Annotated in this window: 53 protein-coding genes, 1 other RNA gene and 1 pseudogene (2 of these 55 cut by a window edge); 31 read left to right on the top strand and 24 right to left on the bottom strand. The window is 65.0% G+C overall.

Features of this window, described 5'->3' with window-relative positions:
- From AAFG50_RS32410 to AAFG50_RS32400, 3 genes are all read left to right on the top strand, one after another.
- A protein-coding gene (locus AAFG50_RS32410) for an FAD-linked oxidase C-terminal domain-containing protein (protein ID WP_028176210.1) crosses the window boundary here: on the top strand, positions 1–291 show its final stretch. It extends 1,134 nt beyond the left edge of the window; 291 of the gene's 1,425 nt are visible here — the last part of the coding sequence; its start codon lies beyond the left edge, outside the window; it ends in the stop codon at positions 289–291.
- Positions 292–396: 105 nt separating this feature from the next.
- A complete protein-coding gene (locus AAFG50_RS32405) occupies positions 397–1,725 on the top strand; it encodes a Spy/CpxP family protein refolding chaperone (RefSeq protein WP_028176209.1) in 1,329 nt (442 codons plus the stop codon).
- A 123-nt stretch (positions 1,726–1,848) separates the two neighbouring features.
- A complete protein-coding gene (locus AAFG50_RS32400; RefSeq protein ID WP_028176208.1) occupies positions 1,849–2,211 on the top strand; it encodes a hypothetical protein in 363 nt (120 codons plus the stop codon).
- Between the two features lie 92 nt (positions 2,212–2,303).
- Here AAFG50_RS32400 and AAFG50_RS32395 read toward each other — a convergent pair whose 3' ends face one another.
- The 3 genes from AAFG50_RS32395 to AAFG50_RS32385 all read right to left on the bottom strand — a co-directional run bounded on the left by AAFG50_RS32395 (position 2,304) and on the right by AAFG50_RS32385 (position 6,738).
- Entirely contained in the window at positions 2,304–3,977 is a 1,674-nt protein-coding gene (locus AAFG50_RS32395; protein ID WP_028176207.1) for a SulP family inorganic anion transporter, read from the bottom strand.
- Positions 3,978–4,180: 203 nt separating this feature from the next.
- On the bottom strand, positions 4,181–5,671 hold the full coding sequence (locus AAFG50_RS32390; protein ID WP_028176206.1) for a caspase family protein: 1,491 nt from the start codon (positions 5,669–5,671) through the stop codon (positions 4,181–4,183).
- 146 nt (positions 5,672–5,817) lie between these two features.
- A complete protein-coding gene (locus AAFG50_RS32385; protein WP_028176205.1) occupies positions 5,818–6,738 on the bottom strand; it encodes a LysR family transcriptional regulator in 921 nt (306 codons plus the stop codon).
- A 95-nt stretch (positions 6,739–6,833) separates the two neighbouring features.
- On the opposite strand from AAFG50_RS32385, the gene AAFG50_RS32380 reads away from it, so the two are divergent.
- From AAFG50_RS32380 to AAFG50_RS32365, 4 genes are all read left to right on the top strand, one after another.
- The gene (locus AAFG50_RS32380; RefSeq protein ID WP_028176204.1) at positions 6,834–7,277 is read left to right on the top strand and encodes a DoxX family protein; all 444 of its coding nucleotides are present in this window, start codon (positions 6,834–6,836) and stop codon (positions 7,275–7,277) included.
- 353 nt (positions 7,278–7,630) lie between these two features.
- A complete protein-coding gene (locus AAFG50_RS32375; RefSeq protein ID WP_028176203.1) occupies positions 7,631–8,662 on the top strand; it encodes a TRAP transporter substrate-binding protein in 1,032 nt (343 codons plus the stop codon).
- A gap of 7 nt (positions 8,663–8,669) precedes the next feature.
- A complete protein-coding gene (locus AAFG50_RS32370; protein WP_028176202.1) occupies positions 8,670–10,523 on the top strand; it encodes a TRAP transporter large permease subunit in 1,854 nt (617 codons plus the stop codon).
- A gap of 12 nt (positions 10,524–10,535) precedes the next feature.
- Positions 10,536–11,513: a hydroxyacid dehydrogenase gene (locus tag AAFG50_RS32365; RefSeq protein ID WP_028176201.1), complete on the top strand. Its 978-nt coding sequence runs from the start codon at positions 10,536–10,538 to the stop codon at positions 11,511–11,513.
- 212 nt (positions 11,514–11,725) lie between these two features.
- Here AAFG50_RS32365 and AAFG50_RS32360 read toward each other — a convergent pair whose 3' ends face one another.
- On the bottom strand, positions 11,726–12,892 hold the full coding sequence (locus tag AAFG50_RS32360; RefSeq protein ID WP_011089288.1) for an ABC transporter substrate-binding protein: 1,167 nt from the start codon (positions 12,890–12,892) through the stop codon (positions 11,726–11,728).
- A gap of 326 nt (positions 12,893–13,218) precedes the next feature.
- Here AAFG50_RS32360 and AAFG50_RS32355 point away from each other — a divergent pair, with 326 nt between their 5' ends.
- The 3 genes from AAFG50_RS32355 (at position 13,219) to AAFG50_RS32345 (ending at position 19,773) form a co-directional block, all read left to right on the top strand.
- The gene (locus AAFG50_RS32355; RefSeq protein WP_039186084.1) at positions 13,219–15,609 is read left to right on the top strand and encodes an EAL domain-containing protein; all 2,391 of its coding nucleotides are present in this window, start codon (positions 13,219–13,221) and stop codon (positions 15,607–15,609) included.
- Positions 15,610–15,748: 139 nt separating this feature from the next.
- Positions 15,749–17,047 carry an MFS transporter gene (locus AAFG50_RS32350; protein WP_028176199.1) on the top strand — a complete coding sequence of 433 codons (1,299 nt, stop codon included), beginning with the start codon at positions 15,749–15,751 and terminating at the stop codon, positions 17,045–17,047.
- A 140-nt stretch (positions 17,048–17,187) separates the two neighbouring features.
- Positions 17,188–19,773: an EAL domain-containing protein gene (locus AAFG50_RS32345; RefSeq protein WP_028176198.1), complete on the top strand. Its 2,586-nt coding sequence runs from the start codon at positions 17,188–17,190 to the stop codon at positions 19,771–19,773.
- A gap of 155 nt (positions 19,774–19,928) precedes the next feature.
- On the opposite strand, the gene AAFG50_RS32340 is transcribed toward AAFG50_RS32345, so the two are convergent.
- From AAFG50_RS32340 to AAFG50_RS32330, 3 genes are all read right to left on the bottom strand, one after another.
- Entirely contained in the window at positions 19,929–20,108 is a 180-nt protein-coding gene (locus AAFG50_RS32340; protein WP_131234274.1) for a hypothetical protein, read from the bottom strand.
- A gap of 26 nt (positions 20,109–20,134) precedes the next feature.
- Positions 20,135–20,494 carry a hypothetical protein gene (locus tag AAFG50_RS32335; protein ID WP_080668335.1) on the bottom strand — a complete coding sequence of 120 codons (360 nt, stop codon included), beginning with the start codon at positions 20,492–20,494 and terminating at the stop codon, positions 20,135–20,137.
- 127 nt (positions 20,495–20,621) lie between these two features.
- Positions 20,622–21,065: a hypothetical protein gene (locus AAFG50_RS32330; protein ID WP_028176197.1), complete on the bottom strand. Its 444-nt coding sequence runs from the start codon at positions 21,063–21,065 to the stop codon at positions 20,622–20,624.
- A gap of 341 nt (positions 21,066–21,406) precedes the next feature.
- On the opposite strand from AAFG50_RS32330, the gene AAFG50_RS32325 reads away from it, so the two are divergent.
- Positions 21,407–23,410, top strand: coding sequence for a BTAD domain-containing putative transcriptional regulator (locus AAFG50_RS32325; protein ID WP_028176196.1), 2,004 nt, complete (start codon positions 21,407–21,409; stop codon positions 23,408–23,410).
- A gap of 3 nt (positions 23,411–23,413) precedes the next feature.
- On the opposite strand, the gene AAFG50_RS32320 is transcribed toward AAFG50_RS32325, so the two are convergent.
- Both AAFG50_RS32320 and AAFG50_RS32315 read right to left on the bottom strand, forming a co-directional pair.
- Entirely contained in the window at positions 23,414–23,950 is a 537-nt protein-coding gene (locus AAFG50_RS32320; protein WP_011089282.1) for an MAPEG family protein, read from the bottom strand.
- A gap of 127 nt (positions 23,951–24,077) precedes the next feature.
- The gene (locus AAFG50_RS32315; protein WP_231166563.1) at positions 24,078–24,389 is read right to left on the bottom strand and encodes a hypothetical protein; all 312 of its coding nucleotides are present in this window, start codon (positions 24,387–24,389) and stop codon (positions 24,078–24,080) included.
- A gap of 167 nt (positions 24,390–24,556) precedes the next feature.
- On the opposite strand from AAFG50_RS32315, the gene AAFG50_RS32310 reads away from it, so the two are divergent.
- Entirely contained in the window at positions 24,557–25,600 is a 1,044-nt protein-coding gene (locus AAFG50_RS32310; protein WP_028176193.1) for a medium chain dehydrogenase/reductase family protein, read from the top strand.
- Positions 25,601–25,794: 194 nt separating this feature from the next.
- Here the strand turns inward: AAFG50_RS32310 and AAFG50_RS32305 are convergent, their stop codons facing one another.
- The 3 genes from AAFG50_RS32305 to AAFG50_RS32295 all read right to left on the bottom strand — a co-directional run bounded on the left by AAFG50_RS32305 (position 25,795) and on the right by AAFG50_RS32295 (position 28,573).
- A complete protein-coding gene (locus AAFG50_RS32305) occupies positions 25,795–26,061 on the bottom strand; it encodes a hypothetical protein (RefSeq protein ID WP_129557363.1) in 267 nt (88 codons plus the stop codon).
- 255 nt (positions 26,062–26,316) lie between these two features.
- A complete protein-coding gene (locus tag AAFG50_RS32300) occupies positions 26,317–27,828 on the bottom strand; it encodes a tetratricopeptide repeat protein (RefSeq protein ID WP_028176192.1) in 1,512 nt (503 codons plus the stop codon).
- A 133-nt stretch (positions 27,829–27,961) separates the two neighbouring features.
- Entirely contained in the window at positions 27,962–28,573 is a 612-nt protein-coding gene (locus tag AAFG50_RS32295) for a TetR/AcrR family transcriptional regulator (RefSeq protein WP_028176191.1), read from the bottom strand.
- 132 nt (positions 28,574–28,705) lie between these two features.
- Here AAFG50_RS32295 and AAFG50_RS32290 point away from each other — a divergent pair, with 132 nt between their 5' ends.
- From AAFG50_RS32290 to AAFG50_RS32275, 4 genes are all read left to right on the top strand, one after another.
- Positions 28,706–29,938 (top strand): cytochrome P450, encoded by a 1,233-nt coding sequence (locus tag AAFG50_RS32290; RefSeq protein ID WP_028176190.1) that lies wholly within the window; start codon positions 28,706–28,708, stop codon positions 29,936–29,938.
- A gap of 145 nt (positions 29,939–30,083) precedes the next feature.
- Complete coding sequence (locus AAFG50_RS32285) at positions 30,084–33,704, top strand: AsmA-like C-terminal region-containing protein (RefSeq protein ID WP_028176189.1); 3,621 nt, start codon at positions 30,084–30,086, stop codon at positions 33,702–33,704.
- A gap of 353 nt (positions 33,705–34,057) precedes the next feature.
- Entirely contained in the window at positions 34,058–35,176 is a 1,119-nt protein-coding gene (locus AAFG50_RS32280; protein WP_028176188.1) for a DUF2336 domain-containing protein, read from the top strand.
- Between the two features lie 62 nt (positions 35,177–35,238).
- Positions 35,239–35,481: a hypothetical protein gene (locus AAFG50_RS32275; protein WP_028176187.1), complete on the top strand. Its 243-nt coding sequence runs from the start codon at positions 35,239–35,241 to the stop codon at positions 35,479–35,481.
- A gap of 203 nt (positions 35,482–35,684) precedes the next feature.
- On the opposite strand, the pseudogene AAFG50_RS32270 reads toward AAFG50_RS32275, so the two are convergent.
- The 3 genes and pseudogenes from AAFG50_RS32270 to AAFG50_RS32260 all read right to left on the bottom strand — a co-directional run bounded on the left by AAFG50_RS32270 (position 35,685) and on the right by AAFG50_RS32260 (position 37,713).
- Positions 35,685–36,078 (bottom strand): annotated as a pseudogene (locus AAFG50_RS32270) (cupin domain-containing protein).
- A 121-nt stretch (positions 36,079–36,199) separates the two neighbouring features.
- Positions 36,200–37,216 carry a zinc-dependent alcohol dehydrogenase family protein gene (locus AAFG50_RS32265; protein WP_011089272.1) on the bottom strand — a complete coding sequence of 339 codons (1,017 nt, stop codon included), beginning with the start codon at positions 37,214–37,216 and terminating at the stop codon, positions 36,200–36,202.
- Positions 37,217–37,239: 23 nt separating this feature from the next.
- Positions 37,240–37,713 carry a cyclophilin-like fold protein gene (locus AAFG50_RS32260; protein WP_165448171.1) on the bottom strand — a complete coding sequence of 158 codons (474 nt, stop codon included), beginning with the start codon at positions 37,711–37,713 and terminating at the stop codon, positions 37,240–37,242.
- A gap of 157 nt (positions 37,714–37,870) precedes the next feature.
- On the opposite strand from AAFG50_RS32260, the gene AAFG50_RS32255 reads away from it, so the two are divergent.
- Entirely contained in the window at positions 37,871–38,767 is an 897-nt protein-coding gene (locus AAFG50_RS32255) for a LysR family transcriptional regulator (protein WP_011089270.1), read from the top strand.
- Positions 38,768–38,842: 75 nt separating this feature from the next.
- Here the strand turns inward: AAFG50_RS32255 and AAFG50_RS32250 are convergent, their stop codons facing one another.
- Positions 38,843–39,076: a hypothetical protein gene (locus AAFG50_RS32250; protein ID WP_028176185.1), complete on the bottom strand. Its 234-nt coding sequence runs from the start codon at positions 39,074–39,076 to the stop codon at positions 38,843–38,845.
- A gap of 319 nt (positions 39,077–39,395) precedes the next feature.
- Here AAFG50_RS32250 and AAFG50_RS32245 point away from each other — a divergent pair, with 319 nt between their 5' ends.
- The 3 genes from AAFG50_RS32245 to AAFG50_RS32235 all read left to right on the top strand — a co-directional run bounded on the left by AAFG50_RS32245 (position 39,396) and on the right by AAFG50_RS32235 (position 40,977).
- On the top strand, positions 39,396–39,767 hold the full coding sequence (locus AAFG50_RS32245; RefSeq protein ID WP_028176184.1) for a cupin domain-containing protein: 372 nt from the start codon (positions 39,396–39,398) through the stop codon (positions 39,765–39,767).
- A gap of 126 nt (positions 39,768–39,893) precedes the next feature.
- Positions 39,894–40,271: a RidA family protein gene (locus AAFG50_RS32240; protein ID WP_028176183.1), complete on the top strand. Its 378-nt coding sequence runs from the start codon at positions 39,894–39,896 to the stop codon at positions 40,269–40,271.
- Between the two features lie 220 nt (positions 40,272–40,491).
- Positions 40,492–40,977 carry a DUF417 family protein gene (locus tag AAFG50_RS32235; RefSeq protein WP_028176182.1) on the top strand — a complete coding sequence of 162 codons (486 nt, stop codon included), beginning with the start codon at positions 40,492–40,494 and terminating at the stop codon, positions 40,975–40,977.
- Positions 40,978–40,992: 15 nt separating this feature from the next.
- On the opposite strand, the gene AAFG50_RS32230 is transcribed toward AAFG50_RS32235, so the two are convergent.
- Positions 40,993–41,490: a GNAT family N-acetyltransferase gene (locus tag AAFG50_RS32230; RefSeq protein WP_028176181.1), complete on the bottom strand. Its 498-nt coding sequence runs from the start codon at positions 41,488–41,490 to the stop codon at positions 40,993–40,995.
- Positions 41,491–41,665: 175 nt separating this feature from the next.
- Here AAFG50_RS32230 and AAFG50_RS32225 point away from each other — a divergent pair, with 175 nt between their 5' ends.
- Entirely contained in the window at positions 41,666–41,929 is a 264-nt protein-coding gene (locus AAFG50_RS32225) for a hypothetical protein (RefSeq protein WP_038966475.1), read from the top strand.
- A gap of 177 nt (positions 41,930–42,106) precedes the next feature.
- Positions 42,107–42,862, top strand: a complete 756-nt coding sequence (locus AAFG50_RS32220) for an outer membrane beta-barrel protein (RefSeq protein WP_028176180.1) — start codon at positions 42,107–42,109, stop codon at positions 42,860–42,862.
- 311 nt (positions 42,863–43,173) lie between these two features.
- On the opposite strand, the gene AAFG50_RS32215 is transcribed toward AAFG50_RS32220, so the two are convergent.
- The 7 genes from AAFG50_RS32215 to ssrA all read right to left on the bottom strand — a co-directional run bounded on the left by AAFG50_RS32215 (position 43,174) and on the right by ssrA (position 48,724).
- Positions 43,174–45,045, bottom strand: coding sequence for a ferrous iron transporter B (locus AAFG50_RS32215; protein WP_028176179.1), 1,872 nt, complete (start codon positions 45,043–45,045; stop codon positions 43,174–43,176).
- A 49-nt stretch (positions 45,046–45,094) separates the two neighbouring features.
- Positions 45,095–45,370: a FeoA family protein gene (locus tag AAFG50_RS32210; protein ID WP_011089262.1), complete on the bottom strand. Its 276-nt coding sequence runs from the start codon at positions 45,368–45,370 to the stop codon at positions 45,095–45,097.
- Positions 45,371–45,486: 116 nt separating this feature from the next.
- Positions 45,487–45,738: a ribbon-helix-helix domain-containing protein gene (locus AAFG50_RS32205; RefSeq protein ID WP_011089261.1), complete on the bottom strand. Its 252-nt coding sequence runs from the start codon at positions 45,736–45,738 to the stop codon at positions 45,487–45,489.
- Positions 45,735–45,923 carry a DUF4169 family protein gene (locus AAFG50_RS32200; protein WP_011089260.1) on the bottom strand — a complete coding sequence of 63 codons (189 nt, stop codon included), beginning with the start codon at positions 45,921–45,923 and terminating at the stop codon, positions 45,735–45,737. Before AAFG50_RS32200 ends, AAFG50_RS32205 begins: the two co-directional genes overlap by 4 nt.
- Before the next feature lie 276 nt (positions 45,924–46,199).
- Positions 46,200–47,633: a class II fumarate hydratase gene (gene fumC / locus AAFG50_RS32195; RefSeq protein ID WP_028176178.1), complete on the bottom strand. Its 1,434-nt coding sequence runs from the start codon at positions 47,631–47,633 to the stop codon at positions 46,200–46,202.
- Positions 47,634–47,723: 90 nt separating this feature from the next.
- Positions 47,724–48,242, bottom strand: coding sequence for a ClpXP protease specificity-enhancing factor SspB (locus AAFG50_RS32190; RefSeq protein WP_011089258.1), 519 nt, complete (start codon positions 48,240–48,242; stop codon positions 47,724–47,726).
- 114 nt (positions 48,243–48,356) lie between these two features.
- Positions 48,357–48,724: a transfer-messenger RNA gene (gene ssrA, locus AAFG50_RS32185) on the bottom strand.
- Positions 48,725–48,807: 83 nt separating this feature from the next.
- Between ssrA and AAFG50_RS32180 the strand changes: the two genes are divergently transcribed.
- The 9 genes from AAFG50_RS32180 to hflK form a co-directional block, all read left to right on the top strand.
- Entirely contained in the window at positions 48,808–49,413 is a 606-nt protein-coding gene (locus tag AAFG50_RS32180) for a chromate transporter (RefSeq protein ID WP_028176177.1), read from the top strand.
- The gene (locus tag AAFG50_RS32175) at positions 49,410–49,940 is read left to right on the top strand and encodes a chromate transporter (RefSeq protein WP_011089256.1); all 531 of its coding nucleotides are present in this window, start codon (positions 49,410–49,412) and stop codon (positions 49,938–49,940) included. Before AAFG50_RS32180 ends, AAFG50_RS32175 begins: the two co-directional genes overlap by 4 nt.
- A 94-nt stretch (positions 49,941–50,034) precedes the next feature.
- Entirely contained in the window at positions 50,035–50,796 is a 762-nt protein-coding gene (locus AAFG50_RS32170) for a tripartite tricarboxylate transporter TctB family protein (protein ID WP_028176176.1), read from the top strand.
- A gap of 7 nt (positions 50,797–50,803) precedes the next feature.
- The gene (locus tag AAFG50_RS32165) at positions 50,804–52,318 is read left to right on the top strand and encodes a tripartite tricarboxylate transporter permease (RefSeq protein ID WP_027544749.1); all 1,515 of its coding nucleotides are present in this window, start codon (positions 50,804–50,806) and stop codon (positions 52,316–52,318) included.
- A gap of 141 nt (positions 52,319–52,459) precedes the next feature.
- Positions 52,460–53,440: a tripartite tricarboxylate transporter substrate binding protein BugD gene (locus AAFG50_RS32160; RefSeq protein WP_028176175.1), complete on the top strand. Its 981-nt coding sequence runs from the start codon at positions 52,460–52,462 to the stop codon at positions 53,438–53,440.
- 170 nt (positions 53,441–53,610) lie between these two features.
- On the top strand, positions 53,611–54,405 hold the full coding sequence (locus AAFG50_RS32155) for a thymidylate synthase (RefSeq protein WP_011089252.1): 795 nt from the start codon (positions 53,611–53,613) through the stop codon (positions 54,403–54,405).
- Positions 54,406–54,410: 5 nt separating this feature from the next.
- Positions 54,411–54,896 (top strand): GNAT family N-acetyltransferase, encoded by a 486-nt coding sequence (locus AAFG50_RS32150; protein ID WP_011089251.1) that lies wholly within the window; start codon positions 54,411–54,413, stop codon positions 54,894–54,896.
- Entirely contained in the window at positions 54,896–55,405 is a 510-nt protein-coding gene (locus AAFG50_RS32145) for a dihydrofolate reductase (protein WP_011089250.1), read from the top strand. The genes AAFG50_RS32150 and AAFG50_RS32145 overlap by 1 nt, the downstream gene beginning before the upstream one ends.
- Before the next feature lie 153 nt (positions 55,406–55,558).
- Positions 55,559–55,771 carry the 5' end (the start) of an FtsH protease activity modulator HflK gene (gene hflK / locus AAFG50_RS32140; protein ID WP_028176174.1) on the top strand. It continues 930 nt past the right edge of the window, so 213 of the gene's 1,143 nt are visible here — the first part of the coding sequence; its start codon is at positions 55,559–55,561; its stop codon lies beyond the right edge, outside the window.

Below are 55,771 nucleotides of genomic sequence, written 5' to 3'. Positions count from 1 at the left end.
CTATCGCCGATCGTCGGCCATGTCGGCGACGGCAATTTCCACTGCTCGCTGGTCTGCGACACCAACGATGCGGACGAGATGGCGCGCGGCGAGGAGTTCATGCATCGCCTGGTCGAGCGCGCGCAGGCGATGGACGGCACCTGCACCGGCGAGCACGGCATCGGCCAGGGCAAGCAGAAATATCTCAAGGCCGAGCTTGGCCCCGAGGCGCTCGACGCGATGCGGGCGCTGAAACAGGCGCTCGACCCGCTGAATATCTTCAATCCCGGCAAGATCGTGCCGGAGGCGTAGCGCGCCCCTGCTGCGTCGCGGTCGCGGAACTTTCGGCCGCCAGGCTGGTTCCAATTCCCGTCAACTTCCGATGCCTCAATGGCGCGGCTCTGCGGGGAGGATGCGATGTTGCGACCGGTCATTGGAATTGCCGTGATGGCGCTTGCCTGCATGCTTGCGGGCACGGCTCTGGGCAAGGGCGGTGGCGGCCATGGCGGTGGCGGTCATGGCGGTGGGCACGGAGGCGGTCATGGCGGCGGGCATGGCGGTGGCCACCATGGTGGCGGCGGCCATTTTGGCGGTCATGGCTTCGGGCATGCGCATGGCGGCGGACATCATGGCGGCCCGCGCTTCGCAACGGGAGCTCGGCATGGTGGTCCGAACTTCGGTCAGATCCGCAATGCGGCCGTCCGCCCGGCGAATTTCCGCAACGCCCTCAACGCGCATTCCAGCGCCTTCCGCAACGGCCGTCTGATCGGTAATCCGGCGGCGCGAGCCCAGATCGCAGCGGCGGCCGCGCTCGCCGGCTGGCATGGCGCCAGCAGCGGATGGTGGCAACATCCGGGCGGCGGTTATGGCTGGGTCGGACCGCTGTTCTGGCCGTTCGCCTATAACGATCTCTACGACTACACGATCTGGGGCGACGGTCTCGGCTTCTGGGGCTACGGCTACCCGGACATCTATGCCGGCATCTTCGGGCCCTATGGCTATGACGGTCTTTCGGCCTATCTGCCGCAGCGGCCGCCGGGACGGCGGCAAGCGCGCGGCGTTGCGCTGGATCAGCTTTGCGGCAGCGACCGCCGCGAGATCGTCGGTCTGCCGATCGACCAGATCGCCGCCGCAGTGCAGCCGAGCGAGGCGCAAGGCGCAAGCCTCGACGAACTCGGCAACGCCTCGATCCTGGCGGCGGGCATGATCCGCGCGTCCTGCCCGGCGCAGGTCGCGGCGACGGCGCCCGGTCGGCTGGCGGCGATGCAGCAGCGCATCGAGGCGATGGCGAAAGCCGTCGATCTCGTTCAGCCCGCCCTGGATAAGTTCTACGGCTCGCTCACGGACGAGCAGAAGGCGCGCTTCAATGCGCTGGCCGACGACCAGCGTCGTGCGACGGCTTCCAGCAACACCGAGGGATCGCTGGTCCAGAATTGCGGTGCGGCGGCTGCGCTCGATTGGCCCGGCGCCGACATCGAGGCGAGGCTGCACCCCAACGACACGCAGCGCGCGGCGCTGCAGGTGCTCCAGGATACCAGCGCCAAGGTCAGCGCATCGCTCAAGGCGGCCTGCCAGCCCAACGAGGTGATGACGCCGCCGGCGCGAATGGCCGCAGTACGCAAGCGGCTCGACCTGATGCTCGACGGCGTCAAGTCGGTTCGCGCAGCGCTGGAGGATTTCTACGGCACGCTGAATGACGAACAGAAGGCGCAGTTCGAGGCCATCGGGCCACGTCGGACGTCGTGAATGCGTATCGAGCCAGGGAGCGTAGCGGAAAAATTGCCTCGCCGATTTCGATAGGCCTCTCTATGCTCAAGCGAGCCTGAAGAACGGTGATACAGCGGCTGGAAGACCGTGGGTGGTGGGGCGATGAAGTGGTTCGCGAAGCAGAAGGCGGCGGACATCTGGGACGAGACGATCGAAGGGCCGCTCGGCGACATCGAGGCCGCCGCGCGTATCCGCGCCATCTGTGAGGCCGCGGCGTTGAGCGCGGCAGGTTCCGCGCGCAACGACAAGCGCGAGAGCGGGCGTTACGAGCGCGCGGCCAAGGTTGCGATGGAAATGGCGATGAAGATCTCGGACGGATTGATGCGCGATGATGCGGTCCATCGCATCGTCGATCTCTGCATGATGGCGAACGATCTCAAGACGGCGCAGATCCTGTTTCGTGCGATCCATGCCAGCTGGATTCGCGAAACGATCCAGCGGGATCACCCCACGCTGCTGCAGTGATGGCTGACTGTTGACGCATTGAAGGTGCGCTCCCTCCCCCGCTTGCGGGCGAGGGTTGGGGAGAGGGTGTTTCCACGGTGGGACTCCCCAGCCTATTGCACTTTCGCCAGCTTGCGCACCGCCTCGTCCACGCTGTGGAAGACGTGATCGCGGGGCAGGGCGTCGAACAATCTGAAGCGTTCGAACGCGTTCTGGGCGCGGACCGATTCCAGCCGCGCCAGTGCGACCGTGACGCCCTGTTCGTTGCACGCCTTGAAGACATCGAGCAAAATCTGCGCGGCGGTGAAGTCGATCTCGACCATGCCGCTCGCTTCCAGCACCAGCAGTTGCGGCGTCGCCGCGCCGAGCACCTTGGTCACGTCGCTGCGGAAACCCGGGGCGTTGAGGAAGGACAGCGGCGCCTGCAGCCCGATCACGGCAACGCCTTCGATGCGCTCGCCGGCGATGTGCGGATGCGCGGGCCACCAGATCGTGGTGCCCGGCACGCGCTCGAACTCGACCAGCCTGGCGCGCGTGGTGCTCCAGATGCCGTGCAGCAGCGACAGCATGATGCCGAGGAACGCGCCCTGCTGGATCGGCAGCACGATGATCAGCGCGGCGGTGGCGGCGATCAGCAGGAACTCACTGAAGGACTGGCGGTAGATCGTGACGATCTGCTTCACGCGGATGATGCGCAGCGCGACGAACAGCAGGATGCCGCCGAGCGCGGCGTCAGGAACGTGCTGCAACAGTCCCGTGCCGAACGCGAGCAGCGCCAGCACGATTGCCGCGGCCGCTAGTCCGGCGAGCTGCGATTGCCCGCCGGTCTCGGCGACGATGCCCGTCCGCGGCGGGCTGGCATTGACGGGAAATGCGCCGAACAGGCCGGACAGCACGCTGCCGGCGCCGGCGCCGAGGAAATCGCGGTCGACATCGGCGGGCTTGTCGGGATCGGACGGGAACGAGCGCGTGGTCGCGGCGGTCTGCACCATCACCACGACCGTGATCACGAAGGCGAGCGATACCAGATGCACCCAATGCTCCGGCGCAAGTTCGGGCAGGGTGAGCCGCGGCAGCGTCCCCGGCACGCTGCCGACGACGCTGACACCCTTGCTTTCGAGGCCGAGACCGATCGTGGCCAGCGTCGCGGCGACGAGCCCGATCAGCGCCCCCGGAATCTTTGCGCTGATCTTCTCCGAGACGAAGACCGTTGCGAGCACACCGAGGCCGATGCACAGCGTGAAGGGATTGCTGCGACTGAGCTCGCCGGCGAGCACGCCGATGCGATCGAGCGTCGGCCCGCTCGGTGACTTCAGTCCCAGCACGCCGGGCAATTGCGACACGATGATATGGACGGAGATGCCGGCGAGGAAGCCGACCATGACCGGCACGGACAGGAGGTTGGCGATGCCGCCAAGTCGGAAGGCGCCGCCGGCGAGCATCATCACGCCGACCATCAGCGCCAGCGCGACAGCAAACCCCTGATATTGCGGCGAGCCGACTGCGGCCAGCGCCGCAAGCCCGCCGGCGAAGATCGGCGTGATCGTGGAGTCCGCGCCGCAAGACAGGAAGCGGTTGCCGCCGAGCAGCGCAAAGCCGAGCGAGCCCGCCATGAAGGCGAAGAAGCCGATCTGCGGCGCAAAGCCGCCGAGCCGCGCGGTAGCCATCTGCTCGGGGATCGCGATCGCCGCCAAGGTCAGCCCCGCCATGAGGTCGCCGGGCAGAGAGTAAGAGGCGAGCGAGCGGAAGAGCGGCCATGCGTGCTTGGCGTGAGAATCGTGCGGCATCGAGGTCCCCGGAAAGCCTGTGTCGATCGATTAGACTACAGCATTTCCGGATTGGAAGGCGGCAGACGCAATTTCTCTACATCCGTTGTCATTGCGAGCGAAGCGAAGCAATCCGGAATCCCACCACGGCGGTGGTCTGGATTGCTTCGCTTCGCTCGCAATGACGGAGGACATATATGTCCTCCGTATCGCGCGAGTCTCCTTCAGTACCGGCCGCGGTCGTTGTGATAATCGCCGCCGCGGCCGCCGCCACCCATGCCCATGCCGATGCCAATCCCGATGCCGATACCTTGCATGACGGCGCCGGGCGGCGGGCCACGATCCGGCGGCGGCGCGCGCTCGTAGACCACTTCGTCAGGCGGCGGCCGGCGTGGCTTCGGCGGCGTCTCGACCACCTTGCGCTTCGGCGGGGTGTCGTCGACGCGCTTCTTGATAATGGGCGCCACTGCCGGGTTGACCGGCGTTGCCGGTGTCGATGGCGCCGTGCACGGGCAGGTCGGCGCCATTGCAACGGCGACCGGAGCGGGCGTGGCTGCGACCGTCGCGGGCAGGACGTAGTTGCGGTTCTGCACCCGGAGCAGCAGCCTGCGCGCGGTTGCGGCGAGGTCGCTGTTGTCCCAGTTCGCGAGGTAGGCCTCGAACGAGGCGCGGGTGTTGATCGCCACCGCGCGCTCCCAGGCCAGCATCTGGCGCCGGCGCTCCAGCACCGTGCGCAGGCGCGGCGTGCGGGCGTCCTGCGTGTACAGCTCGATATAGGCCTGGTACGCCTCGGCGGTGTCGTCGGCGATCACGAGCTCATAGGCGACCTTCGGCTCCTTGCCCTGCAGATCCTTGCGCCAGTCCGCGACGCTGCGCGTGCCGCCGGCGAGCGCCATCGCGGAAGCGCCCGGAATGGCAGGCTGCTGGCTGCTGCTCTCGCCGCCGAAGAACTTGAAGTCGGTCGTCAGCGAGGAGCTTTCCCACGGGATCTGCCGCCCGTCGGTCGATTGCGCCACGGCGATGCGGATGCGTTTGAACACTTCCTCGATCGGCAGGTTCGGTTGCTTTGCGACCGAGAGCGCCGCGGTGGTGTAGGGGCTGTCGATGCCGGAGCCGTCCTCGGCTTCCGCGCCGGGCGAGGTCGAATAGGAAATGAACGAGCCGGGTGCGCCCGCCTTGGTGTCGACGATCGCAAGCCCGTGGCCCGCGCCGCTCAGCGCCGGGAACGGGTTGTTGCGGCAGGCGTCGAGCATGAAGATGCGCGCCCGCGTCGGCAGCGCGCCGAGCGTGTTGAGCAGGTCGTTCAGCCGCACGCCCTGGAGCGGAATGTCGGCTTCGCGCTTGGGATCGAGATCGACCGGCACCAGATAGTTCTCGCCGTCGATCTGAAGCCCGTGGCCGGCGTAGAACACCAGCGCGACGGTGTCGGCGCCGCTGGCGCTGACCTTGCCGGCGAAATCCGAGATCGCCGTGCGCATCTCGTTCTGCGCGAGGTTGGCCGCCGTGGTGACGGTGAAGCCGGCATTGCCGAGCAGCTCGGTCATGCCCTTGGCGTCGTTGGCGGCGTTGGGCAGCTCCGGTACCGTGCGATAGGCGGATTGGCCGATCACGAGGGCGAGCCGCGCTTCGGCCGCGGCCTCCGTCGGCGTCATCAGTTGCGTGAGCGCAAGCAGGCTGCTGGCAAGGAACAAATTACAAAGCACTGGACGGCGCATGGTGTCACCTCCATCGGCAATGGGCGCGACGATGTCACCTTTTCTAGTCGTCCGCCATGACCCTGTCTGTGCACTGGATCACGCTGCGCGCTGCGGCAAAATGGGCAGCGGAGCTGTCGGAGCTGGCGCGCCAGACCGTGCGTACGTCAGAACAGGCCGCGGTCCCAGGGCGGGTCAGGCGCAAAACGCGCGGCGAGAAAGTCGATGAAGGCGCGCACCTTGGCCGGCGGACGGCGGTCGGGCAGGTAGACCGCGTGCACGGCCGAGGTCTGGATCTCCGGCTGGTCGAGCGGAAGCGCCAGAAGCGTGCCGGCGCGAAGGTCGTCGGCGATGATGAAGGTCGGCTGTCGGGCGAGGCCAAGGCCCGCCAATGTGGCCGCGCGCAGCGCATCGCCATTGTTGGCGCGCAAGGTACCGCTGACCTGGACACGGATCTCGCCGTCGACGCCGAACAGCCATTCCGCCGCGCTCGCCTGCTGCGAAAGCGTGTAGCCGAGGCAGTTATGCGCGGCGAGGTCGGCGACGCGGCGCGGCGTGCCGTGTTTCGCCAGATAGGACGGCGCGGCGCAGACCACGAGGCGGTTCGGCGCGAGCTTTCGCGCCACCATGCTGGAGTCGCGCAGCTTGCCGATGCGGATCGCAAGGTCCCAACCTTCCTCGGCGAGATCGACGAGGCGGTCGTTGAGGCCGAGCTCGACGGTGACCTCGGGATGGCGTTCCGAAAACTCGGCGATCGCCGGCGCGATCTGCCGCGTGCCGAACACGACGGGCACGTTGACCCGCAGCAGCCCGCGCGGTTCGACGCGCTCGCGCGCGACCGCGGCGTCGGCGGCCTCCATGTCGGCGAGGATGCGCTCGGAGGATTCCAGATAGCTTCGTCCGGCCTCGGTGATGGACAGCCGCCTCGTGGTCCGGTGGAACAGTTTTGTGCCGAGCCGGGCCTCGAGCGCGGCAACATGCTTGGTCACCATGGTCTGCGACAGGCCCATCGTCCGGGCCGCGCCCGACAGGCTGCCGATCGCCGCCACCTTGGCGAAGACTTCCAGGCTGGTCAGCCGGTCGAGCATTTATCTCACTCTATTGGTGTGAGGTATAATTCCAATATAGCGGATTATCATTCGATTGAGAATAGATCATAGCTGTCTCCAACAAGGAGACCGCCATGATCGATTCCCGTACCGCTCCCTATGCCGCGCTCGTGCTGCGCGTGACGCTGGGCGCGCTGTTCCTCGCCCACGCCGGCCTGAAGCTGTTCGTCTTCACCCCGGCCGGGACCGCAAAGTTCTTCGGCAGCCTCGGCTTCCCGCCCGAACTCGCCTACCTCATCATGACGGTGGAAGTTCTCAGCGGCGTCGCGCTGATCCTCGGCGTCTGGACCCGCTATGCGGCACTGGCCGGCATCCCGATCCTGCTCGGCGCGATCTTCACCGTGCACGGCGCCGCCGGCTTCTTCTTCACCAATCCGAAGGGCGGCTGGGAATATCCCGCCTTCTGGGCGATCGCGCTCGCGGCGCAGGCCCTGCTCGGCGACGGCGCCTACGCGCTGCGTCCGTCCCGCGATGTCGCGGCGGCGACCGGCGAGCTCAGCGGCGCGCATTCGCGCTGAGGTCACGGCATCTGCTCAAACGCGAAGCCGCGGGATCAAGATCCCGCGGCTTTCGTTTTGTCCGCTTCACATGCGGCCAATCAATCTGCGTTCGGCATTGATCCATACCTGAATTGGATCGATCCGCGTCAATCTTGCATGGCAGGTCTTGTCGCTGCCGTGCGGCATGATCGAAAACGCCTATAAATACAGGCGTTCCGCCGCGGTTTCTGCCGACGCGCCTGCCGCTCGTGTCATTACGGCAGCCCCGGCCGCGTCCCTTGCCTGTGCCGTCGCTTTGGCCATACAGTCCAAGCAAAGGCCGCACGCAACGATCGCGGACGCGAACAAAAAATACCGGGAGAGACCGCACCATGACCATCGTGCCCGTGAACCGTCGCGCGTTCATCAAGTCATCGGCGGCGGTCACCGCCGGCCTCGTGCTCTCTCCCGCCATCATCGGCCGCGCCGAAGCCGCGACGCTGAAGCTGAAATGCTCCTCCTCGCTGCCGAACGATCCCAAATATGCCAACGGCCGCGTCTACTATGACAACCTCGTCAAGAACCTGAAGGGCAACGGGCTCGGCGAGCAGGTCGAGGTCGCGTTCTTCCCTGACAACCAGCTCGGCCAGGAGATCGACGTCATCAATTCGGTGAAGCTCGGCGTCATCGACCTCATGGTGTCGGGCTCGTCGATCTCGGCCAATCTGACGCCGCTGGTCGGCACCTTCGACCTCGGCTTTCTGTTCTCGAGCTTCCCGCAGCAGACCAAGGCGTTCGACGCCGGCGCCGCCAAGCCGATCGAGGACGCGCTGCTCAAGGGCAGCAACATCCGCATCATCGCCTGGGCCTATAATTTCGGCTCGCGCAGCGTACTGGCGAAGAAGCCGGTGAAGACGCCGGAGGATCTCGCCGGCCTCAAGATCCGCACCCTGCCAAATCCCGTCATCACCGAATGCCTGCGCCTGATGGGCGCCGCCGCGACGCCGCTGGCGTTCGGCGAAATCTACACCGCGCTCCAGGCCGGCGTGCTGGATGGGCTGGAGCACGATCCGCCGACGATCCTGGCCAGCAAGTTCTTCGAGACCGCAAAGTTCTACGCGCTGACGCAGCACAATTTCTCGCCGCTCGCGATCTATTTCAGCGACATGACCTACAACCGCATGGATCCGAAGCTGCGCGACGGCTTTCTCGATGCCGCGAAGAAGGCCGCAATCGACACCCGTGCCCATGGGCTTGCGGTCGAGAAGGAGGCGCTGGCGGCCCTGACCGAGAAGGGCGTGACGGTGGCCGAATGCGACCGCGAGGCGTTCAAGAAGCGCGTCGCGCCGCAGCACGAGAACTTCATCAAGGCGCGGCCGGAATCCAAGGCCGTCATCGACATCATTCGCGCGACGCAAGCCTGAGATGACGATGACAGCCGCCGTGCCCGTCTCGGGCGGCCGCCACGGGAGCATTACGCTGCTGCTTCGCCTCAGCGACGCGATCGCGGCCATCCTCCTGGCCGCCGATCTCGTGGTCGTCTGCGCGTCCGTGCTGCTGCGCTTCTGCTTCAATGCGCCGGTCGAATGGTCCGACGACGTCGCGCGCGGATTGATGGTCGGCTCGGCCTTCTTCGGCGCGGCGAGCGCGCTTGCGCGCGGCGAGAATGTCGGCGTGTCCTTCTTCCGCGATCTGCTGCCCCTGCGCCTGCGTACGCTGGTCGACGCCGCGAGCGCCGTGCTCGTCGTGCTGATCTCCTTCTATGTCGCCTACAACGCCATCAAGCTGGGCTCGCTGACGGCAGGCCAGACCACCGGCTCCGGCCTGCCGCTGGAGCTTACCTTCTATCCGATGGGCATCGGCGCGCTGTTCATGACGGTGTTCGCGATCGATCAGCTCTGCGCAAGGCCGCTGCCTGATATCGTCAGGGGGCTCGTTGCCGTTGCCGTCGTCACCGGCCTCTATCTCGCCTGGGATTATCTGTCGCCGTCCTCGGTGCCGTCGGCGGGCACGTTGATGCTGATCGGCTTCTTCGCAACGCTGTTCGGCGGCCTGCCGATCGGCTTTGCGCTGGCGCTGGCCGCGCTGATCTTCATCTGGGTCGAGGGCGCGCTGCCCGGCGTGATCTTCGCCCAGCAGATGGCGCGCGGCATCGACAATTTCGTGCTGCTCGCGATCCCCTTCTTCATCCTCGTCGGCTACCTCATGGAAGCCAACGGCATGTCGGTGCGCCTGATCGAGCTGTTGCAGCGCGGGGTCGGCCGCATGCGCGGTGGGCTGAACGTCGTGATGGTGGCCTCGATGGTGCTGTTCTCCGGCATCTCAGGCTCGAAGATGGCCGACGTCGCCGCGGTCGGCTCGGTGCTGATTCCGGCGGCGCGCCGCTCGAAGCAGAATCCGGGCGGCGCGGTGGCGCTGCTGGCGGCGTCCGCGGTGATGGCGGAAACCATTCCGCCCTGCATCAACCTGATCATCCTCGGCTTTGTGGCGAACCTGTCGATCGGCGGCCTGTTCGTCGCAGGGCTCCTGCCGGCGGCGCTGATGGCGCTGGTCCTGATCGCGGTGTCCATCATCTTCGGCAAGCGGCCGGCGGAGGCCGAGGACGTTGCGCCGCAGATGCCGGTGTCGGGCCTGTGGAGCGGCGCGATCGCCTCGTTCGGCCTGATCTTCATGATCTTCTTCGGCTTCAAGAGCGGCTTTGCCACGGCCACCGAAATCTCCGCGTTCGCCGTGGCCTATGCGCTGGTCGTCGGCAGCCTGGTGTTCCGCGAGCTCAGCTTCAAATCGGCCGCGCACAGTTTCGTGCAGGCCGCGACGCGCGCAGGGCTTGTGCTGTTCATCGTCGCCGCCGCGCAGTCGCTGGCCTTCACGCTGACCTTGCAGCAGGTGCCGCACGCGGTCGGCGACTTCATGCTCGGACTATCGAAGACCAGCGGCGTCTGGCTGTTCATCCTGCTCGCGATCGCCGTGCTGATCGTGATGGGCTCGGTGCTGGAAGGTGCGGCCGCGCTGATCATCTTCGGGCCGCTGCTCTTGCCGGTGGCCGTGCAGCTCGGCATCGATCCCCTGCATTTCGGCGTGGTGCTGGTCATCGCGATGGGCATCGGCCTGTTCGCTCCGCCGCTCGGGCTCGGACTCTATGGCGCCTGCCTGATCGGCAACGTGCCGATCGAGCAGACGGTGAAGCCGATCATGGGTTATCTTGGCCTCTTGTTCCTCTGCCTGCTCGTCATTGCCTTCGTGCCATGGCTCTCGACCGCGCTGCCGCGGGCATTCGGCTACTGAAGGAGTCTTGCCGTGAAAGTCCTGCTCGCCCACACGCCGGAGATGCGGCGGAATTACTACGGCGATCGCAGCCTGAACGGCCTGCGCGCGGCCGCCGAGGTGATCCTGCACGAGGGCGATCAGCCGCTCGATGCGGCCGGCCTCGTCCGCGCGGCCAGGGACGTTGACGTCATCGTCGCCGATCGCATGACCGAGGGACGCGGCGAGATCTTTCCGCAACTGCCGCATTTGCGCGCCTTCGTCCGCTGCGCCGTCGACATCCGCAACGTCGACGTCGATGCGGCCTCGAAGGCGGGCGTGCTGGTGACCCGCGCCGGCCCCGGCTTCGTTCAGGCGGTGGCCGAGCTCGCGATCGGCTTCATGGTCGATCTCTCCCGCGGCGTGTCGCGGACGACGGCGGACTACCAGGCCGGACGTAAACCCGAGGCGCGGATGGGCCGTCAGCTCGCCGGTAGCAGGATCGGTATCATCGGCTATGGCAGCATCGGGCGCTATCTCGCCGAGATCGCCAAGGTGATGCGCATGGAGGTGCTGGTCGCCGACCCCTTCGCTGATGTCAGCGACAGCGCCATCAGGCAGGTCGGCCTCGACGAGCTCCTCGCCGCATCCGACTATGTCGTCTGCCTTGCGATCGCCAATGCAGAGACCGAGAACTTGATCGGCGAGGCGGCGCTGGCGCGCATGCAGAAGCATGCGGTCTTCATCAATCTCTCGCGCGGCAATCTCGTCGACGAGGCGGCGCTGGCACGCGCGTTGCGCGAGAGGCGCATCGCCGGCGCGGCAATGGATGTCGGCCGCGCGCCCGACCAGATGCCGACGCCGGAGCTGGCCAGGCTACCGAACGTCATCGCCACCCCGCATGTCGGCGGGCTGACGCCGCAGGCGATCGAGTACCAGTCGCTGGAAACCGTGCGGCAGGTGGAGGCGATCGTCAGGGGTGAGGTGCCGCCAGGCGCCGTCAACACCGACCGATGGACGCGGCGGCCTTAACGCACGCTCTCTCCATTCCCTCCCCCCTTGTGGGGGAGGGGCAGGGAGGGGGGTGCCACACGGGGACTCTCTCCGTGGAGCAGACGTCGCGCGTTGCATCGTCAGAAACGAACACCATTTCCTGGGCTACCCCCCTCCCTAGCCCTCCCCCACAAGGGGGGAGGGAACGCACCTGGTTCTGGGATCGGCTGGGAGATTGATTTCGCTCCGCCCTAAAACCGGTCCACTGCCCTGAACGTCCCGTCCTTCTGGATCACCGTCAGGAACACCTTCGGCGGGGCGTCGATCATGCGCATGCCGACGGTGACGATGCTGCCGCTGATGTCGAAGCGGCCGACGTCGTTGATGGCGCGCAGCAGGCTCGCGCGCGTCGGTTGCGGTCCGGCCTTTTCCAGCGCCGCGGCTGCGAGGCGGCCGGAGAGATAGCCTTCGAGCGACACGAAGTCCGGTGTCAGCGTCGGGTCGAACGCCGTCTGCGCCGCCTGGTAGTCGGCGACGAGCTTGAGCGAGCGATCCCAGGGAAACGGCACGACCTGCGAGACGATGACGCCTTCGCCCTCGGGGCCGAGCTCCCTGGCGAGCGCGTTGGCGCCGACGAAGGAGATGTTGACGAAGGTCGGATACGAGCCGCTGCGGTGTGCGAGCTTGATGAACTCGGCGCAGGGACCGTAGGTCCCGACCATGACGATGGCCTCGGGTTCGGCGCGCTTGATCATCCGCCAGGCCGCGGCGACGGCGCGGGTGTTGCGCTCGAAGGTGCCTTCGGCGGCGAGCTCGAGGCCGCGCCTGGCAAGCGCGCGCTTCACGCCGACAAGTCCATCGCGGCCGAAGGAATCATCCTGGTAGAAGATGCCGATGCGGGTGAACCGGCGGTCCTCGGTGAGATGCTTGATCCATGCCTCGGCCTCCGCGCCGTAGCTCGCGCGGATGTTGACGACGTTTGGAAGCTCGAGGTCGCGCAGGAACTCGGCGCCGGTGAACGGACCGATAAAGGGGACTTTCCTGGCGCTGGTGATCGGTATCGTCGCCATCGCGGTCGGCGTGCCGACCGCGCCGATCAGCGCGAACACCTTGTCGTCCTCGAGCAGCTGCAGCGTCTGCGCCACGGAACGATCGGGGTCGTAGCCGTCGTCGCGGCTGATGAGCTGGAGCTTGCGGCCATGGACGCCGCCCTTGCCGTTGATCTCGGTGAACGCCGCGACGATGCCTTGCCGCATGCGCTGCCCGAGCGCCGAGGAGGGGCCTTCGAGTGCGGCCACCTGGCCGAACAGGATCGCATCGTCGCTGACGCCGACCTCATCGCCTTTCGCAGGCAGCATGGCCGCGGTCAGCAATGCGACGGTCAAGGCGAGGTATGTCGCGGAGCGCGATCGTGTCATGTGGATGCTTGTCGGATGCTGGACGCGTTGGGGAAACGATAGTTCTGCGGGCTGAACAGGTCGCTAACCCGCGCCGCGACGACGATCCGTAAGACTCCGGGTAAAACCGGCAACTTACTACCACTCTGCCGCAACTCGCTGGGGCAATCGTTAACTAAGCCGCGCAATGCCGGACGACCAAGTTCCGAAATTTCGCAGTTCTTAACCCCGATCCCTGTCCGATAGTGGTTCCGGCGGCTCAACCAGAGGTTCGAGCGCGCCGCGCCGATGGGGACTTGCGGATCAAGATGGGCGGTCGCGATCAGAACGATCAGGATCGGAAACGGATGACCGGATGGTGGCGTGCCGCGCCGCTGCTCGGACTGTATCGCCCTGCGCTGGTCGCGGTTGCCGTCGGCCTGCTGTTCTCGATCGTGGGCGCGGCCGCCGTCGCGCGGTGGGAAAACCGCGTCACCAGGATCGAGTTCGAGAACGCGGCCGAAACCGAAGCGATCGTCATGCAGAACGGCATGAGCGAGTATATCAGCAGGCTCGTCGCGCTGCGCACGCTGTTCGAATCGACCAACGAGGAAATCACCCGCAGCGAATTCGAGACCTTCAGCACCCGCCTGTTCGAGCGCCATCCGGGCATGCTGCGCATCGCCTGGCTGCCGCGCGTCAACCGCAAGGAGCGCGCCGAATACGAGGCTGCCGCGATCACGGACGGCGTGTCCGGCTATCGCATCAAGTCGCTTCAGGGCGACGGCTTTGCGACGGCGCCGCAGAGCGACGAATATTTCCCGGTGTTCTACTCGACCCAGCCGAAGACGTCACAGGTCTACGGCATGGATTACGCGACCGTCCCGGAACGTCGTGCGGCCCTGGAGCGGGCGCGCGACAACGATCGGATCGCGGCCATCCGCACCCACCTGTTCGAACCCAAGGAGGGTGGCCGGCTGCCCGACGTCCTCGTGGCCATTCCCGTCTACGCCAAAGGGACGTCGCGCGAGACGGTCGCGGACCGGCGCCGCAATCTGGCCGGCTTCGTCGTCGGCATCTTCGACCTGCCGATGCTGATCCAGTCCATTCGCGTGACCACCGGCGCAAGCCCCGCGGTCAGCGTGAACGTCTATCCGCCCTTCACGGGGCAGATCGTCAGCCTGGAAGAAATGTTGCCGGACTATGCGTCGGCCGCCACGGCGCCGCAGTCGATGCGGGACGCGGCACGGGCCCTGCACTGGTCGGGCAGTCTCAAGATCGGCGACACCGACTGGCAGGTGCGCGCCATGCCGACGGCCGGCGGCGCGCTGGAGACGTCCTACGACCGTGCGGCCGCGGTCCTCGTCGTCGGCATGCTGCTCACGCTGTCGCTGTCGGCCTATCTGATGCTGGCAAGCCGCAATTCGCGGCGGCTGTCGCTGGCGAACCGTCGGGTGCTCGAGCTCGCCCAGACCGACATCCTGACCGGCCTGCCGAACCGCGCCTTCTTCCTCGCCCGGCTCGACGATCTCAACGGCCAGCTCAACGACGGCGGTTCGACCTTCTCGATCCTGATGCTCGATCTCGACCGCTTCAAGAACGTCAACGACTCCCTCGGTCACGGCGCCGGCGATGCGCTGCTGCGCCAGGTGGCGCAGCGGCTGAAATCGGCGCTGCGCGCCACCGACGTGCTGGCGCGGCTCGGCGGCGACGAATTCGCCATCATCCAGGAGGGGGGCGAGGATCAGCGCACCTGCTCCACCGAGCTGGCGGCACGGATCGCGAAACTCGTTGCCGAACCGTTCCTTCTGCCCGGACATCGCGTGGAGATCGGCACCAGCATCGGCATCGCGATCGCACCGGATCACGGCAGCGACCAGGAACAGCTGCTCAAGAAAGCCGACCTTGCGCTCTATCGCTCGAAATCGGCGGGCCGCAACTGCTTCACCATCTACGACGAGGCGATGTCGGCCGAGCTCGAGGCGCGCAACACGCTGGAAGGTGACTTGCGCGACGCCATCGCGCTCTGCCAGCTCGAGGTGCACTACCAACCGTTCGTCGATGCCCACAGCAGTGAGCGGCGCGGCTTCGAGGCGCTGGTGCGCTGGCGGCATCCGAGTCGCGGCCTGATCCCGCCGGACCAGTTCATTCCGCTGGCCGAGGAGACCGGGCTGATCGTGCCGCTCGGCGAATTCGTGCTGCGGCGCGCCTGCGAGGATGCGGCCGGCTGGCCCTCCGGGCTTGCGGTCGCGGTGAACCTGTCGCCGATCCAGTTCAAGGAGGCCGAGCTGTTCGAGATGATCTGCGCGGCGCTCGCCGATTCCGGCCTGCCGCCCGAGCGGCTGGAGATCGAGATCACGGAATCCGTGCTACTGGAACGCGGCGTCGAGAACCTCGCTTTCATGGAGCGGCTGAAGCAGCTCGGCATCGAGCTCGCGCTCGACGATTTCGGCACCGGCTATTCGTCGCTCAGCTATCTGACCACGTTCCCGTTTGACAAGATCAAGATCGACAAGTCGTTCATCCGCAACCTCACGCATCAGCCGCGCAGCTCCGCCATCATCGCCTCGATCGTGACGCTGGCGCGCGGGCTGGACATGTCGGTCACCGCCGAGGGCGTCGAGACATGTGAAGAGTTCGAGCGGCTGAAGGCGCTCGGCGTCAATTTCGCGCAAGGCTATCTGTTCGGGCGTCCGCAGCCGGTCGGCCAGATCGCATTCGACGAGTCCGTCCGGCCCTCGCAGCGCGACGCCGCCTGAGCGTTCGCCTCGAAGGGTGTGCCGCAAGCAGCCGCGTTCTCTCGAATGCGATTGCGCCGGACGGGTATCCGCGAAAAGCGCTTGACCCAGGCATCGCCGGATGGTCGGTAGGATCGTCTAGGGATGAAATAAACACAACATGCGGCTTCCGTTCTTCTACGGCTGGGTCGTGGTCGCGGTGACGTTTGTCACCATGGCCATCGGCGTCAACGCGCGCACCGCGTTCTCGCTGTTCTTTCCGCCGATCATCTCCGAATTCGGCTGGGAGCGCGGCGTCACCGCCGGCGCCTTCTCGTTCGGCTTCGTGGTGTCGGGCGTGGTCAGCCCGCTGATCGGTCGCCTGATGGACCGCGCCGGTCCCCGCGCGGTGATGGAGCTCGGCGTCGCGCTGATGGGCGGCGGGCTGCTGCTCGCTCCGCTCACCAGCGAGCCCTGGCATCTCTACGTGACCATCGGCGTCATGGTCGGCGCCGGCAGCGTCTGTCTCGGCTATTCCGGCCAGTCGCTGTTCCTTCCGAACTGGTTCATCCGCAAGCGCGGTTTCGCCATCGGCATCGCCTTTGCCGGCGTCGGCATCGGCTCGGTGACGCTGCTGCCATGGGTGCAGCACATGATCGAAGAGACCGGCTGGCGCACGGCCTGCACCGCGATGGGCCTGCTCATCCTGATCGTGCTGGCGCCGATCAATCTGTTCCTGCACAAACGCCCCGAGGATATCGGCCGTCGGCCGGATGGCGACGCCGCGCCGGTCGCAGGCGCTGCAAAGCCGGTCTCCAACATCGTCGATCCCGTCTGGGTCGGCACCGAGTGGACGCTCAAACGCGCGGTCGGGACGGCGCGGTTCTGGTGGATCGCGGTCGGCTATTTCTCCGGCCTGTACATCTGGTACGCGGTGCAGGTGCACCAGACCAAGTTCCTGCTCGATATCGGCTTCAGCCCCGGTGTCGCGGTGTGGGCGCTCGGCATCGTCAGCCTGCTCGGCATTCCCGGCCAGATCGTGCTGGGCCATGTTTCCGATCGCATTGGACGGGAATGGGTCTGGGCCATCAGCTGCGCAGGCTTTGCGATCTGTTTCGCAGCACTGATGGCGCTGAAGTTCCAGCCTTCGCTCTGGCTCGTCTATCTCATGGTGTTCGCGCAAGGCGCGCTCGGCTACGGCCTCACCTCGATCATGGGCGCGGTGGTGTTCGAGATCTTCCAGGGCAAGCACCAGGGCAGCATCTTCGGTACGATCATGCTGGCGGCCCTGGCCGGCGGCGCGGCCGGTCCCTGGCTCACGGGTTTTCTCCATGATCGCACGGGCGATTACACGCTCGCCTTCGCGATCGCCATGATCGTGAGCGGCTTGTCGGCGCTGTCGGTATGGCGGGCATCGCCGGGCAAGGTGCGGGCCGTGGCCGGACGGCTGCACAGGCTCCAGGGCGGACGCGCAGAGTAGGTTCCGCACACATCGGATTGCCTTCGTCTCTTTCGCGGACCGTTAAGCATGTCGCGCCTTGGCGGGGCGCGGCGGGACCGCAAAAACGTCTTGGACACCATCGAAGCGCTAGCCTCGACCGATTTCCGCCGGGTCCAACGATGTCTGCCTCCGATTGCCTCGTGACAGAAACTCCGCAACTGCTGCTGGCTGCGCTCGAACGTGCCGACGATGGCGTCGTCATCGTGGATGACGCGCAGCGCATCATCCACTTCAACACCGCCGCGGAGCGGATCTGGAAGCTTTCGCGCACCGAGGTGCTCGGTCGCGATGCCGCCGTTCTCACCCTCAAATGCCTCCAGGCCGACGCGGTCACGGATTTCCGCGACGAGATCAGCCTCATGCGGCGCGACGGCAGCCGCATCAAGGTAGCCATCACGCTGTCCTCCGCGACCATCGATGGCGCGGTCCATCGCATCGTGTTCGCACGCGACGTCACCGCGGAGGCCGAGCGCCGTGCGCGGATCGCGCTTCTCCACGCCGTCTCCGACCAGACCAACCGCGTGGTGATCATCACCGACACCGAGCAGAACATTGTCTACGTCAATTCGGCGTTCACTTCGCTGTTCGGCTATACCAGCGAGGAGGCCGAAGGTCGCCGCGCGGGCGAGCTCATCGCCGGCCGCCACACCGATCGCAAGGCCGTCGCCAAACTCGTCAAGCGTCTGATGCATGGCGACTGCCGCGGCGAGGCCGAGGTGCTCGCCTACGACAAGGACGGCGAGGAGATCTGGGTCTGCGCCCGGATCGATGCCTTCCGCGACAAGAAGGGCCGGGTCAAGCACATCTTCGCGCTGCTCGAGGACATCACCGAGACCAAGCAGCTGCGCTCGCTCCAACAGCTCATCATGAGTGCGCTGGCCGACGAGGTCCCGATCGCCGAGATCGCCGACCGGCTGTGTCGCCGCGTCGAGGAGATTGCGCCCGACGTCGTCTGCTCGCTGCTTCACGTCGATGCCGCGGGCCTGATCCACCCGCTCGGCGGTCCCAGCTTGCCCGAGGACTATTGTCGCGCATTGGACGGCGTTGCGATCGGCCCCAATGTCGGCTCCTGCGGAACGGCTGCCTACTATGGCGAGCCGGTTCTGGCTGAAGATCTCGACACCGATCCGCGCTGGCAGCCCTACAAGGCGATGCCGCTCGGGATTGGCCTGCGCGCCTGCTGGTCGACCCCCGTCAAGGCCAAGGACGGCCGGGTCATCGCCACCTTCGCCTTCTACTATCGGGAGCCGCGCGCGCCGAGCAACTGGCACCGGCGCATCGTCGATGCCTGCGTCAACCTCGGTGCGTTTGCGATCGAGCGCAAGGAGGCACGCGCGGAGATCGCGCGGCTCGCCTATCACGACATTCTCACCGGCCTGCCCAACCGCGCGCAGCTGCGGCACCTGATCTCGGCCGCGATCGACGCCTGTCCGACCGGCAGCCACGTCGCGCTGGCCTTCCTCGACGTCGACCATTTCAAGGACGTCAACGATACGCTCGGCCACGCCGCCGGCGACGAGCTCCTGATCCAGCTCGCGCAGCGCCTGCGCGAGCAGATCGGGCCGGAAGACATCCTGGGCCGGCTCGGCGGCGATGAATTCGTCGTGCTGCTGCCCCATCGCGACGCCGAGGGTGCGGAGCGTGTCGCGACCGGGATCACCGAGGCGCTGGCTGCGCCGTTGCGGCTCGGCTCCCGGCAGATGCAGATGTCGGCCAGCATCGGCATCAGCCTCTATCCCGATCATGCGACCGACATCGACACCTTGATGCAGCAGGCGGACGCCGCCATGTACATGGCCAAGCAGGCGGGACGTTCGACCCATCGGCTGTTCAGTGCCGAGATGAACGGGTTGACCGAGCAGCGGCTGGCGCTGATCGCGGCGCTGCGCCGCGCCATTGCGGAGGGCGAGCTCACGCTCAGCTACCAGCCGCAGATCCGCAGCTGCGACGGCGCGATCCACGGCCTCGAGGCGCTGGCGCGCTGGCACGATGCCGAACTCGGCGACGTCTCGCCGGCAAAGTTCATCCCGCTCGCCGAGGAATGCGGCCTGATCGAGCAGATCGGCCTGTGGTCGGTGCGCGAGGCATGCCGGCAGATGGCGAGCTGGCGCCGCGCCGGGCTCAGCATTCCCTGCGTGTCGGTGAACCTGTCGCCGATCAATTTCCGCAACGTCACGCTGGCGGCGCGGCTGGCCGACATTCTCGCCGAATACGGGCTGCCGCCGGACGCGCTGATGCTGGAGATCACCGAGGGCGCGTTCATGCAGGACAGCGTCGCCGCGCTCGAGACGATGAACGCGATCCGCGAGCTCGGCGTCGGGCTCTCGGTGGACGATTTCGGCACCGGCTATTCGAGCCTCAGCCGTCTCGCGCACCTGCCGATCCGCGAGCTCAAGATCGACCGCAGTTTCATGCGCGACATCGAGACGGACGCCGGCGCGCTCGCGATCGCCACCGCCGTGGTGCGCGTGGGGCAGGGTCTCGGCATGACCGTCGTCGCCGAGGGCGTCGAGACCGAGGCGCAGCGCAAATTGCTGGCCGATCTCGGTTGCGACGTCGTGCAAGGCTTCCTCTACGCGCCCGCGCTTCCCCCGGTCGCGTTCGAGCGCTGGCTGATCGAGCACTGCGCCGAGCAGGCGAGGGCGATGCTGGGGCGGCTCGATGTTGCGCCGGCAGATCGCGACGTGGTGAAGCGCTCGGCGTAGAGCGTGGACTCCTCACTAATCGGCCCGCGAAGGCGGGCCATGTCCAAATGTGCGGTGCATCGTTCGCGTGGCACCAATCGACATCCGCCGGAGACGGGCCGCCGGCGTCAGCACACAGCGCCGGGCGGCGTTCGTGGATCTCGCCACCGCGACGATCAAAACAATCCGGGGCTTAAATCCAGGCCATCGGTGAGCGAGAGCACGAACACGAAAGCGCACGCTCCGGCCAGCAGCAGGGCGTGTTTCGCCACGTCGGCGCGGGTGACCGAGACGACCGTCCGGGAAATCGCGTTGATGATTGTTGTCACGTCGGCCTCTCGATCTTTCACATCCAATGAAGCAGCTTCCGCCGCCGGCACCGTCAGTCGGCCCAGGCTGCGACGACCAAGGGAGGATCACCTTGCGCGGGTGCCGCGCGCGCGATGAGGACGCCGCCAATCACGTGAACGACGCCGAATCCCAGAAGAACGAGGACCATCAGCTGTGTTTCGCTCAATCGTCCCGCGTTCTTGCCCCTTCGCTTGTTCAGCATCTGACGAGCGAGCGTTTTCGTATCCGGCGACGGCGTCGGGTCACAAAGGTTGATTTCGACCCGATCGAAACCGAGATGCCGGTAGCGATGAATGACATTGATTGCCTCTCGGCGGCGAGATTCGTGAAGTGCAGCAATGATCGTTGATGCCAGGGAACTCCGCGGTAGCGCGGGTACGTCGGTCTTCATGGCTAGTCTCCTGATGCTGCGCGGCATGGCGCAGGCGGGTGCGTGCGCCGGGCCCGCCTGAAACGATCGAAACCTGCATCGAAATCCGCCGACGAAACGGCTCTGGCTCTCGCAGCGGCAAAGGCCGTCAGCGCGACGCCGATCCCGCCGAGGGCGACAAAGAGAATGGCGGCGATTGCTGGTCGCATCCGGCTGGGCTGCGCCTGAGCAGGACCGGCTCCCAGAAAAATCGGGTGGTTTCGGACGTCGCCTCGTGCGGGCAAATCCCGATGTCTCTGAGGTATTCGGGCTTGTGCCTGAGGTCGGCAAGCAGCTCCGCCCTGAAGCGGGCGCGCTGGTACCAGGTGACGAGCAGCGTGAGGGGCGCCAAACCGCGCAGATGAAAATTCTTTGCGGGGGGAATGGTGTCGGAGATTTGCACTTGGGACTTTGCCCGGGGCGCATTCGCGGCCTCAGGAAATGACGCGCGACGACCTCTGGGCCTTGTTGCTTCACCCCAATCGTGAATTTGATCGTCCAGATGGGTCAATGCGATCTCCTGTTTGATGGCCGTTGTGAATCCGGAGTCCATCAGTCGCCTCCGAAAAGGAGCGGTGCGACCGGAGGTGCCGAGTCCGAAGCCGCCCCGGCACTCGGAGCGGCAAGGGCCGTCAGCGCGACGTCGATCCCCGCAAGGACCACGAAAAGAACTGCGACCGCCGCTAGGAGGTGACGCGCGCGCATGACCGCTTTCCGGATGAAATTGCCGAGCGTCGGTTCACCATTCGGCATCCCGTCGCAATGCGATCAAAACCTGCAGGGGCCTTCGCCGGCGTTATTCAATCGTCATCGGCGCGTTAATAATGTTCGCAAGGGTGGCAATTGCTGTAGAGTGTATACCAAATGGGTGCGTCTGATTGAATCGGAGGCGGAGTGGCCATAACTGCATCTGCGGCGTGCCCAATCTTTAGTCTCTCGCTTCTGGGACGTTTCGTACTGACAGGGCCGGATGGCGCCGTCAGCCTGCCGAACAAGAAGCTCGCGGGGTTGCTGGCCTTTCTGGCCTGCATGGCTCCTGACCCGCAGTCACGCGAAAAACTGTCGACCTTGCTGTGGGGATCTCACCTCGATGCGCAAGCGAAGCAAAATCTGCGACAAGCGCTCTTCAAGCTGCGTCAAATCCTGGGTCAGGATGCGCTGAGGAGCGATGGCGAACTCGTGTCGCTGAATGCCATGGTGATCGCATGCGATGTGCGCCAGTTTGAGGAGCTTGTCCAGGACGGCAGCCGTGATGCATTGAGTGCGGCGGCGGACCTCTATCGCGGTCGCCTGGCTGACGACATCAGCGTCGGCGAAGAAAGCTGGAGCGAATGGGTAGCCGGCGAACGCGAGCGGTTATCGGAGCTGGCTCTGGGCGCTATGGTGACGCTCGGCGGGCATGAGCTGTCCGAGGGGCGTGCGGAGCAAGCCCTGCGAACCGGCCAGCGCGCCAATGCACTCAATAACCTGCGCGAAGATTCGCATCGCTTGATCATGCGCGCTTTGTCCGCAACGGGACGTAACGCCGAGGCGCTCAAATACTATCGGGACGTCGTTGCCTTGCTGAAGCGCGAGCTGAGCACCGAGCCCGATCTGGCAACCAGGTCGCTGGCCGCGGAACTGCGCAGCAATCACCCGCAGAACGCCGCGCCGGCTGCCGGTGAGGTCGCGCCGGAGGCCTCACCCCCGCCGGCGCTCGTCATGCACGGCGAGAGGCCGTCCTTGGTGGTTCTGCCGTTCAGCAACATGAGCGGTGACCCCGAGCAGGACTATTTCGCCGACGGCGTCACTGCGGACATCATCACGGCCTTGTCGCGCTTTCGCGCCCTTGTGGTGATTGCACGCGGGACGAGCTTTGCCCTCCGGGACAAGGGAATGACCAGCCAGCAGATTGCGCAACAACTCGGTGTCCAATACGTCTTGAGCGGCCAAATTCGCAAGGCCGGCAACCGCATTCGCGTGTCGGCCGAGCTGACCCATAGCGGCAGCGAGGCTCAGGTCTGGTCCGATCGCTATGACCGCCCACTGACCGACATCTTCGATCTGCAGGATGACGTCAGCAGCAGCGTCGCTGCGGTCGTCGATCCCGCCGTTCGCAGCGCCGAAATCGAACGCGCGCGTCGCAAGCCGCCAACCAATCTTTCTGCTTACGATCTCTACTTGCGTGCCCTTCACCACCTCTGGGGCGGCACCCGTGAGGATATCACCAAGGCGATCGACCTGCTTCGACAGTCTCTCAGCCTTGATGAGGCGCGCTCGCCGACGCTCGCGGCGCTCGCATGGGGACTCGTCATGGCTTCGCCGCTTGGCGCACACACGTCGCCGGACGCCACGACCGAGGCGCTCAGTCTCGCGCGTCGCGCGGTCGAGCAGGACGGTACGGACGCCTTTGCCCATGCGGTGTATGGCTTCACACTGTTTGGGCCGGCCGGCGACAACGATCAGGGGCGTATTCATGCCGTCGAGGCCGTGAGGCTCAATCCCAGTTCGGCTTTCGCGTGGGGTACGCTCGGAATGATCGATAGCATGGCAGGCGATTACGAGAACGCAGTCACATGCCTTCATCGTTCTCTCGTCCTCAGTCCCTACGACAGCATGCTGCATTTGTGGATGACAGGATTGACGGCGTCTTGCTTTGCGCTCGGGCGCCACGAGGATGGCATCGCCTGGGCACGCAAGTCGGTTCAGCACAATCCGGGCAATGGCACCGGCCATCGTATGTTGGCGGCCAATCTGGTCGCCGTCGGCCGCCTGGAGGAAGCCCGCGAGATCACGCGGCGTCGCGATGCAACACAAAAAACAACGATCCGCGATCTGCGCGCCATGCGCTTTTTCAAGCAAAACGATGCTCTCGAACGCTACCTTTCGGCCCAGCAGGTTGCCGGTGTGGCCGATTGAGCGTCAAGCGCCGAGTGCAACGAGAAGCGTGCGACCGGTCATGAAGACGAGGATGAGCGAACCGACCGTCCACAGTGTCGCGCGAACTTCGTGGATTTGTCCCGTGAGATAGGCCAGAAAATGCAGCAGGCGTGAGGCAACGTAGCCGTAGAGCAGCCACTGCGCGAGCCGCAGCGACGGCTGCGTGAGGATATAGAGCAGACCCGCGACCAGGAAATACGGCAAGCTCTCGAGATCGTTCATCTGGATCCGGCGGATCCGCTCGACACGTTCGTTGGGAAGAAGCTGCGCTGGATCTGGCGCAGGATTCATCGGGGTCTTCTTGATATCCTCCGGCGAACGGTAGCCCCCCTTGGCTTGCACCATACGGATCACGGTCAGCCATGACATCGCCACGGCCTTCAAGATCATCAGGGTGGCGGCAACGACATACGTGGCGAAAAGGGGATCGTGAAGACTCATTCGGTCCAATTTGGCCCCCTTGTGACGTTTCCACGTGAGATGCGCGACCGCGCCGCGCCACCAGGCAAAGGACGTCACCCGTCCGCGTATAGCCCGGCGCGCTCGCGAACGCCACCGCCGTGGTGTGCGCGGGGCAGGGCGACATCGGCCGCGCAGCAAGAGACCGCCCGAAGGCGGTCTCGCACTCGGGAGAGAAGGCGTTCCGTCAGATATCAACCTGGATGGCCATGTTGGAGCGTACCCAATCGGATTGCCCAGCCTTTAGCCGCTTAGCCTGGAATTCTGCGAAAGCTGGATCGGCACCTAGTGCCGCCAAGGTGCGCCCATAAGCTTCTACGCTATCGAAGCGAGCGACGAAGGCGTAGTTCCCGACCTCGCCACCGATCACCGACCAATAGCTGACATCGGCCCCGTGTTTTTTCCAAAGTGTCGCGCCGTCCTTTGCAAGCTGTAAGATAGTCGCGAGATCGCTACCGGGCCTTGGATGCGAAACGAACTGCATGACAACTGCAGGCATTTTCCCCTCCAATGAAAAATGATGGCGCCAAACGACCCGGCTGGTCATTTGGTCCGAGGAGAATTCCAAACAGCGCGGCTCTCGCGCTTGATCTGGATCAACTCAATTTCTCCAGCCTGACGGCAGGCTGCCCGCTCTTGCGCCGCGGCATTGCATGGAGATCGCCCATGATCGAGCAGCGCAATCGAGTTGTTCAGGTCAGCCGCTTCGGTGATCCCGAGACACTGGAAGTTGTCGATACCCGCCTGCCGACCGCCGGCCGGGGCGAGGTGCGCGTTCGCGTACTCGCGTCGAGCCTCAGCTACACCGAGGTATTGATCAGGCGGCATCTGTACCCGCAAACGATGCGCCTCCGGCCGCCATTCGTCATGGGCTACGACGTGGTGGGGGCAATCGATCAGCTCGGCGAAGGCGTGCACGACTTTCAGATTGGCGACCGTGTGGCCGACATGACGGTGGTCGGGTCAAACGCCGAGTATCGCACGCTTCGGGCGGACGACCTGGCCCGCGTGCCGGTTGGCGTGGACGCCGCTGAAGCGGCCGCGCTGATCTTGAGCTGGACGACCGCGTACCAGCTTCTGCACCGCGCGGCCAAGGTCCAGCGAGGCCAACGTGTGCTCGTGCACGGCGCCGCCGGCGCGGTCGGCCAGGCGCTGCTCGTGCTCGGGAGACTGGCGGGCCTCGAGCTGTGGGGCACGGTGCGCGGCGAGCATATGGCGCTCGTCCGGGAGCTCGGGGCAACGCCGATCGACTACCAGCATGAGGACTTCACGCGGGTTCTGCCGGGCGGGTTCGATGTCATCGTCGACGGGGTCGGCGAAGACGGCTATCGCCGCTCATACGCGGCGCTCAAGCCAGGCGGCCTGCTCTGCGCCATCGGCTTCTCGGCGAGCGTGCAGGCACGGCGTCGGATGCTCCCCATCGTGATGGAGATCGCGCGCCTCTATCTGTGGAGATTATTGCCCGGCGGCAAGCGAGCCTGCTTTTACTCGGTAAATGCCATGCGGGCGCGACATCCCACCTGGTTCAAGGAGGACCTGGAGGAATTGTTCGAGCTTCTGGCAGAAGGTGCCATCCGGCCGCGCATCGCCGAGCGGATCTCCTTCGACGAGGTCGCCGAAGCTCACCGTCGCCTCGAGGCTGGCGGTCTCGAGGGCAAGCTCGTGCTGTGCCCGGATCTCTCCTCGCGACGCAGCCAGCGCTCCGCCTGACGCGGTGCGACGCTGCCCGGGCGTTTCCGCTACGGTCAGGACCGCCGCTCGGAATGACCACCAACAACTTCCATTCGAACCCAAGACGCCGAGCCGGCTGTGAGCATGACGATCGGCAGGAACGGGCCAAGAGCAGCCCTTACGGTCCGGCTCGCCCAGAGCGAAGCCGGATCGCTCGCCGACCAGGGAGTGGCTCACTTCCGGGGCTCAACGACTGTCTTTGTTGATCCGTCCGGCGCTGCCTGCATCCCCGGTGGGCTTTGACCTTGCGGACTTTCCGGCTGCGCACCACCCGACTTTGTTTCAATCGGTCCGGTCCAACCTTGCGGCTGCAATTGACCTTTTTCTTCCGGCGCCGAGCGCCCGGTCGGCGTGTTCAAGTCTTTCTTCGGATCGGCTTGCGCTGTCGCAAATCCGCACGACACGGCCCAGCAAATCGTCGTTATCAGAATAATCCTCACGGCGACCTCCGCTTGGCTGAATGTAACAAACAGGCTGGACCACCCTTCAGTTCCGTATTGCAATGCGAGCGAACGACCGATCGAAAAAGAATGTCCGCTTCGGGGTTAGTCGCGTCGGTTCGACAGGACACCGAGGACTTCCGGTCAAGCCTGGTGAACTGACATGATCAGCGCTGGTTAGCTTGTCTCAAACGGGCCAATAGGTGACATTCGAGATGGAAGGTCGCCAATGTCGGCAAGCGAATGGCCTTCACGTTATTGCTCCCGTACGCCTCCCTTCCTTAGCCCATCGAGAATTTCATCAAATTCCCGACGAAACTGCGGGTTGCCTGAGTATCCGTAGCCAAACTCACGGAACCACTGGATCGTGAAATCTGGTCGGATCTTGTTCAATTCAGTCAAGCTCTGCCGCGCCGGCTCCAATTGCCCGCTGGCTCCGTAAGCCGAGACCAGATCTACATAGGCGTACCAGAATGCGTTGTTTATGTTGATCACTCGCCTGCAGTCCTTGGTGGCTTCTTCATATTCCTGAAGGTGCAGGTGTGCATGGCAAAGGTTGTAATACCAAGAGACGGCAATCGGATCTTTCGGGCTGAGGCGGAGTGCCAGCTGAAGCGGCGAGAACGCTTCGCGGGCCCGCCCGGAGAGGATGAGTGCAAGTCCTTTCTGAGCGTAGGCGATCGGGAAATTTGGATTGATTTCAAGCGCAGCGTCGTATTCAGGCAACGCCTCCTCAGGGCGCCCAAATACTCGAAGAGTGTCCCCCTTTACCACGTAAGCCAACGCGTTTGACGAGCTTTTCGCAAGAGCCCTGTCGATGAGATCAGTCGCTATTTCTTTATCTTCGGCCATGGACGTCGACCACCTGAAGCCCGCAGCAATGGCTAAGCACCATGCTTTCGCGATCATTGCATCGACGTTATCCGGATCGAGATGCAACGCACGGTCGAACAGGTCCTTTGCCTGCGCAATTTCCGTCTTCGACCGGGGCTCATAGAACTTTGCCCAGCCGCGCATCGTGAAGTCCATGGCGTCTGGATTTCTGGATTGGTCCTTTTCGCTGCGGCGGCTTTCGGCTTGCATGAGTTCAATGTTTAGCGAGCGTGCGAGCCGTCCCGTGATCTGGTCCTGCAAGGCGGCGAGGTTCGTGCGATCGCCGTCGAAGCGATCGGACCAGATGTCGCGACCGCTTGCGGCATCCGTAAGCGACACGTTGACCCGGATCTGATCTCCGTTGCGCCGCACCGCGCCCTGTACCGCCCATCGGATGCCGAGCTCCTTGCCGAGCGTCTTAAAGTCGATCTGCTTGTTCTTGAATGTAAAGGCCGTTCCCCGTCCGATGACGAAAGCGCCGGGCATTTGCGCGAGATCGGTTGTCAGATCGGTCGTAATACTATCGGCGAAGTAGTCCTGCTCCGGATCGTTGTTGAGGTTTGCAAATGGCAGGACGACGAGAGACAACCGGGGAGCAACGTCAGGCCGGGCCGTAGCCTCTCTTTGCGTCTGTTGCTTGTCCGGAAACACATCGGTGCGGAGCGTCTTCCACACAGTCCAGTAGCCGACGAGACCACCCGCGATCGCGCCGATAGCGGCGATCGAGGCGAGCGCTCCGCCGATCAACTGCAATCGCGCCCGGAGGCGACTCTTTAGATCGCGATCGGATGGTGGTTTCCCCAATTGCTCCTTATCGGATGTCGCTTTGTCCGGTTGCTCGTTATCGGATGTCGGTTTGTCCGGTAGATCGGTGGAGACTTCCGAGTTCGTCATCGTTGCCTCCGCGCAGGAGCCAAACGTCCGGATTCCAAAAACTAGCAGATTTTCGCGGCTTTGGGTTGGTCAAGGTTGCTGACAAGTTCAAGCCTCTCTCAAGTTGTCGCTTGGACAATCGCCGCAGCCGCTGTCACCCCGCCGCCAGCCCCGTCCTCCGCCGCAAATCCGTAATCGCGCGCAGAAAACTGTCGGCCGGCGTCGTCTCCGGATCGATCAGCCGGTGCAGGCGAAAGCCGTCTTCCAGCGCCAGCACGACGGAGGCCATCCACGGCGGGTTGAGCGTGTTGTTCTTGCCGTTGCTCTTCAACGTCGCCTCGACGATGTCGGCGATCAGCTTGCGCCGCGCGCGCAGGCGTTTGGCGAGCTCGGGCCGGCGCTTCTCGGCGCGCGCGACGTAGAGGATCATCTCCATGTGCAAGAGCGGCGAGCGGCCGAGCGGATCCTGCCGGCTGCGGTCCATCGTTCGCAGCGCCGCGATGAAATCGTCGAGATTGTCGTGCTGCGCGAGGATGTCCATATTGCGCCGGATCGACTGCTCGACATGGTCCTCGAGCATGGCGATGATCAATTCGTCCTTGCTGTTGAAGTTCGAATAGAACGCGCCGCGGGTAAAACCGGCGGCTGCTGCGATCGCCTCGATGCTGGCGCCGCCGATGCCGTCTTCCTCGAACACCCGCGCGGCCGCCTCGAACAGTCTGTCGCGCGTGTCGTCCCTGGTCGGCCTGGTTCTCACCCTTGACATCGGACGAGGTTAGGGCAGAATGCAACTCGATACAACAATGTATCGAGTTGATAATTTCAGGGGATGGTTACGCCGGGCAGTGGGGCTGCGATCGGCGTATTCGTGTCATGCGGCAACCGATTTGAGGTCACCATGAACGAGCAAGCGCAACCTGCCGGCGGCGATCCGCTGTTCAATCCGCTGTCGCCGGACTTCATCCGCAACCCCTATCCGCATTACGACCGGCTGCGCGCGATCGATCCGATCCATGTGACGCCGTTCGGCCAGTTCGTCGCCAGTCGCCACGCCGATGTCAGCCTCGTGATGCGCGACAAGCGCTTCGGCAAGGATTTCATCGAGCGGTCCAAGCGCCGCTACAGCGAAAAGATCATGGACGAGCCGGTGTTCCGCAGCATGAGCCACTGGATGCTGCAGGCCGATCCGCCCGACCACACCCGCCTGCGCGGCCTCGTGGTGAAGGCCTTCACCGCGCGGCGCGTCGAGGACATGCGGCCGCGCATCCAGGAGATCGTCGACCAGGCCATCGATGCCGTGATCGACCGCGGCCACATGGACCTGATCGAGGATTTCGCCTTCCGCCTGCCCGTCACCATCATCTGCGACATGCTGGGAATCCCCGAGGATCATCGCGAGGTCTTCTACAAGAGCTCGCGCGACGGCGGGCGGCTGCTCGACCCCGTGCCGCTCACGCCGGAGGAGATCGCGAAGGGCAACGCCGGCAACATGATGGCGCAGATGTATTTCCAGCAGCTGTTCGAGCTGCGCCGCCGCAATCCCGCCGACGACCTCACCACCCAGCTGGTGCAGGCCGAGGAAGACGGCAACAAGCTCACCAACGAGGAGCTGACCGCCAACATCATCCTGTTGTTCGGCGCCGGCCACGAGACCACCGTCAATCTGATCGGCAACGGCCTCTTGGCGCTTCATCGCAACCCGGACCAGCTCGCGCTGCTCAAGGCCCGGCCGGAGCTGATGGTCAATGCGATCGAGGAGTTCCTGCGCTACGATTCCTCGGTGCAGATGACCGGGCGCGTCACGCTCGAGGATATCGACGATCTCGGCGGCAGGAAAATCCCCAAGGGCGAGACCGTGCTGTGCCTGCTCGGCTCGGCCAACCGCGATCCGGCGGTCTATCCCGATCGCCCCGACCGGCTCGACGTCACCCGTCCCAACGTCAAGCCGCTGTCGTTCGGCGGCGGCATCCATTTCTGCCTGGGGGCCCAATTGGCGCGGATCGAGGCCGAGATCGCCATCGCCACGCTGTTGCGCCGGCTGCCGGATCTGCGCATCGACGACGTCGAGAACCCGGAATGGCGGTCGACCTTCGTGCTGCGCGGCCTGAAGAGCTTGCCGGCGAGCTGGTGAGGCGGCGGCACGCGTTAACCTCCGCGCGCAACAGTCGCTGTGACTTCGCCACACTTCCCCCTATATAAGAGGCTGTTCCGGCGCGCCTGAAGCCTTCCATGGGGCAAGGTTTGGCCCGGGTGCCGGTTTGGCCGAGGGGAGACCCGTGCAGACGACGCTGCTCGGATTGGCGATTGCCTTCATCATTGCGCTTCTGGCCGCGCTGATCGGGCCCTACTTCATCGACTGGAACCAGTTCAGGCCCCAGTTCGAGGCGGAGGCGGGCCGGATCATCGGCGTGCCGGTGCGGGTGGCGGGCGAGCTCGACGCGCGGCTGCTGCCGGCGCCGACGTTGCGGCTGCGCTCGGTCACCTTCGGCGGCAACAACGATCTCGGCCGCCTGCGCGCCGACAAGCTCGACGTCGAGTTCAGCCTGAGCGCGCTGATGCGCGGTGAATGGCGCGCCACCGAGCTGACGGTCAATGGCATGGCGGTCGATCTCGGCCTCGACGCGCGCGGGCGGGTCGATCTGCCGTCCACCGCGAGCGGCACCTTCAATCTGGCTTCGCTGGCGATCGAGCGCCTCAATCTCACCGGCCGCATAGCCCTGCACGATGCCGCCAGCCGCTCGACGCTGGAGCTGAGCGACATCGCCTTCTCCGGCGACGTCCGCTCGCTGGCCGGTTCGGTGCGGGGCGACGGCCGCTTCACCGCGAGCGGCACGCGCTACCCGTTCCGCATCTCCTCCGGCCCGAGCGCCGACGGCAGCGCCACGCGTCTCCACCTCAACATCGACCCCGGCGAGCGCGCCATCCTCGCCGATCTCGAAGGCGTGCTCGCCTTCGACAACCGCCTGCCGAAATTCGACGGCGCGCTGACGCTGGCCGTGCCGGCGGCGAAGAAGGCCGGCGAGGCCGGGCCGACGCCCTGGAAACTCACCGCAAAACTCAAGGCCGATCCCGCCGGCGCCAAGTTCGACCAGATCGACGCAAGCTTTGGCGCCGAGGACAATGCGTTGAAAGTCGGCGGCGTCGGCGATCTCAGGTTCGGCGCCTCGCCGCTGCTGCGCGCGGTGCTGTCGGCGCGCCAGATCGATGCCGACAAGCTGGCCGGCAAGGACGACGCCGAGCCGCTGCGCATCCTGCCGGCACTGCGCGCCGGCCTTGCCGCGATCCCGCAGGCGCCGATCCCGGCGCAGATCGAGTTCAACTCCGACCAGATCATGCTCGGCGGCCGGCCGCTCCAGAACATCGCCGCCGAGCTCAAGACCGACGGCCGGTCCTGGACCTTCCAGCGGCTTGAGCTGCGCGCGCCCGGCATGACGCAGCTCTCGCTCAACGGCGCGGCGCCCGGCGCCGACAGCTTCAGCGGCCGGCTCAGCGTCGAATCCTCCGATCCCGATACGCTGGTGGCCTGGCTCCAGGGCCGCAGCGAGGTCAACCGCCGCAGCACCCGGCCGCTGCGGCTTGCCGGCGACGTGACGATCGCCGCCAACCATCTCGCCATCGACAAGCTGAAGGCCGACATCGAAGGCGGCGCCATCGAGGGACGAATTGCTTTCGTCCAGACCGGCGCGAGCAAGGGCTCGCGGATCGATGCCGAGCTCAAGGCCGACCGTCTCGATCTCGACGCCGCTGCGAGCTTTGTGCGCGCGCTCGGCGGGCCGCAAGGCGAATGGCCGGAGGAGGCAAGGCTCTCGCTCGATGTCGGCCGTGCGATCTCCGCCGGCCAGGAGCTGCGGCCGTTCGCGGCGAAGCTCGGCTATGGACCGGCGTCGCTGTCGCTGGAGCAGTTGCGGTTCGGTCAGACCAGCGGCGTGACCACCGAGGCGAGCGGCAGCTTCGACCGTACCAAAGCCACCGGCAAGCTCGCGCTGAAATCCTCGGCCAGTTCGCTGCGCGAGCTTACCGCGCTGATCGAGCCGTTTGCGCCTTCGGTGCGTGCACGCTTCGATGCGATCGCGTCGCTGCCCGGTGCGACCCGCCTGAAGCTGGACCTCAGCCTCGACAGGAACGCCGAGCATGCCGATCGCAGCGACGCCCGCGCCGTGTTCGATCTCGACGCGCCGCAGCTCAAGGCCACCGCGACGCTGGCCGCACAGACGCCGGTGGCGGCCGTCAACGGCATCGACATCGACCGCCTGCGCAACAGCGATTTCACGCTGGACTCGAAAGTCTCGACCCCGCAGGCCGGCGCATTGCTGGCCTTGCTCGGCCTCGATCGCGTGGTGGCCGCGGGCGAGGGCGCTTCGCAGTTCGAAGGCCGGTTAAGCGGTGCCTGGCGCCGTCCGCTGCAATTGAACGCAAAACTGAGCGGCGGCGGGCTGGACGCAGACGCGCAAGGCAGCGTCGAATTGTCCGCGCCGGAGCCGAAGGCGTCCGTGAATCTGCGCGTGCGCAATGTCAACCTCGCGCCGCTGTTCGGAACCGGCCCGGCCGGCAAATCGGCGCAGACCGTCAGCCTGTCCTCCCGGCTCTCTCTGTCCGGCAATCGCCTGACCTTCGACGATCTCGACGGCAGCGCGGCCGGCTCGCATCTGCGCGGTCGTCTGGCGGTCACGCTCGACCAGGAGAAGAGCATCGACGGCGAGGTAGGCCTCGACACGCTCGATCTTGCGCCGGCGCTCGCGCTTGCCGTCGGCGCGGCCGGACGCGATGCCGGCGAGCCGCTGAGCGCGGGGCTCCTCGGTGGCTGGCGCGGCCGCATCGCCTTCCAGGCGTTGCGCGGCACGTTGCCAGGCGGCGTCGAGCTGCGTCCCATCGGCGGGACGATCCGGAGCGACGGCCAGTCGCTCGCGCTCGATGCGCTCAAGGGCGGCGTCGGCGGCGGCGAGCTGTCGGCGAGCTTTGACGCGCGCAACGGCGCGAGTGGCGTTGCGCTGAACGCACGTATCGAGCTCAGCAATGTCGATGCGACCACGCTGCGCTACCGTGATCTTGCTTTGCCCAAGGGACGCGCCTCGGTGCAGATGGCACTGACCAGCCAGGGCCGCAGCGTCGCGGCGTTGACCGGCGCGCTCGCCGGCAACGGCACGGTGACGCTGGACTCTGCGGAAATCAGCGGCCTCAACCCGCGTGCGTTCGAGATCGCCATCCGCGCCAGCGACGGCGGTCAGGTCGCCGACGACAACAGGCTGCGGCAGCTGGTCGAACCCGCGCTGGCGGCGGGTCCCATTGCGGTCGCCTCGGCGCAGATCCCGTTCACGATCCGCGACGGACGGCTGCGCGTTGGTGCCACGCCGCTTGAAGCGAAGAACGCCCGCGCCATTGTCTCCGGCGGTTACGACATTCCCGCCGACCAGGCCGACATCCGCGCCAGCCTGACGCCGATCATGACCGGGCTCTCCGGCGCCCCGCCGGAGATCCAGTTGTTCGCGGCGGGCCCCCCCGACAAGCTCAACCGCACCGTCGATCTTGCGCCGCTGTCTTCGTGGCTCGCGGTGCGCACGATCGATCGCGAGACGCGCCGGCTCGATGCCATCGAGCGCGGCGAGCCGCCGCCGGCGACCGCGGCGCTACCGACGTTGGTGTCTCCGGATGCGGCGCCCGAGCAGGTGCCGGCCAACGTGCCGCTGCCGGGCCAGGATCCACGCCGCGCGCCGCCAAGGCCGAAAGCCGCGCCGACGCCGAAAGCGCCGCTGGCCGCGCCCGCAGCTCCAAGCCCGCCGCTCGCAAGTCAGCAGGTCGCGCCATTGCCGCCGCCGATCGAGGTGAGACCGGCGCCGGGCCCCGCGCCCGCAAAGCCCAAGCCGAAGCCGCCGCTGGTGCTGACGCCGTCGAACCCGTAAGCGCGAGTTTGTTTGGAGAGATCGGGCCGCGGGCCCTCTTAACCTCTCCCGCTTGCGGGATAGGTCGGCGCGAAGCGCCGGGTGAGGGTTCTTTCCATTAAGGGAGTCGCTCTGCGGAGACACCCTCTCCCCAGCCCTCTCCCGCAAGCGGGAGAGGGAGCGCACCTTCTCCCTTGCCCGCCGGTTAACCCATTCCATCGCATTTGAATGAATTCTCGTCGGCAAAACTGATCTGCCGACTTTACCGGATTCTCGCGTTTGTTCCCTAGTGTCGGGTGTCAGAGGAATTCGGCGTCGCGCCAGCACAGGCGGGATGGCTCGCCAAAGAACGACCAAGAACTGGGGTGATCGACATGAACGGGGCGAAAACGCTTCTACAGGATCTGGACGACGCGATCGCGCGCGGCACCGACGAAAGCCGGGCACGCGCGCTGTGGCATGCGACCGACATCCTGATCACCGGCCGCTACAGCGACGACGAGATCAGCATGTTCGGCGAGGTCATCGGCCGGCTTGCCGACGAGATCGAGGTTGCCGCGCGGACGCAGCTCTCCGAATTGATGGCGGCCTGCGATCACGCTCCGCTCAATGTCATCGAAAAGCTCGCTCTCGACGACGAGATCGCGGTCGCCGGTCCCGTGCTGCGCGACTCCACCCGTCTCGACGAGAAGATGCTGGTCGAGAGCGCCCTGACCAAGAGCCAGTCGCATCTGCTCGCGATTGCCCAGCGTAAATCCATCGGCGAGGCCGTGACCGACGTGCTGGTCAAGCGCGGCGACCAGGAGGTCGTGACGTCGGTCGCCAGGAACGAGGGCGCGCGCTTCTCCGGCTCGGGCCTGCTGCACATGGTCCGCCGCGCCGAGGGCGATTCGATTCTTGCCGAGCAGCTTGGCCTGCGCAAAGACGTGCCGCGCCACATCTTCCAGCAGCTCATCTCGAAAGCGTCGGAAGACGTCCGCCGCCGGCTCGAGAGCGAGCGCCCCGAGATGATGGCGCAGATCCAGAGCTCGGTGACAGAGGTCACCGGCGATCTGCAATCCAAGTTCGGCCCGTCCTCGCGCAGCTACTTCGTCGCCAAGCGCGTGGTGACGACGCAGTACCGCCAGGGCAACCTCAACCAGGACTCGATCTCGAACTATGCGCGCCAGCACCGCTTCGACGAGGTGCAGATCGGCCTGTCGCTGCTATCGGCGCTGCCGGTCGACGTGATCGAGCGCGCGCTGATGGACCGCAACCGCGAGATGATCCTGGTGCTGTGCAAGGCGCTCAACTTCTCCTGGGACACGACGATGTCGCTGCTGTTCCTCGGCGCCAAGGATCATCTGATCACCGCGCGCGAGCTCCAGGACAACGAGCGCGAGTTCAGCCGGCTCAAGATCGAGACCTCGCGCAGCATCCTGAAGTTCTACCAGTCGCGCAAGACCGGCGCGGGTGCCGATGCGGGCCGTCAGCCCGAACTCCAGGTCCACTGAGCAAGTCCACTAGGCAAGGTCCACTGAGCATCACCCGGGAATTGGCAGGGGAGTATTTGCAAATGTTGCCTCAATTCGGCACCGCCGTCCGCAAGAAGAACCTCAACAATGCCTTCGGCGCCGATGCCGGCGGCGGAGCTCCGGACAAGGCCTCGGTCGACGCCGCCTGGCTCGTGCTGGAAGCCGCCAACGATCTCGGCGATCACGCCGCGATCGAAGCCTGCCGCCGCGTCATCGACGCCGAGCTGAACGGCGCGGTCGCCGGCAGCTCGGATATCGATCTGGTGCTGGGGTATTTCAGGTAGGATTCCATCCGCGTTACACAACGGCTTCCACCGTCATTGCGAGGAGCTCGCGACAAAATTGCGAAGCAATTTTGCGCCGATGCGACGAAGCAATCCCGAATCTTTCCGCGGAGACAGCCTGGATTGCTCCCGCCTTCGCCAAAGCTTCGGCGGGACAAGTCACTGCGCTCGCAATGACGGCGCAGGACGCACCTCGTTACTTTTCAGCCGCGATATTGTTCGTCGCTGACTTTCTCCAGCCAGTCGACCGTCTTGCCGTCCAGCTGCTCCTGTATGGCGGTGTGCGTCATCGCCGTCGTGGCGCTCGCGCCGTGCCAGTGCTTCTCGCCCGCGAAAACCAGACCACGTCGCCGGGCCGTAGTTCCTCGATCGGGCCGCCCCATGTCTGTGCGCGACCCGCCCCCGCTGTCACAATCAGCGTCTGGCCCAGCGGATGGGTGTGCCACGCCGTGCGGGCACCCGGTTCGAAGGTGACGCTGGCGACGTTCGCGTGCGCCGGCGCGACGGCTGTGTGCAGCGGATCGATGCGCACTTGTCCGGTGAACCACGCTTCCGGGCATTTTGGGACGGCTGATCTCCACTACGCTTGATCTGCATCGACTGACTCCCTTGCTTCGACACGCCGGTTTCGCTCATTGTTGCCAATCGCGACGCGGAGACGACGGCGAAGGAGCCTGCTCCCGCGATCACGCGGCGCCGCGAGATCATGCATACGACCTCAGACGGTGATCATCGTCTTGATCGCGCGTCGCTCGTCCATGGCGCGGTAGCCCTCGGCCACGTCGGCCAGCGGCAGCTTGAGATCGAAGACCTTTCCGGGCTTGATCTTGCCGGCGAGGACGCGGTCGATCAGGTCCGGCAGGAAGCGCCGGACGGGGGCCGGTCCGCCGAGCATGCGGCGTTGCGCGAAGAACATCGCCTGGCCGTCGAAGGTCACGCCGTGGGGCACGCCGACATAGCCGATCGAGCCGCCGGGCCGCGTGCACTCGATGGCCTGCGTCATCGACTCCTGCATGCCGACACACTCCAGAACGGAATCGGCGCCGACGCCGCGCGTCAGCTCCTTGATGCGGGCAATGCCCGCTTCGCCGCGCTCCGCCACGATGTCGGTCGCCCCGAACTCGATGGCGAGCCGTTGCCGGGTCTCGTGGCGGCTCATGGCGATGATCCGCTCGGCCCCCATCGCTTTGGCCGACAGCACGCCCATCAGCCCGACGGCGCCGTCGCCGACCACGACGACGGTCGATCCCTCACGGACGTTCGCGGCGTCGGCGGCGTACCATCCCGTGCCCAGCACGTCGGAGGTCGCGAGCAGATCGGGGATGAGATCGGGCGAAGGCAGCTCCGCGGTCGCAACCAGCGTGCCGTCGGCGAGCGGCACCCGCGCGTACGGCGCCTGTGCGCCGGACATGAACTCGCGCTGGACGCATGAGGAATGAAATCCAAACCGGCAATGCGGGCAGGTGTTGTCCGAGATGCAGAACGAGCCGACGACGAACTGTCCGGGCCGCACCGTCGTCACCTCGCGTCCGACCTCCACGACGACGCCGCAATATTCGTGGCCCATATGGGCGCGGCCGTCGATCGGCTGCAGACCCCGGTAGGGCCAGAGATCCGAGCCGCAGATGCAGGTGGCCGACAGCTTGATGATGGCATCGGTGGGTTTGAGGATCCTGGGGTCGTCGACCTGTTCGCACCGGACATCACCGGGACCGTACATGAGTGTTGCCAGCATTGCTGAACCTCCAAATTTGAACGTCAGGTGAGAAGCTCTATGCGAAGAGGGTATTTCCCTCTCGCGAGCAGGGGCTGAATGCCATCCTCGAGTCGGCCGAGACGGATCAGCCCTTTCGAGTAGCGATAGCTGTCATGGAAGAAGACGAGATTGCCCCAGGGCGCGTAGTAACAGAGATCGCCTGGCGCCTCGTCCGCGAACGGGCTGCCGCCGTCCTCGGTCAGCTTGCGCGGCAGATAGGCAATCTTCTCGTTGGTCGAATAGTCCTCGATCGCCAGGTCGAGCGGCAGGCGCGAGACGAATTCGCGTGCTGACGGGCCGTCGAAGAGGACCACCGTAAAGCTGTGACGATCGAAGGCGCATCGTATCCGCATGGTCGCGGCTCCCGTGTGCCAGGAAGCGTTCGTCGCGGTCAGGCCGGCCACCGGCCTGGAAACGGCGGCGATGGCCAGGAGACCTCCAAGAACGGACCGGCGCACCGGGCGATGTCTGGGCATGGTGCGTTCCTGTAGTCGGGCCAGGACGGCGCGGGGCACAGCGAAGACCACCCGCACCGCTGGAGATAGCCGATAGCGAGCAATCGGATTAGATGGAGTAATCCGCTTGCATTAATCGATGGGCGGCATAAATGGGGACGGTCGGCGGCGGAAAACGATGGCCAAGCAAGACTTCAACGACCTTCTTTGGTTCCTCACGGTCGCCAAGGAGCGCAGCTTCACCAAGGCGGCCGCGAAGCTCGGCATTGGCCAATCGACCTTGAGTCACACCATCAAGCGGCTGGAAGACCAGATGGGCATCCGGCTGCTGACGCGCACGACACGCAGCGTCGGTCTCACCGAAGCCGGCGAACGGTTGAGGCTGTCGATGGCTCCGCGCATCGCCGAGATCGAGGCCGAGATTGCCGACCTGATGGCGTTCCGCGACAAGCCCTCGGGGCGGATCCGGATGACGGTGTCGGAGCACGCGCTCCAGAGCGTGGTGTGGCCCAAGCTGCAGCCGATCCTGAAGGACTATCCCGACATCAAGCTCGAGCTCAGTCTCGACAACGGATTTCGCAACATTGTCGAGGACGGATTCGACGCCGGCGTCCGTCTCGGAGAAAGCGTCGAAAAGGACATGGTCGCCGTGCGGATCGGACCGGATTGGCGGCTGGTGGCCGTGGGCTCACCCGGCTACTTCGCCGAACACGGCGTGCCGGAGCACCCCCACGACCTCGTGCGGCACAATTGCATCAACCTGCGGCTGGAAAGGGCAGGTGGGCTTTACGCGTGGGAGTTCGCGAAGGACGGCCAGGAACTTCGCGTTCGAGTGGATGGGCAATTGACGTTCAACACCTCCTACGCCCAGGCCGATGCCGCGCTGAAAGGATACGGCATCGCCTATGTGCCGGAGAATGTCGTGCAACGGCACATCATGTCGGGGGACCTCGCGCTGGTCCTGGACAAGTGGTCGCCGGTGTTCGACGGATACCACATCTACTATCCGAGCCGCCGCCAGAACTCGCCCGCCTTCAAGGTCATCGTCGACGCGCTGCGCCATCGCGGCGAGTGAGAAAGTGGCGGGGCGGCCGACATGCAAAAGGCCTCGCCGAAGCGAGGCCTCCTTGTTCGATGGTGCTGGCTCGCACTAATCGTCCCAATGATGATAACGACGGATCACGACGCCGCGGTCGTAATCGTGGTCGTGATTGTACCAGCCACGGTGCCAGCCGCGGTCATGCTCGTAAACGCGCGCGCGGGGGCCGTCATAATAGTCCCTGTCGCCGCCGACATAGATGCCGACGCCGGCCGCATTGGCGATGGTCGGGGCACCGATTGCAAGCGTCGCTACCGCTGCAAGAGCGTAAGTCAGCTTCTTCATCTGTTCCTCCTGTTCGCGTCGTCGGGGGTCAACGACTGCCGTCACCACCTGTTGCAGGAACGGGCAAGAAACTTTCTTGAATGACTGTTCAGGTCGGTTGCATTCAGGAACATCATCGAAGCAGCCAGATGGAACTGCGTCAGGCGAGTCGCTCTGTTCCAAGTGGTCCCATGACACGAGGCTTTGAACGGGGCTGTCGCATATGAGGCAGAATGCTGTGAGAGCGGTTCAGCCTTCAACCTTGTCGCTTCAGGCATTCCATTGTCGTTCACCGCGATCTGGCGCGACGGCTGCAACTCTCGAACGAGACAGGTGCTCCATGGATGAACGTACCGACGGTCAGGCGAGCGCTCAACAAGCAGGGTTTGCCGGTATTACGCGCAAGGTTCTCGAACGTCTGCCATTGCCGGGCAATCAACAGGAACTCATGGTCGTCGAGGTCACCTATCCGCCGGGTGGCGTCGCGCCGCTTCACCGGCATCCCGTTGCGGGCGCGATCTACATCGTCGAAGGTGTCGCCGAGTCCGCTTATGGCGGCGACGAACCGCGACAGTACCGGGCGGGCGAGACGTTGCAGGATCGGGCGGATCTTCCACACACCCTGTTTCGCAATTGTGATCCGGAACGTCCGCTCCGTTTCCTGACCATCTACGTGCTCGAACCCGGACGCTCCTACACGCTGGAGCCGTGAGGTTGCTGCGGGACCTGATGGATTGCGCGTGGCTGCTGCACGCCGCGATGGCATTTGCGGCTTTTGCCGGAAGAGGGCAGTGGTGATAGTTCGGTGTTGCGGCAGGGAAACCATGGGAGCGCGTCGTTGACGAGGCAAAATATCTCATCGGGGTACGCGTTCGAAGACGCTTATGGCTACTCCCGCGCCGTGCGCGTCGGAAACCAGGTCTTTGTCTCCGGCACGACGGCTCGCCCGCCGCACCTCGACGGCGACGCCTACCTGCAAGCCAGGGCGATACTCGCATTGATCGCCGACGCATTGGCCGAGGCTGGCGCCGATATGCGGCATGTCGTCCGTACCGTGGTGTACGTGATCGATATGGCGGACACCGAGCATGTGGCGCGCGCCCACTCTGAAGCCTTCGATGCGGTGCGCCCGGCCAGCACGCTCGTCCAGGTCAGCGCCCTGACGCCGACATCGGCCCGTGTCGAGATTGAAGTGGTGGCAATCATCTCGGCCTGACGGGCCTCGAGCCGCTTGGGCGCTGCGATCCGTCGCGGAGCGCTGCTGGTAGCTTCTCGGAATTGCCTTCGATCATGGCGCCGACACACGCCGTTGCACGCACCTGTGATCAGTGGAACTCCGGATGCAGGTAACGGCGGAAGGATCTCTTCGTACAGCTTTGAGCGAACATATTTTCTTCGCACGCTGATGGATGCGCATTCCGGGGAGAGATCGTCACATGAAGGAATTCAACGTTGCCGAGAATGGTGGAGGTTCGTATCGTCCGCTCGCCATTCTCCGCTGGGTCATGGTGGTCATATTCGTGTCCTTCGGAATGCAGAAATTCACATTGCAATCCGCGCAGGGCATCGCGCAGTTCATCACCAACAGTCCGTTCATCTCCTGGCTGTCGATCTTCGGCCTGAGGGGAGAGGCCTATGTTCTCGGTGTTGCCGAATTCGTGATTGCCGCGCTGCTGGCGGCAGGTAGCTTCAGCCCGGTCTTGTCCGCCGTCGGCTCATTCATGGGCGTGGTGACCTTCGCGATCACATGGTCGTTCTTCTTCACGACGCCGGGCGTCGTCACATGGAGCCTGTCATCCGATCCCATGGCGTGGAATCTGACCGGCGAGTTCCTGTTCAAGGACATCGTCTTGCTGTGCGTCTGCGCCGTTCTGTTTCTGGCCTCATTGCCGCGATCGGCCATTCGGCTGCGCACCGGCTGAGCGTTGGGGCGTCGCTCACCGCCGGATGCGGTAGATCACGACGTCCTCGCCGTGATGCGTCGTGCTCTTTTCCAGAATGTAATTCGATTTCTCGAGCACGCGGCGGGATGCGCGGTGTTTGACGAAGACCAGGCCGATGAGCGACGGCAGCGCGAGTTGCGACAGCCCGATATGCGTCAGCGCCGCGGCGGTCTCGCTCGCAAATCCTTGGCCCCAGAGGTCGCGTTTGAACGTATAGGCAATCTCGATCTCGTCGATACCATCAACGAGGATGTGCCTGATCCCCGCCCGTCCGGCGAATGCTCCGTCTCTCGTTCGCAGCACCCAGAGCCCGAAACCGTGCCGGTCCCAATGGGCCATGTTGACGGCGAGATAAGTCTTCGTCGCCTCCGCCGAACGGACACCGCCGAGATAGCGGGACACGTCGGGATCGAGATGGAGTGTGACGAGGTCGGCGAGATCATCGTCGCGCAGTTTCTCGGCGGTCAGTCTGTTGGTGCGGAAGTGATCCAATGAGGTTAGCGGCGTTCGAAGTGAGCATCGATTGTTGCGCCGACGATGCCGTCCTGCCGACGTCTTACTCAACCTCCCGATCGCCGGTGTGACGCGCGGGGTTTGATCTGCATCAAATACGCGGATGACGATCGCGCCACAACCCGACTTCGAGGCTCACAGGTTGACAGATGCGATGATCCCGACTTGGTACGTCAGCTTTGAAATTCGACAACGTGGCGTTTTGCCGAGGCAGCGCAGTCCGCGCGAGACGCGGACGTTCGCGACCGAGGACGAAGCCAAGTTGTTCGCGCGCGCAAAGCTCGATGAAGGCCTTTCTGTTTTTGCAGGTACGATCAATCCTCACGTTCCGAGGCGGCTCATTCCGGCGCCAGATATCCATGCGTGGCTCAACGATGACGGCGGCTCTCTACCGTCAGAAGCGTCGGGCATCGATTAAGCACGCTACAGTGCATAGAGATGGCGCTTGGGTGTTGCCATTTTGATACGGGCTTCAGGACTCCTGCCCGCGTAAAGTTCCTCACATTCGCGAACCTTATGCACCTGGTCAGCATGGGTGCTCATTTCTGGACGAGACAGCGAATTTGAACGAAAGAGCAAAAAAGGGGACGAGACCATGAGGAAGTTTTCAACTGCTGCGATCGGCTTCGTGGCACTGAGTATGGCGGCTCCGGCCATGGCGGCCGACATGGCCGTCAAGGCGCCGCCGCCGGCACCAGTGGTGGCGGTCTACAACTGGAGCGGATTCTACATCGGGGCCAACGGTGGCTGGGGGCAAAGCCATGGTTGCGTCGACTTCGTAACGCCCGCTGGGACGGTAGCAGGTGGCTGCGCCGATCGCTCCGGTGGTCTTGCGGGTGGACAGATCGGGTACCGCTGGCAAACCAATCAGTTTGTGCTTGGTCTGGAAGCTCAGGGCGATTGGGCCGAGATCAAGAACACGCGCGTCAGCCTGATCGATCCGTTGATCTCGACCACAGGCAAGACCGACGCCATTGGGCTGTTCACAGCCCAGCTCGGTTGGGCATGGAACGCTTCGCTGTTCTACGTGAAGGGCGGCGCTGCCGTGACCCGCAATCGATTCGATATATTCAACAACGTCACCGGCGTCGGACTGGCTTCGGCAGGTCACACGCGCTGGGGCGGCGCCCTGGGTGTCGGCTGGGAATATGGTTTTGCGCCGAACTGGTCGGCCGGTATCGAGTACGACCATCTCTGGATGGGACGCGACAATTTCGGCTTCGCAGGCGTGGTCACGCCCGGCGGGTTGGCGCTCACCGGCAGCGGGATCAGCCAGGATGTGGACATGGTTACGCTTCGGTTGAACTACCGCTTCGGTGGTTTCGGTGCTCCGGTCGCTGCTCGCTTTTGAGTGTGTGTGTCTTCCCGGTGAACTCAGGCCCCGGCATCGACCGGGGCCTTTTCATGGGAAGCCGAAGAAAACGATGGAGGTCCGGCATCAATTCCTGCGATGTCGCAAGGCCAGGCGCGAGTGAATTGTGCGGACTTGTCGAGGATGCGGGCCGCGATCAATCGTTGGCGGACGCTTCCCGATGATGCCATCATGCCGGTGTCTTGCCCGACGGGTCAAGCGAATTCGGATAATTCGTAAGCCATTGATTTCACGACCCCGTCTACTGTGCATGGGGTTGTTTTCGCAGTTTTTGGTTTCGAGAGGGGACTCTATCCCGCCCCCAACGCCACCGCGACGTTGTACGTCACGAGGCTCGCGGCATAGGCCAGCACCAGCATGTAGCTGAAGGTCACCGCCATCCATCGCCAGCTTCCGGTCTCGCGCCGGATCACGGCCAGCGTCGAGGCGCATTGCGGGGCGAAGATGTACCAGGCCAGCATCGACAGCGCGGTGGCGAGCGACCATTTCGTCGCCAGCACCTGGCCGATCTGCTCGGCCGCTTCCTTGCCGCCTTCGATCGCATAGACCGTGCCGAGCGCTGCGACCGCGACCTCGCGCGCCGCCATGCCCGGGATCAGGGCGACCGCGATCTGCCAGTTGAAGCCGACGGGGGCGAGCAGCGGCTCGAGCGCCTTGCCGATGATGGCGGCGAGGCTGAAGTCGATGGCGGGCTCGGTGACGCCCGCCGGCGGCTGCGGGAACGAGGCCAGGAACCAGATCAGCACCATCATCGAGAAGATCGTGGTGCCGGCGCGGTGGAGGAACATCTTGGCCCGCGTGTAGACGCCGATCGCGATCGATTTCAGCCGCGGCATCTTGTAGTCCGGCAGCTCCAGCATGAACGGTGCCGGCGCGTAGTCGCGCAGCATGAAGAACTTGATCAGGAACGAGACGGCAAGCGCGCTGATGATGCCGGCGGCGTAAAGGCCGAACATCACGAGGCCCTGGAGGTTGATGAAGCCCCAGACGTCCTTCGCCGGAATGAAGGCCGAGATGATCAGCGTGTAGACCGGGATGCGCGCCGAGCAGGTCATCAGTGGCGCGATCAGGATCGTGGTCAGCCGGTCGCGCTTGTTGTCGATCACGCGCGTCGCCATGATGCCGGGAATGGCGCAGGCAAAGCTCGACAGCAGCGGGATGAAGGCGCGGCCGTGCAGGCCGGCGCCGCCCATGATGCGGTCCATCAGGAACGCGGCGCGCGCCATGTAGCCGAAATCTTCCAGCAGCAGGATGAACAGAAAGATGATGATGATCTGCGGCAGGAACACGATCACGCTGCCGACGCCTGAGATCACGCCGTTCTGGAGGAAGCTCTGGAGCAGGCCGGCGGGCAGGGTGGTGTGCACGAACTCGCCGAGCGCGTCGAAGCCGGAATTGAGCAGCTCCATCAGCGGCTGCGCCCAGGCGAACACCGCCTGGAACATCACGAACAGGATCAGCGCCAGCACGATGAGGCCGCCGACGGGATGCAGCACCACCGCGTCGATCCGCGCGGTCCAGGTGTCAGGCCGGCTCGGCAGGCTGACGCAGTCGGCGATGATGCGGTCGGCCTCGCGCTGGGTGGAGCGCAATTCGCCGACGCTGAGCGCGCGCCAGGTGTTCTCCGCAGGCTCGGTGGCGAGCCTGGCCGAGATCTCGTCGGTCAGCGTCAACAGATCGGCCGTGCCGCCCTTGCGCACCGCGATCGAGGTGACCACGGGCACGCCGAGCTCCTTGGCGAGCCGCTCGACGTCGACCGTGATGCCGCGGCGCGCGGCGATGTCGAACATGTTGAGCACGAGGATCATCGGCCGGCCGGTGCGCTTGAGCTCCAGCAGCAGGCGGATGGTCAAGCGCAGATTGGTGGAATCGGCCACGCACAGCACGAGGTCGGGCACGGTCTCGCCGGAGGCCTTGCCGAGCACGAAGTCGCGGGTGATCTCCTCGTCCGGGCTGCGGCCGCGCAGCGAATAGGTGCCGGGCAGGTCGACCACCGAGACCTGGCGTCCCTGGGGCGTGACGAAGAAGCCTTCCTTGCGCTCGACGGTGACGCCCGGATAGTTCGCGACCTTCTGCCGGCTGCCGGTCAGGGCATTGAACAGCGAGGTCTTGCCGCTGTTTGGCGTGCCGACCAGGGCGAGATGCAGGAGGGGTGCTTCCATGATTTTCAACGATCTGGGATCAAAGGCCTGAGGTCAGGGGGCGGCCGCCTCAGGCGACGATGATGGCCATGGCTTCGCGCCGACGGACCGCGATCGTGATGCTGTCGACCCGCACGGCGATGGGATCGCGCCCGACCAGCCCCTCATGCAGGACCTCGACCCGGGCCCCCTCGACGAAGCCGAGTTCGATCAGCCGGCTCTCGAGCTCGATGTCCGAGAGCGCCGAACCGGTGTCCCTGGCGGACAGGTGCTGGATGACGCCGGTGTAGCCGCGCAGGGCCAGACCCAGCGGCATGTGAGGGCGCGTATCATTGGTGTCGGTCATGCCCTGTATTTTCAACGCAGGGCATTGAGGTCAAGCGCGCTTGCTCGCCGGAAGCTGCACCTTAGAGTGATTTTAAAGTGCGAACGCCCCGACGCGCCGAAAAAACGCCTTGCCGGCTATTGGGCCGGGACCTTGTCCGGCTGGACGGCCATGGCGCGGCTCTTGAAGTAGTCGAGCACGAACAGGCGGATCGCCGAGGACAGATTGCCCTGCTGGCGGTTGCCGTCGATCTCGCCGACGAGCTCGGACAGCGTCATGTTGCGCAGGCCCGAAATCTCCTTCATGCCGTTCCAGAACGCCTCTTCCAGGCTGACGCTGGTCTTGTGACCGGCGACGACGATCGATCGTTTCACGACGGGCGACTTCATGGCTGCTCCTCGCGATCGATCTGATGCTTGTCCAGGTGCTCCTTCGCCCTGTCCGCGCGCGTCTCCTCCGCCGACCGCTCCGCCTTCGTGCGGCCGAACTTCGCTCGATTGGCGTCCGCCTGCTTCGCCGAGGCTTCCCGCTCGGCGCGCTTCCGGAAACGATTCAGGTTGATGACGTTCCCCATGCCGCGTCTCCATCATCCGATCCTCTTCAGGCAGGATGAAACATTCAGAAACAGGGGGCCGCGTCGCGCCCCACAAGACTTGATTGTCATTTGCTCGTCCTCGTCAATCGGCCCCTTGGGCCATCAAACGATGAATTTCGCCCCGCCAAGGGCAGAATAGCTGCGTAGCACGCCGTCTTTCCGGAACATTGACGGTAATCAAATCCTGTCCTTTAAGCCTTACAATTATGAGCTTTTTGGCTCCGTATCATTACGGATGACTATCGGAATTAGGAATTACCCCGGTTTCGTCATCTTCTCCGGCTGCACCAAACGGTCGAACTCGTCCGCTGTGACGAAGCCGAGCCGCAGCGCCTCCTCCTTCAGCGTGGTGCCGTTGACATGCGCCGTCTTGGCCACCTTGGCGGCGTTGTCGTAGCCGATCTTCGGCGCGAGCGCGGTCACCAGCATCAGCGAGCGCTGCATCAGCTCACTTATGCGCTTTTCGTCCGCGCGGATGCCGCTGACGCAATGTTCGGTGAAGGAGCGCGCGGCATCGGCCATCAGCCGGATCGAGTGCAGCATGTTGTAGGCCAGCACGGGCTTGTAGACGTTGAGCTCGAAATGGCCCTGGCTGCCGGCGACCGTGATCGCGGTGTGATTGCCGAACACCTGGCAGCACACCATGGTCATCGCCTCGCATTGCGTCGGATTGACCTTGCCCGGCATGATCGACGAGCCCGGTTCGTTCTCCGGCAGGATCAGCTCGCCGAGCCCTGAGCGCGGACCCGATCCGAGCAGGCGGATGTCGTTGGCGATCTTGAACAGGCCTGTCGCGACCGAATTGATGGCGCCGTGCGCCAGCACATAGGCATCGTTCGAGGCCAGCGCCTCGAATTTGTTGGCGGCGCTGGTGAAGGGCAGTTTGGTGATTCCGGCAACGTGCTTTGCGAACAGTCTTGCAAAGCGAGGCTTCGCGTTGAGGCCGGTGCCGACGGCGGTGCCGCCCTGCGCCAGCGGATAGAGCTCCTTCACCGCGACCTTCAGTCGCGCGATCCCGCTTTCGACCTGCGCGGCATAGCCGGAGAATTCCTGGCCGAGCGTCAGCGGCGTCGCGTCCTGGGTGTGGGTGCGGCCGATCTTGACGATCTTGGCGAACTCCTTCTCCTTCTTGCGCAGCGCACGGAGCAGTTCGCCAAGGGCAGGAACGAGATCGGCGGTGATGCGGCTCGCCGCCGCGATATGCATTGCGGTGGGAAAAGAGTCGTTCGACGACTGGCTCATGTTGACGTGATCGTTCGGATGCACCGGCTTCTTGGCGCCGAGCTCGCCGCCGAGCAGCTCATTGGCGCGGTTGGCGATCACCTCGTTGAGGTTCATGTTGGTCTGCGTGCCCGAGCCGGTCTGCCACACGACGAGCGGGAAATGATCGTCGAGGCTGCCGTCGATCACCTCGCGCGCGGCGCGGATGATGGCACTGGCGCGGCGCTGGTCGAGCAGGCCGAGCTCGCGGTTGGACTGCGCCGCGGCGAGCTTGACGATGCCGAGCGCATGCACGAGCGCGATCGGCATGCGATCCGTGCCGATGCGGAAATTCTGCCGCGAACGTTCGGTCTGCGCGCCCCAATAGCGATCGGAGGGGACCTCGATGGGACCGAAACTGTCGGTCTCGGTGCGGGTCGCGGGGCGAGCGGTCTTCGTGCGTGCAGATTTGGCCATGAGCACATCCATTCCGCCGCGCGAAATGCCGCGCGGCCTCTTCATGTGCTCCTCTATATAGGCAGTTTGGCCGGACGCGACGGTCTCGCGCGGTAGCCTAGATCATTTCTTGCGGAAACGATCGAGCCGCACGACTTCGGCGCCGCCCTGGCTCGGCGGGGTCGGCTCTTCCGCGGTCTCCGCCTTGTCCGTGGCGGGCGTGGGCACCGACAGGGCCGAAGGGGCAGGGGCCGCGGGCAACGTCTCGGGCGCGACCTCTGCGACATCGGACGTGTCGAACTGGAGGCCGAACTTCACGGACGGATCGAGGAAGCTCTTGATGGCGCTGAACGGCACCACCAGCCGCTCCGGAATGCCGCCGAACGACAGGCCGACCTCGAAGCGGTCCTCGAGCACGGTCAGATCCCAGAACTGATGCTGCAGGATGATCGTCATCTCTTCCGGATATTGCGCCAGGAGCCGCGACGACAGCTTCACGCCCTCGGCCTTCGACACGAAGGTGATGAAGAAATGATGCTCGCCCGGCAGTCCATGCGACGCGGCGTCGGTCAGCACCTTCCGCAGCACGCCGCGCAGCGCGTCGCGGGCCAGCACATCGTATCGGATATGATCGGTCGCCATGGTCGTCCTGTTGCATTCCAGGAGTTGGGCCCTGCCGGCCCGACTCGCCAAGCCGCAATAGTACCGCGCCTGACGGGTCAGCAGGAGTCCCCGTGGGGGAGGAAATCGAAGGTAAGTGGAGGCTTCTGTTGCCAGGTGCCTCCGAACCCCGCCTAACGGAGCTTAACCCGTTAGGACTTTAAGATGGTCTTTCAAACTGCGTTACGCAGCCTGAGCAACCGGAGCAAAGTTGTCGTTGGCAACTATTGCAGTAGCCCGATAACGGCGGAACAATACCGGGAAAAAGCACGCCCTTTACGCCCTCGTCGATCCTATTTCGCCCCCGCCAAAACCCGCTTCTAGGGCCTGCCCGCTGGTGGGCTTTGGTGGAGGCGCCGGGTACCGCCCCCGGGTCCGAATGGTTTATTACGACGACCGTTTATTTCCATAGCCGGCGAACCGGCACCCCCAATATAGGGGGCAAAGGTTTAGAAAGACAGGGGTTTGGCGCGGCATGGCGCGGTTCCCTTTGGATAGGTTCCGGATAGCCTTGGCCTCGCGCCGGCCCTCGTTCTAAGCTCCTGACATGTCCCCGGATTCAGCACCGGCCGCCCAAGAGCCGGATCGTGCCGCGACCAGCGGCCCTCCGCCCAGCCTGACCGCGCTGTTTGTGGCCTTCGCCCGGATGTCCCTGGCTGGTTTCGGCGGAGTTCTGGTGTTCGCCCGGCGGGCGATCGTCGAGCAGCACCGCTGGATGACGGCGGACGAGTTCAACGAAACCTTCGCGCTCTGCCATTTCCTGCCCGGGCCCAACATCGTCAATCTGTCGATGGTCTTCGGCGCGCGGCTGCGCGGGATCGCGGGCGGCGTTGCCGCCTTTGCCGGGCTGCTGCTGCCGCCGACGCTGATCATGACCGTGCTTGCGATCATCTACGCCCGGTTCGGCGATGTGGAGGTGCTGCGCCGCATCCTCGCGGGCATCTCCTGCGCGGCGGTCGGCCTCCTGATCGCGGTCGTCTTCCGCATGATGACGCCGTTGCTCAAGCGGATGGACGCGGTTGCGCTCATCCTGATGCTCGGCGTGTTCCTCGCCATCGGCGTGCTCCGCCTGCCGCTCCAGGCGGTGCTGCTGGTCGCGATCCCGGTGAGTGTCGGCGCCACCTTCCTCCTGCGGCGGAAGGTAGCAGCGTGAACGCCGAGAACCCGATCTGGGCGCTGATCTCCACCTTCGCTCTGATGTCGCTGTTCGCGGTCGGCGGCGCCGCGGCCGCGGTGCCCGAGATGCACCGTATCGCGGTCGATGTGCATCACTGGATGACCGACAAGCAGTTCACTGATGCCTATGCGATCGCGCAGCTCTCGCCAGGTCCGAACGTGCTTATCGTGACGTTAATCGGCTATGCCGTCGCCGGCATCCCCGGCGCGCTGGCAGCGACGCTGGCCATGTGCCTGCCGACCGCGCTGGTTGCCTACTATGTTAGCCGGCTCTTGAACCGGCCGAGCCAATCGCGCTGGCCCGGCCTGATCCAGGCTGCATTGGTTCCGCTCTCGATCGGATTGATGGCGGCGAGTGCCCTGATCCTGGCCAACGCGACCGATCGCACGATTGCTGCGGTGCTTCTGACCGCGATGGTTGCGGTGCTCGCAGCGGTCTCGCGCATCAATCCACTATGGCTCCTGCTCGCCGGGGGCTTGTTGGGTTTTGCTGGCATTGTGTAATGAAAATCGCTAGGCAGTGATCCGGGCGAGGGATCCATTTCCAGCCGATTAGAACAACACTGCGCGTGACTTACGGGTCGCGGAGGAGACATGCATGGCCGATACGATGGGCCACTCAGCGACAGCCACCCGAAACACCTCGGTGGCGATCGGTTTTTGTCTGCTGGCCGTTGCGCCGCAGATATTCGAATTCATCTGGTCGATCGGGACGATCTTTGGCTGGGGCGCGGGACGCGGCCCGGCCACCGTTCTCATCAGCCATGCCACCGCGCTGGTCGCGGGCGCTCCCGCGGCACTGATCGGATCGGTCGGCGGTGAGACCAAGAAGGCGTCATCCGACGTGCTGCTGGCGCTGATCTATTCCTATCCGGTCTTAGCGGTGGCGATCGTCACGCTGTTCATGACCATCCGGTCGGCCCAGGATTATGTCGGCGGCGTCATCCTGATGGCACTCGCGCTGTTCGCGCTGTGGGCCTCGAGCGATTTGCAGGGCATGCGCGGCTTCTCCTTCGGTGCGGGCACCGCGCCGCGCATGTTCGGCGGGCTGCTGGTCGCCTTGTCCGCCGGCATTGCCTTGACCGGCCTTCTGACCGATGGGCCGGCGATGGCCCATTACTCCTGGCGCGGGCCGCTGTTCGTGATGGTCTCGATCGTGTTCTTCGCGCTCGCGATCCGGCCGCTGGGCCTCGTGGTCTCCGCCTTCGCGAGCTTCATGATCGCGGCGATGGGCTCGCATGAGACGCGCTGGCTGGAGGCTGCCATCGTCGGCGCCTGCCTGACGCTCGGCTGCGCGCTGCTCTTCCCTTACGTGCTCGGGCTACCGATGCCGATGTTTCCGCGTTTCCTGATCCAGTGAGGGCGTGATGGATATTTTTGCCAACCTCGCCCACGGCTTCGCCGTCGCGCTCTCTCCGATCAACCTCCTGATGTGCCTGATCGGCGCCCTCGTCGGCACGCTGGTCGGCGTTCTCCCGGGCATCGGCACCATCGCGACCGTGGCGATGCTGCTGCCGATCACCTTCGGACTGCCGCCGGTCGGCGCGCTGATCATGCTCGCCGGCATCTATTACGGCGCGCAATATGGCGGCTCGACCACGTCGATCCTGGTCAACATACCCGGCGAGGCGACATCGGTCGTCACCGCCATCGACGGTCACCAGATGGCCAAGCAGGGCCGTGCCGGCCCGGCGCTGGCGATCGCGGCAATCGGCTCGTTCTTCGCCGGCTGCGTCGCGACCGTGCTCATCGCCGTGCTCGGCGCGCCGCTGACCAAGCTCGCGCTGGCGTTCGGCCCGGCCGAGTATTTCTCGCTGATGGTGCTCGGCCTGATCTTCGCGGTCGTGCTGGCCAAGGGCTCGGTGCTGAAGGCGATCGCGATGATCGTGCTCGGCCTGCTCATGTCGATGGTCGGCTCGGACATCGAGACCGGCGCCTCGCGCATGGCCTTCAACATTCCGGAGCTCGCCGACGGCCTCGGCTTTGCGACGGTGGCGATGGGCGTGTTCGGCTTTGCCGAGATCATCCGCAACCTCGACGCCGGCGCCGAGATGAACCGCGACCTCGTGCAGCAGAAGATCACCGGCCTGATGCCGACCAGGAAGGACCTGCGCGACTCCGCGCCTGCCATCCTGCGCGGCACCGTGCTCGGCTCGATCCTCGGCATCCTGCCGGGCGGCGGCGCCGTGATCGCGTCCTTTGCGGCCTATACGCTCGAGAAGAAGATCGCCAAGAACCCGTCGCGGTTCGGCCGCGGTGCGATCGAGGGCGTGGCGGCGCCGGAGAGCGCCAACAACGCGGCGGCGCAGACCTCCTTCATCCCGCTGCTCACCCTCGGCATCCCGCCGAACGCGGTGATGGCGCTGATGGTGGGCGCGATGACCATCCATGGCATCGTGCCGGGCCCGCAGGTGATGCAGAAGCAGCCGGATCTCGTCTGGGGCATGATCGCCTCGATGTGGATCGGCAACCTGATGCTGATCATCATCAACCTGCCGCTGGTCGGAATCTGGGTCCGCCTGCTGCGCGTGCCTTACCGGCTGATGTTCCCCTCGATCGTGATCTTCTGCGCGATCGGCATCTACTCGGTGAACAACGCACCGGTCGACGTCATCCTCGCCGGCGTGTTCGGTCTCGTCGGCTACTGGCTGATCAAGCACGATTTCGAGCCGGCACCGCTACTGCTCGGCATGGTGCTCGGACCGCTGATGGAAGAGAACCTGCGCCGCGCACTGCTGATCTCGCGCGGCGACTGGAGCGTGTTCCTGACGCGTCCGTTGTCGGCGGTGTTGCTGGCGATCGCGGCGAGCCTGTTGATCCTCACGGTGCTGCCCGCGCTGCGCGCCAAGCGCGACGAGGTGTTCACCGAATCCGAGAACTGATCGCGTCGGCGCGGCGCCCTGCGTCCGCGCGCCGCATTCGGAAGTCGAATCGACTTGTGTGATGTCTTCGTGAAATGAAAATGCCGGCCCTTGTGGCCGGCATTTTTGTTTGTGTCCCAAGGAATCGACAAGGGGATCGGCATGACCTTTATTCGCGCGCTCGCGGGCGCATGTGCCGCGGCGGCCGCATCGCTGTGCGCGTTTGTCGCACAGTCTCAGGCGCAGACCTATCCGACGCGCGGCATCACCATGATCGTGCCGTTCGCGGCCGGCGGCCCGACCGACGTGATCTCGCGTATCGTCACCGCGCACATGGCGCAGACGCTGGGGCAGAGCATCGTCATCGAGAACGTGGTCGGCGCCGGCGGCACCACCGCGACCGCGCGGGCCGCGCGCGCGGCCAATGACGGCTATACGCTGATCACGGGGCATATGGGCACGCATGCCGCATCCGTGCCGCTCTATCCGAAACTGGCCTATCATCCGGAGAAGGACTTCGAGCCCATCGCGCTGCTCGCGGGCACGCCGATCCTGATCCTGGCGCGCAAGGATTTTCCGCCGAAGGATCTGAAGGAGTTCGTCTCCTACGTGAAGGCCAATGCCGAGAAGGTGAACGCGGCGCATGCCGGCGTCGGCTCGGTCTCGCACGTGTCCTGCGAGCTCTTGCACTCCATCCTCGACATCAAGCCGGTCGGCGTGCCCTTCAACGGCACCGGCCCCGCGATGAACGCGCTGGTGGCGGGGCAGGTCGACTACATGTGCGACCAGATCGTCAACGCCGTGCCACAGATCAACGCCGGCACCATCAAGGCCTATGCGATCGCAACGGCCGAGCGCAATCCGTCGCTGCCGAACGTGCCGACGACGACGGAAGCCGGCCTGCCTGCGTTCCAGGCCCAGGCATGGAACGCGATGTTCGCACCGAAGGGAACTTCGCCGGCGATCCTGGCGAGCCTGAACGCCGCCGCCGTCAAGGCGCTCGACGACGAGACCGTGAAGAAGCGCCTGCTCGAGCTCGGCAGCGTCATCCCGGGCCCAAAGGACCGGACGCCGGAGGCGCTGGCGACCCTCGTGAAGAACGAGATCGCGAAGTGGACGCCGGTGCTCAAGCCGGCCAGTTAACCAGCACAATCAAGCCGATAGGCGAGGGGCGGGACGCGGGTTCCGCCCCTTGTCGTTTGCACCGGAAACGCTCACTTTTTCCGGGTATAATCGGTGCAGGCAGCGAATCGCCGCTGTCGCAGCGCGGAGGTGGCCGCTAAGTTCGCGGCCTCCCCAAAGGCACACGACACATGCACCAGTATCAGGACCTGCTCGAGCGGATTCTCTCAGACGGCGCCGAGAAGACCGATCGGACCGGCACCGGCACGCTCTCGGTGTTCGGCCATCAGATGCGCTTCAATCTGTCGGCCGGCTTCCCGATGCTGACCACCAAGCGGCTGCCGCTGAAGGCGATCGTGCACGAGCTGTTGTGGTTCCTGAAGGGCGACACCAACATCAAATATCTGCGCGACAACGGCGTCACCATCTGGGACGAGTGGGCGGACGCCAATGGCGATCTCGGCCCGGTCTATGGTCATCAGTGGCGTTCCTGGCCCGCGCCGGACGGACGCAGCATCGACCAGATCGCCAACGTCGTCGATATGATCAAGCGCAACCCGGACTCGCGCCGCCTGATCGTCTCGGCCTGGAATCCGGCCGAGGTCGACAAGATGGCGTTGCCGCCGTGCCATTGCCTGTTCCAGTTCTATGTCGCCAACGGCAAGCTGTCGTGCCAGCTCTATCAGCGCTCGGCCGACGTGTTCCTCGGCGTGCCCTTCAACATCGCCTCCTATGCGCTGCTCACCATGATGGTGGCGCAGGTCACGGGCCTGAAGCCCGGCGACTTCGTGCATTCGTTCGGCGACACACATCTCTATTCCAACCATCTGGAGCAGGCGAAGCTCCAGCTCACGCGCGCACCGCGTGCGTTGCCGGTGATGCGGATCAATCCCGACGTGAAGGACATCTTCTCCTTCCGCTTCGAGGATTTCGAGCTCGTCGGCTACGATCCGCACCCACACATCAAGGCGGAAGTCGCGGTCTGACGCAGATGTCGCTCAACATCCGCCGCGTGCGTCCTGGCGAAGCCGGGCTGGTTCTTGCCTTCATCCGTGAGCTCGCCGAATACGAAAAGCTCTCGCACGAGGTCGAGGCGACCGAGGCTGACATCGCGGACGCGCTGTTCGGCGAGCGACCGCGGCTCTATTGTGCGATCGCCGAGTGGAACGGCGAGGCGGTCGGCTTTGCGGTCTGGTTCGCCAATTTCTCCACCTTCAGCGGCCGTCACGGCATCTATCTCGAAGATCTGTATGTGCGGCCGTCGCATCGGGGCAAAGGCCTCGGCAAGGCGCTGCTGGTCTATCTCGCAAAGGAATGCGTCGAGAACGGCTGGTCGCGTCTGCAATGGGCGGTGCTCGACTGGAACGCGCCGTCGATCGCGTTCTACAAGTCGCTCGGTGCCGTCATGATGGACGACTGGACGCTGTGCCGCGTCACCGGTCCTGCGCTGACGCGGCTTGCGGGGAGCTCTGTCTGATGGAGATCGTCTTCGTCGTGGCGGTCGCGGAGAATGGCGTCATCGGCGCAGGTAACGCGATTCCATGGCGGCAGAAATCCGACATGGCGCGCTTCAAGGCGCTCACGATCGGCAAGCCCGTGATCATGGGCCGCAAGACCTTCGAATCCCTGCCCCGGCCGCTTCCGGGCCGCACCAACATCGTGATCACGCGCGATCCGGCTTATCGCGCCGCCGGTGCCGTCGTCACGACATCAGCCGTGGATGCGGAGGCGATTGCGCGCGGCGATGCCCTGCGGCGTTCGGTCACCGAGATCGCGGTGATCGGCGGCGCCGAGATCTATCGGCAATGGTTCGGTCGTGCCGATCGGCTCGAAATCACCGAAGTGCATGCGCGCCCCGACGGCGACACGCATTTCGGCATCGACAAGGCAGAATGGGAGGAGACGGCGCGCATCCGTCATCCTGCCGGACCGAACGACAGCGCCGATTACTCCTATGTGACATATCGTCGGCGGCCGCGCCATTAACCGCATTCGCCAATGTTAACATTGACTTTTCTGCCCCCGGGCTTAGCTGCAAAGACAGCCCGGGCTGCGTTGTAAGGGACCTGCCTGTCCCCTATAAAGCCGGACCGGACAAAGCGGGCAGGGGCAATTCCACCCTGCCGAGGAGAGCGTCGAATGCCGTGGAAGAATCAGGGCGGTGGCCCATGGGGCTCGGGTCCAAAGGGACCATGGGGCTCAGGCCCGCAACCGGTCGGGCCGAGGCCTCCGGATCTGGAAGACCTTCTGCGGCGCGGCCAGGACCGCCTTCAGCAGATCATGCCGGGTGGCTATTTCTCCGGCGTCGGCATCACGCTGATCATCCTGATCATCATCGCGTTCTGGCTGCTG

It is taken from the genome of Bradyrhizobium sp. B039 (assembly GCF_038965675.1).
Classification (GTDB): domain Bacteria; phylum Pseudomonadota; class Alphaproteobacteria; order Rhizobiales; family Xanthobacteraceae; genus Bradyrhizobium; species Bradyrhizobium diazoefficiens.
Note: the sequence above shows the minus strand (reverse complement) of the source record. Positions and strands in the feature narration are given on the sequence as shown.

What these genes read in the sequence shown, in the direction of transcription:
- AAFG50_RS32405 (WP_028176209.1), top strand. Translation starts at nt 397, where the DNA reads ATGTTGCGACCGGTCATTGGAATTGCCGTGATGGCGCTTGCCTGCATG.
- AAFG50_RS32400 (WP_028176208.1), top strand. Translation starts at nt 1,849, where the DNA reads ATGAAGTGGTTCGCGAAGCAGAAGGCGGCGGACATCTGGGACGAGACG.
- AAFG50_RS32395 (WP_028176207.1), bottom strand. Translation starts at nt 3,977, where the DNA reads ATGCCGCACGATTCTCACGCCAAGCACGCATGGCCGCTCTTCCGCTCG.
- AAFG50_RS32390 (WP_028176206.1), bottom strand. Translation starts at nt 5,671, where the DNA reads ATGCGCCGTCCAGTGCTTTGTAATTTGTTCCTTGCCAGCAGCCTGCTT.
- AAFG50_RS32385 (WP_028176205.1), bottom strand. Translation starts at nt 6,738, where the DNA reads ATGCTCGACCGGCTGACCAGCCTGGAAGTCTTCGCCAAGGTGGCGGCG.
- AAFG50_RS32380 (WP_028176204.1), top strand. Translation starts at nt 6,834, where the DNA reads ATGATCGATTCCCGTACCGCTCCCTATGCCGCGCTCGTGCTGCGCGTG.
- AAFG50_RS32375 (WP_028176203.1), top strand. Translation starts at nt 7,631, where the DNA reads ATGACCATCGTGCCCGTGAACCGTCGCGCGTTCATCAAGTCATCGGCG.
- AAFG50_RS32370 (WP_028176202.1), top strand. Translation starts at nt 8,670, where the DNA reads ATGACAGCCGCCGTGCCCGTCTCGGGCGGCCGCCACGGGAGCATTACG.
- AAFG50_RS32360 (WP_011089288.1), bottom strand. Translation starts at nt 12,892, where the DNA reads ATGACACGATCGCGCTCCGCGACATACCTCGCCTTGACCGTCGCATTG.
- AAFG50_RS32355 (WP_039186084.1), top strand. Translation starts at nt 13,219, where the DNA reads ATGACCGGATGGTGGCGTGCCGCGCCGCTGCTCGGACTGTATCGCCCT.
- AAFG50_RS32350 (WP_028176199.1), top strand. Translation starts at nt 15,749, where the DNA reads ATGCGGCTTCCGTTCTTCTACGGCTGGGTCGTGGTCGCGGTGACGTTT.
- AAFG50_RS32345 (WP_028176198.1), top strand. Translation starts at nt 17,188, where the DNA reads ATGTCTGCCTCCGATTGCCTCGTGACAGAAACTCCGCAACTGCTGCTG.
- AAFG50_RS32335 (WP_080668335.1), bottom strand. Translation starts at nt 20,494, where the DNA reads ATGAAGACCGACGTACCCGCGCTACCGCGGAGTTCCCTGGCATCAACG.
- AAFG50_RS32330 (WP_028176197.1), bottom strand. Translation starts at nt 21,065, where the DNA reads ATGGACTCCGGATTCACAACGGCCATCAAACAGGAGATCGCATTGACC.
- AAFG50_RS32315 (WP_231166563.1), bottom strand. Translation starts at nt 24,389, where the DNA reads ATGCCTGCAGTTGTCATGCAGTTCGTTTCGCATCCAAGGCCCGGTAGC.
- AAFG50_RS32310 (WP_028176193.1), top strand. Translation starts at nt 24,557, where the DNA reads ATGATCGAGCAGCGCAATCGAGTTGTTCAGGTCAGCCGCTTCGGTGAT.
- AAFG50_RS32300 (WP_028176192.1), bottom strand. Translation starts at nt 27,828, where the DNA reads ATGACGAACTCGGAAGTCTCCACCGATCTACCGGACAAACCGACATCC.
- AAFG50_RS32295 (WP_028176191.1), bottom strand. Translation starts at nt 28,573, where the DNA reads ATGTCAAGGGTGAGAACCAGGCCGACCAGGGACGACACGCGCGACAGA.
- AAFG50_RS32290 (WP_028176190.1), top strand. Translation starts at nt 28,706, where the DNA reads ATGAACGAGCAAGCGCAACCTGCCGGCGGCGATCCGCTGTTCAATCCG.
- AAFG50_RS32280 (WP_028176188.1), top strand. Translation starts at nt 34,058, where the DNA reads ATGAACGGGGCGAAAACGCTTCTACAGGATCTGGACGACGCGATCGCG.
- AAFG50_RS32275 (WP_028176187.1), top strand. Translation starts at nt 35,239, where the DNA reads ATGTTGCCTCAATTCGGCACCGCCGTCCGCAAGAAGAACCTCAACAAT.
- AAFG50_RS32265 (WP_011089272.1), bottom strand. Translation starts at nt 37,216, where the DNA reads ATGCTGGCAACACTCATGTACGGTCCCGGTGATGTCCGGTGCGAACAG.
- AAFG50_RS32260 (WP_165448171.1), bottom strand. Translation starts at nt 37,713, where the DNA reads ATGCCCAGACATCGCCCGGTGCGCCGGTCCGTTCTTGGAGGTCTCCTG.
- AAFG50_RS32255 (WP_011089270.1), top strand. Translation starts at nt 37,871, where the DNA reads ATGGCCAAGCAAGACTTCAACGACCTTCTTTGGTTCCTCACGGTCGCC.
- AAFG50_RS32250 (WP_028176185.1), bottom strand. Translation starts at nt 39,076, where the DNA reads ATGAAGAAGCTGACTTACGCTCTTGCAGCGGTAGCGACGCTTGCAATC.
- AAFG50_RS32245 (WP_028176184.1), top strand. Translation starts at nt 39,396, where the DNA reads ATGGATGAACGTACCGACGGTCAGGCGAGCGCTCAACAAGCAGGGTTT.
- AAFG50_RS32235 (WP_028176182.1), top strand. Translation starts at nt 40,492, where the DNA reads ATGAAGGAATTCAACGTTGCCGAGAATGGTGGAGGTTCGTATCGTCCG.
- AAFG50_RS32225 (WP_038966475.1), top strand. Translation starts at nt 41,666, where the DNA reads ATGATCCCGACTTGGTACGTCAGCTTTGAAATTCGACAACGTGGCGTT.
- AAFG50_RS32220 (WP_028176180.1), top strand. Translation starts at nt 42,107, where the DNA reads ATGAGGAAGTTTTCAACTGCTGCGATCGGCTTCGTGGCACTGAGTATG.
- AAFG50_RS32215 (WP_028176179.1), bottom strand. Translation starts at nt 45,045, where the DNA reads ATGGAAGCACCCCTCCTGCATCTCGCCCTGGTCGGCACGCCAAACAGC.
- AAFG50_RS32210 (WP_011089262.1), bottom strand. Translation starts at nt 45,370, where the DNA reads ATGACCGACACCAATGATACGCGCCCTCACATGCCGCTGGGTCTGGCC.
- AAFG50_RS32205 (WP_011089261.1), bottom strand. Translation starts at nt 45,738, where the DNA reads ATGAAGTCGCCCGTCGTGAAACGATCGATCGTCGTCGCCGGTCACAAG.
- AAFG50_RS32200 (WP_011089260.1), bottom strand. Translation starts at nt 45,923, where the DNA reads ATGGGGAACGTCATCAACCTGAATCGTTTCCGGAAGCGCGCCGAGCGG.
- fumC (WP_028176178.1), bottom strand. Translation starts at nt 47,633, where the DNA reads ATGGATGTGCTCATGGCCAAATCTGCACGCACGAAGACCGCTCGCCCC.
- AAFG50_RS32190 (WP_011089258.1), bottom strand. Translation starts at nt 48,242, where the DNA reads ATGGCGACCGATCATATCCGATACGATGTGCTGGCCCGCGACGCGCTG.
- AAFG50_RS32180 (WP_028176177.1), top strand. Translation starts at nt 48,808, where the DNA reads ATGTCCCCGGATTCAGCACCGGCCGCCCAAGAGCCGGATCGTGCCGCG.
- AAFG50_RS32170 (WP_028176176.1), top strand. Translation starts at nt 50,035, where the DNA reads ATGGCCGATACGATGGGCCACTCAGCGACAGCCACCCGAAACACCTCG.
- AAFG50_RS32165 (WP_027544749.1), top strand. Translation starts at nt 50,804, where the DNA reads ATGGATATTTTTGCCAACCTCGCCCACGGCTTCGCCGTCGCGCTCTCT.
- AAFG50_RS32160 (WP_028176175.1), top strand. Translation starts at nt 52,460, where the DNA reads ATGACCTTTATTCGCGCGCTCGCGGGCGCATGTGCCGCGGCGGCCGCA.
- AAFG50_RS32155 (WP_011089252.1), top strand. Translation starts at nt 53,611, where the DNA reads ATGCACCAGTATCAGGACCTGCTCGAGCGGATTCTCTCAGACGGCGCC.
- AAFG50_RS32150 (WP_011089251.1), top strand. Translation starts at nt 54,411, where the DNA reads ATGTCGCTCAACATCCGCCGCGTGCGTCCTGGCGAAGCCGGGCTGGTT.
- AAFG50_RS32145 (WP_011089250.1), top strand. Translation starts at nt 54,896, where the DNA reads ATGGAGATCGTCTTCGTCGTGGCGGTCGCGGAGAATGGCGTCATCGGC.